The organism is Arcicella sp., from assembly GCF_964672035.1.
On the sequence record NZ_CBABQS010000015.1, the window covers coordinates 1 to 57,671 of the forward strand.

Consider the following 57,671-nt stretch of genomic DNA (forward strand, 5'->3'; position numbering starts at 1 on the left):
CTTTAATGTGGTGCAAGGTTTCTTGAATCTTTCCATCGCTGATTCGGCTTGGATAGATTTGTTTACGGGTATTTTCAAGGATAAAACCTTCGGACAATTACCCGATAAAAATGAAACGGTGATGGTGGAATATTCTTCGCCAAATACCAATAAACCGCTTCATTTGGGTCATTTACGGAATAACTTTTTGGGGTTTTCGGTTGCTCAAATTCTGTCTGCTAATGGCTATAAAGTTATCAAATCGAATTTGGTAAACGACCGTGGAATCCATATTTGTAAGTCGATGTTGGCGTACCAAAAGTTTGGTAACGGCGAAACGCCTGAAAGCTCAGGATTGAAAGGTGACCATTTGGTGGGAAAATATTACGTTGAATTCGACAAGCATTATAAAGTCGAAATCAAGGCTTTGGAGGAAAAGGGACTGTCGGAAGAAGATGCTAAAAAACAAGCGCCATTGTTATTAGAAGCCCAAGAAATGCTATTGAAATGGGAAAATAGCGATCCCGAAACAATTGCGCTTTGGGAGAAAATGAACGAATGGGTTTTCGCAGGATTTAATCTGACTTACGAGAAAATGGGCGTAAGTTTTGATAAAATTTACCGTGAATCGAATACCTATTTACTGGGTAAAAAATTCGTGGAAGAAGGGTTGAAATCGGGCGTATTTTTCCAGAAAGAAGATAATTCGGTTTGGATAGATTTAACCGACGATGGACTCGACCAAAAATTGGTACTTCGTAAAGATGGAACGTCCGTTTATATCACCCAAGATATTGGCACGGCAGAATTGAAATACAATGATTTCAAGATGTCAAAATCTATCTATGTTGTTGGAAATGAGCAGGATTACCATTTTGAAGTTTTATTTAAAATTATCAAAAAAATGGGTCGTCCCTACGCAGATGGTACTTTCCATTTGAGTTATGGTATGGTGGATTTACCATCGGGAAAAATGAAATCTCGTGAGGGAACGGTAGTTGATGCGGATGATTTGATGCAAGAAATGACCGATACCGCCCGTGAACGCACGATGGAATTGGGTAAAACCGAAGGATTCGCAGATTCAGAAGCTAATGAATTGTACGATACGTTGGCAATGGGTGCCTTGAAATATTTCTTATTAAAAGTTGACCCGAAGAAAAGAATGTTGTTTAATCCCGAAGAATCCATTGATTTTCAAGGACATACGGGACCATTTATTCAATACACGCACGCTCGGATTTGTTCGATTTTGAGAAAAGCTCATGCACAAGGCATCACAGGAAAAACAACTGATTATCCTATTTTGCAAGAATCTGAGCGAGATGTTATAAATTTGCTAAGTCAATACCCGCAAATTTTGGCGGATGCGGGCCGTGAACTTTCTCCCGCTTTAATTTCGTTCTATGTTTACGAATTAGCGAAGGCTTACAACCGTTTTTACAACGAAGTAAATATCTTTAACGAATCAGATAAAGATGCTCAACAATTCAGAGTTGCGTTTTCGGGTGTAGTTGGCGAAACAATTCAGAAAGGAATGAGTTTATTAGGCATTAAAGTTCCTTCAAGAATGTGAGCGTAACACAGGTTTTAACCTGTTTTTACTTTTTGAAACTGGTTAAAACCTTCAGTTCCTTTTATCCAAACAGGTTGAAAATTGTAGTACATTGTATGAACAAAAAAATAATTATATCAATCATTTTAATCTTCACAACAGTTATGTTACTAAAACTCATGAAAATAGGTTCATTATTGGGAGCTTTGGCAGTTCCATTCACTCAAAATAGTTTTGAGGAACGTCCGACAAATTTTACGGTTACATCAACCAAAAACCTTCATGATTTCAAAATGAAGTCATTGGACGGTAAAGATGTTGATTTGTCGATTTATAAAGGCAAAAAAGTAATTATCTTGAATACAGCTTCAAAATGTGGATTTACACCACAATATGAAGTTTGGGAGAAATATTACGAAGCTAATAAAGACAAAGTAGTAGTTTTAGGTTTTCCGGCCAATGAATTTGGCGGACAAGAACCAGGTACCGACGGAGAAATTGCTACTTTTTGCAAAAAGAATTATGGGGTAACTTTTCCAATGTTTTCTAAAGTTGTGGTAAAAGGCGAAGGAAAATGTGATTTGTATAAATTCTTAACAACCAAATCATTGAATGGTTGGAATGATAAAGAACCATCATGGAATTTCTGTAAATATATTATCAATGAAAAAGGAGAATTGACTCACTTCTTCGCATCAGGGGTTAAACCCGATAGTAAAGAATTTATGGAAGCGATTAAATAATCGGTTTACGGTAAACGGTGAAGGGTGAACGGTTAAAGACGAAATGAACTCGTTTATAATTGTTTACCCTTTGTTATTTACTGCGTACCTTTCACCCTTAACCCTTTACCGTAAAATGAAACATTGGATTTCTGCGGCTCGTCCACGTACTTTGCCACTTGCCCTTTCGAGTATTTTGATGGGGAGTTTTTTAGCGGCAGGTTCGTACGCTTTTTCTTGGGCAATTTTTGGGTTAGCCGTCCTTACAACCACTTTTTTGCAAATTCTTTCCAACTTTGCCAATGATTATGGCGACACCGTCAGCGGAGTTGATACCTCTGAAAGAACCGTTGCCACTCGTGCCGTTCAGACAGGAGCCATCACTCGTCATCAAATGACAAGAGCGATTATTTTGATGTCCGTTTTGTCATTTATTACGGGTTCTTTACTCATTTATGAAGGCTTAAAAGACACTTCCACCCAAACAATTATTGCCTTTTTTGGCTTAGGAGTTTTGGCAATCATTGCCGCTATCACTTATACCGTTGGCAAAAAACCTTACGGATATATGGGCTTTGGCGATATTTCAGTCTTAATTTTTTTTGGTTGGGTAGGCGTGTTGGGTACGTATTTTTTATATACCCACGAAGTGAATTTATTGATGTTTTTACCAGCTACTTCATGTGGACTTTTTGCGGTTGGCGTACTGAATATCAACAATATACGAGATATTGAATCGGATATTAAGACGGGCAAAAATTCCATTCCAGTACGTTTGGGAAAAGATAAAGCCGTGATTTACCATTGGTTTTTATTGATTGGTGGTTTTGCTTCGGCAGTAATTTATTCGTTATTGAATCACCCAGAATTATTGAATTGGGTATTTTTAATCACTTTACCACTTTTAATCAAAATCGGAATAGGCGTTTCAAAAGGACAAACGCCCGCACAAATTGACCCATTTTTAAAAGTAATGGCTCTAACGACCTTGTTGTTTGTCATAACTTTCGGAATTGGACAGGTGTTTTAGTTATTCGTTATTGGTGAATAGAGCGGATTGACCACTTTGTATTGTTATGTTGGAACTTTCAACCAAATTAAGTCGTTTTTCATTTATAGTTATCAATTCATGAACAACTGAACTAATAACGGATAACCAATAACTAATAACCAAAATGGTAACAGTAACCGATATAGCAGCCAACAAAATCATAGAACTTCGTCAGAAAGAGGGACTTACCGATAATTTCAATGTCCGTGTAGCCGTAGAGGGTGGCGGGTGTTCTGGTTTGATGTATAATTTGGATTTTGCCTCAGAACCAAAACCAACCGATATGATTTTTGAGGATAAAGGTGTGAAAATTATGGTAGATAAAAAATCTATCCTCTATTTAGCGGGCACAGAATTAGATTTCTCGGACGGATTAAACGGAAAAGGCTTTCAATTCAAAAACCCAAATGCTTCCCGTACTTGTGGATGTGGAGAGAGCTTTGCAGTGTAATTTTTGAAATAGTATATACATGAAAAGTCCTTACAAATTTTAGTTTGTAAGGACTTTTTGCGTTAAAATTTAGGATTAGTCTGCTAAACATATTCCTTAAATAAAACAAAAAACTACGCTAAATATCCTAATTTTGTATTCAACAAACAATCATAAAAACCATGACATTTTCCAAAATAACTGGAATTGGGCATTATGTGCCTGAAAACGTAATCACTAATCAATATTTAGAAACATTAATGGATACTTCTGATGCTTGGATTACCGAGAGGACGGGTATTAAAGAACGCCGTTATTTCACCTACGGCAAAGATACCAACGCTTCAATGGCGGCGGAGGCTTCAAGAATTGCCATCGAAAGAGCTGGAATTACGCCCAAAGATATTGACTTTATCGTTTATGCAACCATCACGCCCGATTACTATTTCCCAGGCCCAGGCTTCGTAATGCAACGGGAATTAGGAATGCAAGGTATAGGCGTTTTGGATATCCGTGACCAATGTTCTGGGTTCATTTATGCGCTCTCAACGGCTGACCAATTTATTAAGTCTGGAATGTATAAAAATATTTTGGTGATTGGTTCAGAGATTCAGTCAACTTTTTTAAATACCAGTAACGAAGGGAGAGGAGTAGCCGTGATTTTTGGTGATGGGGCAGGGGCGGTAGTTTTGCAAGCCACTGAAAATGAAGAACATAGAATACTTTCAACCCACCTTCATGCGGATGGAACTTTTGCCGAAGAATTATACGTAAAAGACCCTGGTAGTAGTCGTCCGAAACGTTTTTATGATGATTTGGTGGAGGATAATAAAACGGGAGACGTTTTTATGAATGGCAGTGCGGTTTTCAAACACGCTATCGTACGTTTTCCAGAAGTGATTCGGGAGGCTTTGGATAAAAATGGTTTGAAACCAGAAGATATTGATTTGTTAGTACCACATCAAGCCAATCTAAGAATTTCGGAATATGTTCGTCAGCAAATGAAAATGCCTGCAGAGAAAGTGATGAATAATATCCAAAAATACGGAAATACAACGGCTGCCTCAGTGCCTATTGCTCTGTGTGAAGCATGGGAATCTGGCAGAATTAAAGAAGGTGATTTAGTCTGTTTGGCGGCTTTCGGCAGTGGCTTTACGTGGGGTTCGGCTTTGATTCGTTGGTAGAAATTTCTATATTCGTTTTTCGATGTTAGAATATAAAAAGTCCTTAGAAGTTGATCCTAAGGACTTTTTATGGATTCTCTAAAATTCTAACTCTTTAATATCTTGATCGGTCATTAATTTTTTTACTAATTTATCATGCTTTGAAACTCTCCCTCGAACTGACCAATTGCTTATCAATAACTGCTTGGTGATGGTTTGTTTTTCTCGTTTTGCCGTTAAATTACACTGCTCAAAAATGTTTTCTAATTTTTTATATGCTTCTGGCGAATAATCACAGACTATCCTATAATTGCGAGTACGTCCGTATTTTTCCATAATCACTTCCAATTTTACGAATAATCCCAAAACGATGTAAACCACAATTGTCCCTAAAAACGACAATAAAATATGTCCATCGCCAATTGCCATTCCCAACGACGCAGTTACCCAAATAATGGTGGCAGTCGTTAATCCTTTCACTCGGTCATCCATTTTAAAAATTACTCCCGCACCCAGAAACCCAATGCCCGTAACTACATTTGCCGCAATACGGTCGGGAGAAGTTTTCATGCCCATTTTTTCAGAAAGAATGGTGAAAATTGTACAACCTACCGAAATCAACGTAAAAGTTCTTAACCCCGCTGATTTACTACGGTATTCTCTTTCAAGACCAACCAATGCCCCTACGACCGTTGAGGCTAAGATTTTAATAAAATCATCGTTGTTATAAAAAATGTGTTCGAAAAGTATTTGTAAATCGCTCATGTTTTAAAATATGCTGCTTAAACAAACCAATAGCCGCTACGTTGAGGGCGTATACGGCTATTAATTTTGATATTATTATCAAGAAATCAACCTTAAATTTTATCTGTTGCCATCACCATTACTAATTGTAAACGTGCCACAATATCATAAACTTTCGTTAAATCTTGAACCGTTCTATCTTGAGCAATTCTTAAAATAACGGTTTCAGAGCCTTTTTTCTTGGCTTCTTCTCCCAAATACGTTTCTAATTCTTCAAATGGAACCAGTACATCATCCACAAAATATTGGTTTTCAGCATCAACGGTTACTCTAATATTTTCTTTCGTAGTCGTTTGCTGAGCGGAGGAAGATTCTGGCAAAAGTAATTTAATAGCATCGGGACTTGCCAAGGTTGAAATCATGAGGAAAAACATCATGAGGAAGAAAAGAATGTCAGCCAAAGCCCCCGTTTCTACTTCCGATTGTTCTCTTGAGCGTTTTCTTATATTCATGTTTTTAGGAGAAAGGGGAAAAAAGGAGGAAGGGAAAAAGGATTAATTTATATCATTTAATGCATAACTCTTTCTCCCTTACTCCATTTCTCCTATTTTAAAGATGCTGGTTTATGTAAAATATCTAAGAAATCAATCGCTGTAATTTCCATTCTGTTTACCGCACGGTCTATCATGGTGGTAAGAATTGTATAGAAAAAATAAGCAATAATACCAACCATCAAACCCGTTGCTGAGGTTACCATTTTTTCATAAATACCGCTTGCAATCGTGCTAATATCAATTTTATTGGCTGAAGCAATGTTATGGAATGTACGAATCATCCCTGAAACAGTACCTAAAAAACCAAACATAGGCGCAATCTTGGCAATGGCTGAAAGAATAGTCAAATTCTTTTCCATGTTATAAATTTCTACACGGGCAGTATTCTCGATGGCGTTTTCAATATCACGAATTGGTGAGCCTAAACGGTTCAAACCTCTTTCTAATAGTTTAGCAATGGGATATTGGGAGTTTTTGCAATAATTAATGGCTCCTTGAACATTTCCACCCACCAACATTTCACGAATAGAGAACAAGAAAGTATTATCCATTCTTGCGGTTTTTCGGATGTATAAATAGCGTTCAATGAATAAATAAATGGCAATAAAAAGCAAAATGAAAATGGGAATCATTACCCAACCACCTTTTTCAATCAGGCTCAAAATGTTCATTTCGTCATTGATTTTTGTCATACCATTTGTAGCAGTGGTAACGGTATCAGCAGTAATTACGGTACTTTGGAGGAGAATACTTAGAAGATTCTGCATAGTTTTTCTACGGGTTATTAAGACCTTATTCAGTAAGTTTTGGTCTTTTAAGACAAAAGTTGAGGATTAATTTTATGACTAATTTAACGAAAAAAAATGAAATTTATGATATGAAGACCCTTTAAACTTTATTTGCCTATTTCTTTACGCCCAAAATCACGTTACCAATACTTCCATTAGGTTCTAAGATATTTAAAAAATCAGCAACGGTGGGTGCAATGTCCGAAATATTCGTTCTGAGCGTAGTTTCACCCGTTTTTACTTTCCATCCGTAAAATAAAAGCGGCACGTGTGTATCGTAGCGATAAAGGGTTCCATGGGTTGTTCCTGTTTTGGATCCCATAAACCAACTCGGATTCAGCACAAACATAATATCTCCACTACGGCGTGGATTTAGGCCATTTTTTACAAAATTCAACTGATAATCGGGTAAGGTAGAATTGGCTAAATTATGCAAATCAATCACATCGTTAACGTCTTCTCGTTTCAACAAAGTTTCTCGCACCACGGCATGAACTTGGGCGTATGTCAACTTCTTTTCTTGTAAAATGGCATTATTTAGATAAATCTGATAATTGTCTTCTGCTCTGATGAATTCACCTTCTCCAAATGCCGTTTTTAGCGCAGTTTTCACCTCTGCCATTGCTCCCGAACGGTCAAAAACACCCGAAGGAAGTTTCTGGCTTTGCCAAAAGCCTGGAACATCAGCGACACCGTGGTCGGCACTTAAAAATACCAAATAATTATCTTTTCCGAGCGTATTATCCAGCGTGGTTAAAATCTCAGCAATGTCTTTATCCAAACGTAAATAAGTATCTTCGGCTTCGACAGAATTTGGTCCAAAACTGTGTCCGACATAATCAGTTGAAGAAAAACTTACCGTTAAAAAGTCCGTTTTAGGGCTTTTTCCTAAGTTTTCATGTTGGATGGCTGCCAAAGTAAAATCCTTCGTCAAAGTATTTCCAAAGGGTGTCGTCCGGATAACTTCCTGTAAATTTACGCCCGATTGTGCCGCCAATTCATGGGGAAAAGTAGGTGTTTTTTCGCCAGATAATTTACTTTCAAATACTTGGTCGTCTTCCGTGCTTTCGGTGTATTGCTCTATGGGTAAAAGCGTTTTCCAGCCTTCTGCCATGTATTTTTTGGGCATTTTTAGGGCATTAAAATCTTTGACCCACTGTGGTAAATCGTTCATATAAAAAGTTGAACTAATGAACGAACCATTTTTAGAATCGAACCAATACGCACCATTGGCAGTATGTCCCGCAGGTAATATCGAACCTCTATCTTTCAGAGCAACTCCAATCGTCTTTGATTGAAAATTATTGGCGATTCTCAACTGGTCAGTAATGGTAGAAACCAGTAAGTTCTTAGGAGACATTAAGCCCGCTTTACTATCCGAACCGACTGTTTTTACCGTGGTATCTTCTACGCAATAAACCGTTTTCCCCGTTTTTTGATTAAACCATTCATTCCCAATAATGCCATCAATCGCAGGAATTGAACCTGTAAAAATGGCTGCGTGACCAGCGGCAGTTACCGTTGGAGCGTAATCGTAATGATTATTCCGACAATTAAACCCTTCGTTCATAAGTCGTTTGAAACCACCCGATGAATATTTTTCTGAATAGCGATACAAAAAGTCATAACGCATTTGGTCAACCACGATTCCAACAACCAATTTTGGTTTATCAGGAAAAACTGTTTCAAAAGAAGCCGTTGCTTTTTTCTTTTGAGCTGATAATGAAGATGTTACAAGTAATAATAAGAGAAATAAATTGATTTTTTTCGACATGATGAAGGGTTGTTTTTGCAAAAATACAGTGAAAATAATTGGCAGTTTTAGTTGGTATTTAAAAAGACAGAATTAAATACATTATTAAGATCAAGCAAGAAGTAAAATATTAACCTTGGCCACTTACCTAATGAATAAGATGAACATAATAGAAATTTACTGTCAACTTATAAAAATAGCGGTAAAGTCTCTATAAAGTCCATTTGTTTTGTTTCCCAATCTGTTCGACAACAATGAAAAATCATCCCGTTGGAAATCGTTAAATATTGCGCCTTTAAAACATGATTGTATTGAGCCGCTTGAGCAAAAACGGTTTGTGAAAGTTTGGTATACGGAGCTTTACATTCTACAATCATAAATAGCTTCCCATCACGGTCAAATACTTGAATATCAGTACGTTTCAAACGTTTATTATAGTCCAAACTACTTTCTAATTTTATCAGACTTTTAGGGTATTGATGTTCATTGATTAAATGATGGACAAAATGCTGACGAACCCATTCTTCGGGCGTGAGGATAATATTTTTTTTACGGATAATGTCCCAAATGCACAATTTGTCATTGATTTTTTTTAATTTGTGATTATATGAAGGAAGATTTAGTATTTGTAATTCCTCTAACATGAGTTTAAAAGATAAATTCTGTTTCTATGTAATTGTCAAAATTACAAACTCTATTTTAACCTTTCATTAATCAACTAATAAATTTATGAAAACAAAAAAAGAAATTGTGGATAATTGGCTTCCACGTTATACAGGAGTGCCTTTGGAAGCGTTTGGACAGTATATTTTATTGACCAATTTTGCCAATTATATCAAAATGTTTGCCGACCAGTTCGAGGTTGAGGTGAAGGGGACTGACCGACCTATGCAAACGGCAACTGCTAATAATATCACGATTATTAACTTCGGAATGGGGTCGCCAATGGCGGCAACGGTTATGGATTTACTTTCGGCAATCGAACCTAAAGCGGTTTTATTTTTGGGTAAATGCGGAGGATTGAAAAAGAATTTAGTCTTGGGAGATTTAATTATTCCTATCGCAGCCGTGCGGGGCGAAGGTACATCGGATGAATATATGCCCAAAGAAGTTCCTGCTTTGCCTTCGTTTCGCCTGCAAAGGGCGGTTTCATCCATGATTAAAAAACACGAATTAGATTATTGGACGGGCTTAGTTTATACGACCAATCGCCGGGTGTGGGAACATGATGAAGATTTTAAACAGTATTTAACTGATATTCGAGCAATGGCAATTGATATGGAAACTGCTACAATTTTCACGGTGGGTTTTGTTAATAAAATACCTCATGGAGCATTATTATTAGTATCGGACAATCCAATGACTCCCGATGGTGTAAAAACAGAGGATAGTGATAAAAAAGTAACGACTAATTATGTACAGAAACATTTACAAATTGGCATAGATTCATTAGTTGAATTAGCTACTTCGGGAGAATCTGTGAAGCATCTGAGGTTTGAGTAAGTTGGTTATTAGTAACTGGTAATTAGTTATTATTTGCTCCAATGGAATAATTAAAAATGGGCTACTCTTGCACAAGAGTAGCCCATTTTTAATTATAGTAACTATTCCCTAATTACAGTAATCTCTAATTACCGAATAAGCAGGGGTGTATCCTAATTCTCCAGATTTACTCAAGTCATTACAACCGTCAGTATCTCCTAAAGCGTGGCGAATAATTCCTCTTACATAATAGGCTTCTGCATATTTTGAGTTCAACTTAATAGCATTTGTACAGTCTTGAATTGCACCACGTTGGTCGCCCGTTTGTGACTTCAACATTCCTCTTGTAAAGTATGCTTCTGAATACGTTGGGCTTAAAGCAATTGCTTTGTTGTAGTCCTCAATGGCTGTTTTGGTATCTCCGTTTCGAGCTTTTGAAAGTCCACGATTAAAATAAACTTCTGAACGTTCAAGTGACATTTCTGCCATTTTCAATCGTTCTACGACGTTGTTTCTCAAATCATCCAAGATTGGTTTTGTAATGGCACCCGGAAAAATAACTTTGTTATTTTCGATATTTCCAATAGAAATTGCTTTGGTAAAATCTTCAATCGCAGATTTTATATTTCCTAATTTATTTTTTGCAAAACCTCTACCATAATATGCCGTAGCATTTTCTGGGTCTTGCCCCAAGGCACGGTCGAAATCAATTAAAGCACTTTGATAATCTTCCATTTGGCTTTTGCAATATCCTCTATAATAAAGTGATTCTGCATCTTCGGGAGTCAATTCTAAAGCTTTGCCATAATCCGCAATTGCACCTTTGAAATCCCCCATTTTCATTTTGCTTAAACCTCTTCCTGAATACGAAGCAGAGCGTTTTGGGCTAATTTCAATTGCCTTCGTAAAATCATCCAAACTACCTCTGTAGTCTTCCAATTTTTGCTTCACAATTCCTCTTGCCGTATATGCTTGGGCATTATCGGGTGTGAGGTCAAGTGATTTGTTGTAATCAGATAGAGCACCTTTGTAATTTTCCAATTTGGTTTTGCTTTGACCACGTAGAAAATAAGTGGGAGCATCAACTGGATTGAGAGCGATACAGCTATTGTAATCTTGCAAAGCACCTTTATGATCGTCTTGGCGAGCCTTACTTTGTCCACGTCCTGCAAAAGCATCTGCATATCTTGGATTTAATTCAAGTGCTTTATCAAAATCATTGATAGCACCACGGTTGTCTTTAAGATTTGCTTTAGTAACTGCTCTATTATAAAGGGCGGCGGCATCATCGGGCTTCAAGGCAATAGCTTGTGAAAAAGCAGATTGAGCAGCAGCGTGATTGCCTAAATTACTTTGTCTAACGCCATATTCCATTAAATCGGCGAATGACTGTTGCGCAAAAGAAGCAGTTGTGATTAGCAATAAAGCTAATAAGGATAATAAAAAACTTTTTTTCATGGGTTGTGATGTGAAAAACAATTTTTAGTGATTGAAACATTGAATTGCCTTTCATCTTAAAAACTTGACAAACACAAATTCAACATTTGAGTGTGAATTGCTCATTTTCAATCGAGTGGCTAAATAAAATTTTTTTAACAAAATGCTTTAGTAATGGACAAATTAGGCCGTTTTTTTAGTATAATTCATCAATTTTCTCGCCAAATTACTTAAAAAATGCTTGATTGCCAAAAAATATAACCCAAACAATTTAGGGAAGTAATTTGCCATTTTTAACATTGCAGCACTAATGGATTGAAATTGCAAATATTATTTTCTCTAAAAAGCAAATAAAGTAATCAAACTGTTTTTTAAACGAACACACTATTTTAAAGAACTTTTTGAAATAAAATTGCAGTTATTGTTAACAAAACGTTAACATAATCGGGCAGTTGTTTATTCGGTAACTTAATGATAGTGATATTTTCAATTTTTGAAATAATCTTCATTGAAAATACCACCTATTATTTCAAAGGTAAATGAATCTCCGCCATCATGCAACGGGCAGAACCTCCACCATTTCCTTCAATCATGGATAAATCAAAATGGTAAACGGTACAATATTCATTCAATATTTCAAGCTGTTTAGGTTTCATAGAATGATACGCCGAACTTGACATTACTAATATTTTTTCCCCTTTTTGACTTTTTACTTCAAGCATATTTCCCGCAAACTGATTCATTTGTTCCAACGAAATATCAATAATTCTTTTTCCCGATTGCTCTAAAGAATTTCTCACCATCAATCTTTCGTCCAAATCAGGAATTGCTTCCAAACAAATTACCGCAAACATATCGCCAATACACATCACCACATTTGTATGATAAATCTGTTTGTCATCACCGTCAACTGCATTGAAAGCAATGACCTCATAATTCATTTGAGACGAAAATTCTTTCAAGACATCCGCTTGTGTACGTGGCGACAAACAAGCATAAGCAATCTTATATTTGCGGTCAAGTACCATTGAACCCGTGCCTTCCAAGAATTTATTTTCATTTTCAAAACCCGATAAATCTATTCTGCGATTGATATAAAATGATGCTGAAATCTGTTCAACAATATCTTCTCTACGTTCCAAACGGCGATTTTCTGCCTGCATTGGGTACGTAATCACTGAACCATTACCGTGAAAAGAAACCCAGTTGTTTGGAAAAATTGAGTCGGGCGTATAAGGTTGAAAAGTATCATCAATAACGATGATATTCACGCCTACTTTACGCAAACGGCTAACCATCTCATCAAATTCTTTCAGGGCAATTTGTTGAGATTTATCTTTATTTTGCTCGCCAAATTTAGCATTTTGGAAAGCATTTGATTCAGCAGTTTCTTGGTTAAATCCAAAATTGACTGGACGAATCATAAGGATGTTGGAAGTTGTTTGTGAACGCATGGTTTTTAGTTGTGAGTTAGTGAGTTGTGAATTAGTGATTTTTTGAGTCCGCTTTTAAATAACAACTCACCAATCACTAAATCACAACTTAAAATTGTTCTCGAAGTATCGGCATTGACATACAATGCGAACCACCTCTGGCACGTGAAAGTTCTGCTGATGGCAACATTATGAATGTATCTGTCAAAGTCTCTGGATTCTTAATTCCTGATTCAAAATCATGTAGTAAATCTTCCATTTTTACGGCTTCAAATCCTGCATTTTTGAAAGCATCAAGCGTTTTATCATTTCGGTCATAACCAATCACAACGCCTTCTTTTACCGCCAATAAATTGCATGAATCCGTCCATTGTTCTCTTGCACCGTATGGAAATTCATTATTTCCAGAATAAATAAATTTAACATCAAGTGGCTGACAATCAAGGTCATAAATTGATATTTCAGTTAATAATTCTTCCAAACTCTCAATTACACGAAGGTCATTTTCTTGTCCTCGGCGAAACTGAACAATATGTACTTCTTCTGCCTTTTTGGATTTCAATAAACCAGCATTTATTAACGCTTCATCTTCCGCATTAATTTGTGGTTTTGCTAATGATCCCAACAGCACCCAGACATTCCGTTTTACCTGCGTAAAGACCGTATCAATGTGCATATAATCACGTTTATTCGGAATTTTTACGAGCGTAACTTTGTCAACAATTTTCTTTTCAAATAGAATTTTTATGACTTGTTTGGCGGCATAAATGGTTGTTCTTTCCGATATTCCGATTAACAAATGATTTTTTGCTACCATCATTACATCGCCACCTTCCAAGGTCGATTGCGCTTCTTCGGCTTGTTCTTCGGGCAATAAAAACAAAGTTTCATTATCAGGAATTTCAATCAGATTTTGACGAATTTCTTTGAAAATATCGTGGTTATAAAAAATGTATTGTACCAGCAAAGCCTCACGAGTACGAGCCTGTTTTTTAGGACGATTCAGTAAAATATGGTCGTTGATCGTAATTCCAATATCACGGGTAAAAATGAAATTGGGAATAGGAGGGAAGAGCATTTCTCCCGAAGGTGTAGTACCCGAAATCAGCGTTTTGGCCAATTCAATGGGTGGTAAATTGAATAATTCGTCGTGAGTGGTGTACCATTCCTTTTCAATGGCGCAGGCTGCAGCGACCAATTTCATTCTAATTAAGTCATTTTCCAGAATTTCAGATAATAGTTTTTGCAGTTCAATAACTTTATCAGAATTGAAATATTCGGGACTATCAGGTTTGAAAAAGTTACGTTCTATATCGGAATCTATTTCGTTTAATTTTCCTTTTATTTTGTCAGGGTCGAGGAAATAAAGGAGCGTTTTTACGTAGAAATCATACTCTTTTCTTCGCATCGTATCCAAATGAATAATGTCTTCAAATAACCAATCTTGGGCTTTTGAAGGGACAACTTTTCCAAGTCCGCTGTCAGGACTATGAATTAAAAGACGTTGTAATGTACTAACTTCCGAAGAAACAAAAATGGAATTTTGCATGGAATTATTGATGAAAATTTAATTTTTCGCAATAACTCATTTTTTATTGATAATGTCAATTTATTTTTAATTTTTAATTTTGACGGGGTTCGTAATCTTGAAGATTTCAATAAATTATTTGCAAATAAATCGTAAAACTGAAATCAGAAACGGGAAACTTTTTTCCTTTACTTAGAGTTGTTCTAAATAAACACTTGGAATGCAAAAGCGTAGAACGTAATTTTGTAAGAGTATCAAATAACGAAAATACAAATAATACAATACAATGTTAAAAATCAGCAATTTACAGGCTAAAATTGGGGAAAAAGAAATTCTGAAAGGATTAAACTTGGAGGTAAAAGCGGGCGAAGTTCATGCCATCATGGGACCAAACGGTGCGGGTAAAAGTACCTTAGCATCTGTTTTGGCAGGTCGTGATACCTACGAAGTAACAGGTGGAACAGTGGACTTTGAGGGAGAAGATTTATTAGAACTTGCACCCGAAGAGCGTGCTGCCAAAGGTGTCTTTTTGGCCTTTCAATATCCCGTGGAAATTCCGGGCGTTTCAACGACTAATTTCCTGAAAACGGCTGTAAATGAAATGCGTAAATATCGTGGCGAAGAAGCGATGGATGCAGTGCAATTTTTGAAGATGTTTAAGGAAAAAATGAAGATTGTCAATATCGACCAATCTTTGTTAAATCGTTCATTAAATGAAGGATTTTCTGGCGGTGAGAAAAAACGCAACGAAATTTTCCAAATGGCCGTTTTGAATCCAAAATTAGCGATTTTAGATGAAACAGATTCGGGACTTGATATTGATGCCTTACGTATTGTGGCTGAGGGAGTTAATAAACTGAAATCGCCCGAAAATGCCACCATTGTAATCACTCACTACCAACGTTTATTGGATTTTATTGTGCCAGATTTTGTTCACGTTTTATACAAAGGGCGCATCGTGAAATCAGGTACAAAAGAATTAGCGTTGGAGTTAGAGGAAAGAGGATACGATTGGATTAAAGAAGAAGTTGAAGCGAAGGAATTGAGTGAAACTGTTTAATTAGTTTTCAAAGATTATTATTAGATTATGAACAATACAGACTTAAAAACTCAATTAATCGCAGATTTCAAAACTGCTGAAGGACGCATGAATGGCGAAGCAAAATCGGCCGTGCATCAAATCCGTCAGCAAGCTTTAGAACGTTTTGACAAATTGGGTTTTCCCACTATCAGACACGAAGAATGGAAATATTCTAACGTCAAAAACCTTGTTAGCCAAGCATTTGAGTTTAATGCGGTAACCAATTTTTCGGCAAAAGATTTAGAAGAAATGCCTATTCCAAATCTTGAAGGCAATATCTTATATTTTATCAATGGAATTTATAACGCTGAACTTTCAGTAATTGTAAGTCCAGATTCTGAATTACAAATTTTGACTTTTGCGGAAGCTGCCAAAACGCAACCCGAATTAGTTGAACAATATTTTAACAAATATTCAGATTATCAGGATAATGCTTTCACGGCGTTGAATACTGCCTTTGCAAAGAATGGAATATTTGTCCATGTGCCTGATAATAAAGTAGTTGAACAGCCAATTATTTTGCGATTTATCAGTGATGCTCGTACCTTGAATGTGGCTTCACAACCAAGAAATCTTATCGTAGTCGGTAAGCGTTCCGAGGTTCAAATCGCTGAAGCTTATCGTTCATTGGGCGAAAATGCTTCGTTTACCAATGCAGTTACGGAGTTTATTATTGGAGAAGAAGCGAACGTACATTACTACAAAGTTCAGAACGAATCGGATAAATCTTATCACATCGGAACGACTTCGGTTTTGCAAGCTGGGAAGTCAGTTTTCACGGCAAATACGGTAACGGCTAATGGTGGATTTGTTCGTAACAATCTGAATATCAAGATAGATGGAGAATATGCAGAAGCCAATATGTTTGGTTTGTATATTCCAAATGGAAAGCAACACATAGACAATCATACGGCAGTTGACCACGCAAAACCTAATTCAAATTCAAATGAATTATATAAAGGGATTTTGAAAGGAAAATCAACGGGCGTTTTTAATGGTAAGATTTTCGTTAGACAAGATGCTCAGAAAACGAATGCGTTTCAGTCTTGTAAAAACGTTTTATTATCGGAAGATGCCACGATGAACACCAAGCCTCAGTTAGAAATCTGGGCGGATGATGTAAAATGTTCACACGGAACAACTACGGGACAATTGAACGATGATGCACTCTTTTATATGCAAGCCCGTGGAATTTCAAAAGATACTGCCAGAGCATTTTTAACTTTAGCTTTTGCCCAAGACGTAATTGATAAATTTGAAATTGTAGCGATTAAAGAATATTTGCAAGCTTTAGTTGAAGAGAAGATTTATCAAGGGTAGCAAATAAAATGAAAAGTCATACCGCTTTGATATTTATGACTGTTAGACTTTTTAAATAATCTCTTCTTCCTGTCATTCTAACTGGGTGTTCACAATAAATATATTCTATTTGGGAGTCTATCAATGTTAGAATTGATAGAACAGAGCAAAAAAATATCTCTAAATCGCTAAATAAATTCGTAAGTAGAATGACAGGGTACATGGCAAATCCATTATCAAATAAGAAACTACAATTTTGTGGCCTCATGCAGTGAGATATTAATAATGAACTGAATGGTTGAAAACAAACATCTATAAGTTAGTAAATAGACTCTTAAAAGAATGACAGGCGAATAAAGTTAATTAGTAATTACCCAAGTAGTAAAAGTTGAAATAATTATCGAAGTAAATTATTCTATAGAAAAAATAAAATGCAACTCACAGAATTATTAGATATACAAGCAATCAGAGCTGATTTTCCTATCCTTAATCAAGAAATTAATGGACGAAAATTAGTGTATTTTGATAATGCTGCGACTACCCAAAAACCTACTTCAGTTATCGAAACGATTACGCATTACTACAATTTCGATAACGCCAATATTCATCGAGGAATTCATACTTTGGCTGAACGTGCAACCCGTGATTTTGAAGCTTCCCGTGAAGCAATTCGAGAATTTTTGGGAGCATCTTCGATTGAAGAAATTATTTTCACCTCGGGAACTACGCAAGGTATCAATTTAGTAGCCAGCACATTCGGACGGAAATTTATCAAAGAAGGAGATGAAATTATCATCTCTGGCATGGAACATCATTCCAATATCGTGCCGTGGCAGATGCTCTGTGAAGAAAAAGGAATTAAATTGAAAGTAATTCCTGTGACGGATTTGGGAGAATTGGACATGGAAGCATACCAAAATATGCTTTCTGAAAAAGTTAAATTAGTCTCCGTAAATCATGTCTCAAACTCTTTGGGAACAATCAATCCTGTGAAGCAAATCATTGACTTAGCCCACAGTTTTGGAGCAAAAGTTTTGATTGATGGAGCCCAGGCAACTTCGCACTTAAACGTTGATGTCCAGGCACTTGACGCTGATTTTTATGTGTTTTCAGCTCATAAATTATATGGACCAACGGGGATTGGAATTTTGTACGGCAAAAAAGAAATTTTAAACGCTATGCCCCCGTACATGGGCGGTGGCGAGATGATAAAAGACGTTACTTTCGAGAAAACGACTTATAACGAATTGCCTTATAAATTTGAAGCGGGGACGCCAAATATTGCAGATGTAGTAGCTTTAAAAACTGCTTTAGAATACATTGCTTTTCATGGAAAAGAAAATATTGCGGCTCACGAAGATATGCTTTTGCAATATGCAACGGAGCAATTGTTGGATATTGATGGATTGAAAATTATTGGGCAAGCCAAAGAAAAAATATCAGTAGTTAGTTTTATAATGGACGGAATTCACCATCAAGACATTGGCGTTTTGCTTGATAATCAAGGAGTTGCCGTGAGAACTGGACATCATTGTACGCAACCACTCATGCAAAGATTTAATATTCTGGGAACAACCAGAGCTTCTTTTGCTGTTTATAATACGATAGAGGAGATTGATAGATTAGTGGCGGGATTGCGCAGAGTTAAGAAAATGCTTTTGTAAAAAATCGAAATGACAATTAACGAATCACAAGACGAAATAATAGAAGAATTTGAATTGTTTGACGATTGGGCAGACAAATACGAATACATCATAGATTTAGGTAAGAAACTCAAGGGTTTTCCCGAAGAACAAAAAACCGAAGACAATATCATCAAAGGTTGCCAAAGTAGGGTTTGGTTGAATGCGCATAAAGATAGCAACATTCTTATATTTGAAGCTGATTCTGAAGCAATTATTGTGAAGGGACTAGTCAACATGCTCATCAGAGTTTTATCGGGACATACGCCACAGGAAATTGCTAAAGCGGATTTATACTTTATGGAAAAAATCGGAATGAGTCAGCATCTTGCCCAAACACGTTCAAATGGTTTGGCTTCGATGGTGAAACAAATGAAGAATTATGCGATTGCTTATTCCTTAAAAAATTAACAAAATGTCAGAATTAGAATTAAAAGAAGAAGTAATCAAAGCCATCAAGGAGGTTTATGATCCAGAGATTCCTGTGAATGTATATGAATTGGGCTTGATTTACGATATAAAAATATTTCCGGTAAATAATGTTTATGTCTTAATGACTCTGACCTCACCGTCTTGTCCATCGGCAGAGGCGATTCCTGCGGAAATTGAAGGGAAAATTAAGGAAATCGAAGGTATTTCGGATGTAAGTATCGAATTAACTTTTGACCCACCGTATTCACAAGATATGATGTCGGAAGTGGCTAAATTAGAACTTGGATTTATGTAGTGTCAAGTTGATAATGTGTTGATTTAAAAATTAAATTGGCACGTTTAGCTCATAAATACTGTTTAAGTTTTAAGAGTGTAATTTGAAAATAGCAAAGCAATATTTTCAAATTAATCAAGCGGTTCGCCGCCCGTTTCAAAAATTTTCAAATTAAAGAAATATGTACCCAGAACATTTAGTAGCTCCTATGCGTGCAGATATTGCAGAAGGAGGATTTCAAGAATTAAAATCGGCATCGGAAGTTGAAGCAGCGATGGCTGAAAAAGGAACAACGTTGATGTTTATCAACTCTGTTTGTGGTTGTTCAGCACGCACAGCTCGTCCAGGTGTGAAAGAAGCCGTTTGGAATTCAGAGAAAAAACCAAATCATTTAGTAACTGTTTTTGCTGGTGTTGACCAAGAAGCAACCGCAAAAGCACGTGAATTTACGTTGCCATATCCTCCATCATCACCAGCAATTGCTTTTTTCAAAGATGGTGAATTGGTTCATATGGTAGAGCGCCATCACATTGAAGGCCGTTCGGCAGAATTGATTGCTACGCATCTTGAAGGTGTTTTTGAAGAGTTTTGTTAGTAAGTAGTTATTAGTTATTCGTAAAAAAGTCCTCAAAATTAAATTTTGAGGACTTTTTTGTTAACAATCAATAATTGATAACTAGTCTCTAATCCCTATTTCCGATATTGTTCAATAATTTTAAAAATAGCCTTTTGGGTGTCTAAGTTTTTGAAATATTCAAACATGATTTCATGTCCTTCATAACTTAAAACTAAACCTGTTTCTAAATAATTGAATGCCTCTTTATATCGTCCAGATTTGATAAAATATACTGCTGCACGGTAATATAATTCTGATTCTTCGGGCATTTGGTCGATGGCAGAAAGCATCAATTCTGCTGCCATTTCAAAATCTCCTTGTTCATGATTCACAACCGACCATTTAATCCATGCTTCTGGATTCATTGGTTCAAGTTCGGCTGATTTTTGATAGGCTTCCATTCCTGAAATGATATTACCCAAACTCGTTTCGGCATCTCCAATTGCCAACCAATAATAGGCATTTTTATCATCCAGTGCCAGTGCCTTTTTTAAGAAATGAATTGCTTCAAACCATCGTTGCATTTCGCAGAGACACACGCCTACGCCAAAATAACCATCATCCCAATTTGGGTCAAGTTTTATGGCATCTTTGTAATAATGAATCGCCTCCGAAAAACGTTCTTGACGTTCAATACTTGCTCCAAAACAGCAATATACTTCGGGCGTAACATCTTCATATTCAAGGCAATGACGGTAAGCATCCTCTGCTTTTGACCAATTGCTCAGGTTCATGTAGGAGTTGCCTAAGTTGAAATATCCCGAAGCAAATTTATCATTAATTGCTACTGAAAATTCATAAGCATCGGCGGCTTCTTCAAATTTTCCTAATTTAGAATAGGCAATTCCAATGTTATACCAAGCATTTTCTGAATAGGGATCAGTATCAATAAATTGCTGATAATATGGTAAAGATTCTTCTAATTTTCCGATTTCATCTAAACTATTAGCCAGTTCATAAAGGGCGTTTTCATTCTTTATATTTATTTCAATAGCTTGCTTAAAAGCGGCAACGGCATTGTGATTTTTTCCCCAACTTTGATAAGCTAAACCGATATGAAAATATACCTCATCTTTTTCTTCGGCAATATCCAATATTTCAGTAAGGATTTCGATGGCAGTTTGATAATCGCCTTTAAGATTATAGACGGTGCTGCGGAGATAAATAATATCCGTATCGGAAGGGTTGTATAGTTCTGCTTTATCAATTAAATCAAGTGCTTCATCATGTTTACCTTGATTGGCGAGTAATTCTGCCTTGCAAAGCATCAGCTCCAAGGAATAAGGATATTGTTCGAGTGCCAATTCGCAGGCTTGCATGGCATCAACAATTTTCCCCTCATCCATATAATGTTCGACGATTTGTTCGTAAGTATCAAGGTCGAAAAAAGTGGATTCCATGCGTTTCAACATAGATTCAAAACGCTTTACGGATTGTAAAGTCTCTTCCCGACGATCTTCAAAATCTTGTTCCATCTTTGATTATTTAGGGTCTGGTGGGTGTGCGTTGATTGTTGGTTTTAGGTAATTAGTTATGAGTGGGAATCAAAATATTATTTAACCAATAACCATTGACTAAAAACTAACTATTTATGCTAATTTAATAATAATCTTTTATTATACCAAAACCCTTGATTATTACTTATTTACAACAAAAATTGTGCTCATAGTAGAAGTCGCAGGTCGTAAGTCTTTATTTGTAATAATTTTGGATGAATCAATGAAATAATTGTTATTTTACCTGTTTCTTTTGTTCTCAATCTTACATTTTTTTGAATAAATTTTCACAAATTCTATCCAAACTTTCCTCCAAATTTCTAAATGAAAAGTTCAAGGCTTTTTTGATTTTATCGGGTTGATATTCAAAGGAATGGCTTGATGAAAGAGCGGTTTCTTTGGAAATTAATGGAGCATTTCCTGTAAAAAAACTTCTGATTGCTTCTAATCTCCAAACAATTCCAGTAAAAGATTTATTTAATAAAGTTGAAGGAGCTTTTTTAAGAAATCTTGGTGCCACTTTCTCAAAAAAGTCTTTATAAGCTATTTGGCCAGCACTTAAAATAAATCTTTCATCTGAAATGTCCGAAATTATCAATTGATAAATACACATTGCCACATCTTCAACGTCCACATAATTTAGATTTCCAGCTGGATAAAATTTATGCTCATCATACACAAATTTTAAAAGTTGCGTACTACTCTTGTTCCAGTCGGCTTCACCTAATATTATAGATGGATTTACGATAACTGAATTAAGCCCTTCCGACTGCCCCCGCCAAACTTCCATTTCAGCTAAGTATTTGGTTTTGGCGTAGTTAGAGTTTAGTGGATTGTCTTCCCAAGTTGCCTTTTCATCTATTTTTATGAGATGATTTGTGAGATTTTGGTTCGAAATTTTTCTACCTAAAGCGGCTACAGAACTCACAAAACAAAGTTTTTTAATCTTCTTTTCTAAACAAAGATTTACTACATTAATCGTACCTTCAACATTGGTTTTGAACATTTTGTCTCGGTCTTTGGGAGCGAAAGAAACGATGGCAGCAGCATGAATCACGTAATTGACGTTTTCAATTACTTTTTCCAGGCCTAAAATGTCAAGGATATCACCTTCATGCCAAACTATCTGACTTTCAATGTCTTGCAATAATGATAAGTCGCTATTTGCCCTTTTTAACCCCACAACCTTAAAGCCTTCCTTCAAAAAGAGTCTTGCCGTAAAGCTTCCCACTAAACCAGTGATGCCTGTGATGAGAATATTTTTTTCTTGTTCCAATTCGTTTAATTTACTTCAAAACATTGACCTATCTTTGTACCTACAAAGGTAAATCACATTCAACGAAAAATACGTGATAAAGAAAGCAATTATTGATTTAGGAACGAATACATTTCAATTGTTAATCGTAGAACAGGAGGGGCAGAATTATAAAATAATTCACGAAGACAGTTACGCTGCCAAAATTGGGAAAGGTGGAATTTCTTTGGGTATTATTACCGAAGAGGGTATTCAAAGGGGAATCAAAGGGGTGCAGTATTTTCAGCAAATGTTTAAAAAAGAGGGAGTTACAAGCGAAAATATTTTTGCTACTGCTACCAGTGCCGTAAGAAATGCGAAAAATGGTGATGAATTTTGCTACCGAGTTTTGAACGAAACGGGTATTCAAATCCAAGTAATTTCGGGCGAAAAAGAAGCCAATTTGATTTATGAAGGCGTGAAATTAGGCATGGACATTGGTCTTGACCCTTCGATGATTGTGGACATCGGGGGCGGATCGGTAGAATTTATTATTTGTGACCAGAATCGAGTCATGTATAAACAAAGTTTTGAAATTGGAGGACAACGATTAATGGATAAATTCATGACTACTGATCCTATTTCGCCTCGTTCTGTAATATCTTTAAAGGATTATTTAGAAGAACAATTATTGTCACTCACCAACGCTGTGCATCAGTATGCCCCTGTATGTATCATTGGGTCAGCGGGTTCGTTTGAGACATTAATTGATATTTTTTTTGTAAAAACTTACGGACAATTACCTCCACCAAATCAGATTTCCTTTGAACTGCCGATAACCGAATTTTATGATTCTTTCTTTAAATTAGTTTCTAAAAATCATGATGAAAGAATGGCAATTGGCGGCATGAAGGAACTTCGGGTAGATATGATTGTCGTGGGAGTTTGTCTGATTGATTTTATCCTAAAACGCTTTGATATTCAGCAAATTAAGGTTTCTAATTACGCATTGAAAGAAGGCGTGTTAAGTAAAATTTTAAAAGAAAAGGTTTAAAAGAGAGATGAGAAATGTAGGTGAAAGAACTGTTAAAATAAACTGTAAAAGTATAATAATTTCATTGGTTAAATTCTTCTGACTACTTTCTTACTTTTCTGCTTTGCATGAAGCACTAAATTATCTTCAATAATTATCTTTATTAATTTGAATTAGGATTTTAGACTTTACCAATAAAAACGCTTAATTTTGAAAATTAAACTATAACTATTTCAAGAAAACAAAAATTGTAAAATACATGAAAATAGCGGTAATCGGCACGGGATATGTAGGTTTGGTAACGGGAACTTGTTTTGCAGAAACGGGCAATCAAGTTATTTGCGTTGATATTGATGAAAAAAAGGTAGCTAAAATGAAAAATGGGGTCATTCCAATTTATGAACCTGGTTTAGAAGAGCTATTTCTCAGAAATTCCAATGAAGGAAGACTTAAATTTACGACTTCACTTTCAGAAGGAATCAAAGATGCACAAGTAATCTTTCTTGCTTTACCAACTCCCCCAGGAGCCGATGGTTCAGCAGATTTAAAATATATCTTAAAGGTTGCCGATGATTTAGGTCCTATCTTGGAAAATTACGCTGTCATTATTGATAAAAGTACCGTTCCAGTGGGTACAGCCGAAAAAGTTTACGCTGCCATCGCTAAAAATGCAAAAGTTGATTTTGACGTAGTTTCAAATCCAGAATTCTTGCGTGAAGGCGTTGCCGTTGAAGATTTTATGCGACCAGACCGTGTGGTGATTGGTACAAAATCTGAAAAAGCGAAAGCTGTAATGACTAAATTATACGCCCCTTTGGTTCGTCAGGGAAATCCAGTAATTTTCATGGATGAACGTTCGGCGGAAATGACAAAATATGCTGCCAATGCGTTTTTGGCAACGAAAATTACTTTCATGAACGAAATTGCTAACCTTTGCGAAAGAGTTGGAGCCAACGTTGATGACATCCGGAGAGGTATTGGAACGGATTCTCGTATCGGTAAAAGATTCTTGTTTGCGGGTATCGGTTACGGTGGAAGTTGTTTCCCTAAAGATGTTCAAGCATTAGAAAAAACTTCTAAAGATTTTGACTATGATTTCAAAATTCTGAAGGCCGTGATGGATGTGAACGAAGACCAAAAAACTCGTTTAATTCCGATGATTAATGATTATTTTGGGGGTGATTTGAAAGGAAAAACTTTTGCGATGTGGGGCTTGGCTTTCAAACCTTATACCGATGATATTCGTGAAGCACCCGCTTTATATAATATTGATGCCCTTTTAGCTGCAGGAGCCACTATCAAGGCTTATGACCCAGAAGCAATGCCAAATGTTCAAGAATTAGTAGGAGATAAAATTACGTACACTACTGGACCTTATGAGGCTCTAAAGGATGCTGATGCACTTTTAATTATGACTGAATGGCCCCAATTCCGTACCCCAGAATTTGAAGTAATGAATGTTTTATTGAAAAATAAAGTAATCTTCGACGGACGTAATTTGTACGAGCTTCCAGAAATTGCGGAGAAAGGTTATACGTATTACTCGATTGGTAGAGAAGTGGTTAAGTAAATTCAGTTTTAAGCCATAAGCCGTGAGCTTTGAGCTTATTTCAATGATTTTTAATTTTTAAAAAGCTCATGGCTCATGGCTAATAGCTCAAAACTATAAATGAAAAGAATATTAATTACAGGTGGAGCAGGTTTTTTGGGTTCTCACCTTTGCGATAGATTTATTAAAGAAGGTTTCCATGTAATTGCGATGGATAACCTCATTACGGGTGATTTGAAAAATATCGAACACCTCTTTAAATTACCCAACTTTGAATTTTCTCATTGTGATGTTTCAAAGTTTATTCACGTTCCTGGTGAGTTGGATTATATCCTTCATTTTGCGTCGCCAGCCTCTCCAATTGACTATTTGAAAATTCCAATCCAGACCTTGAAAGTTGGTTCTTTGGGAATTCATAATTGTCTTGGATTAGCTCGTGTAAAAAATGCCAGAGTGTTAATTGCCTCAACCTCAGAAGTTTATGGCGACCCAACCGTTCATCCACAACCAGAAGAATACTGGGGAAATGTGAATCCTGTGGGTCCTCGTGGCGTTTACGATGAAGCAAAACGTTTCCAAGAAGCAATGACGATGGCTTACCATACTTATCATGGTTTAGAAACTCGTATCGTTCGTATTTTCAATACTTACGGGCCACGTATGCGTCTGAATGACGGTCGTGTATTGCCTGCATTCATCGGACAAGCGCTTCGTGGAGAAGATTTGACAATGTTTGGTGACGGTTCGCAAACTCGTGCTTTCTGCTACGTAGATGATTTGGTAGAAGGAATTTATCGTTTGTTGTTATCAGATTATGCTCAACCTGTAAATATTGGTAATCCAGATGAAATTACGATTAAGGAATTTGGCGAAGAAATTATCAAATTGACGGGTACAAGTCAAAAATTAATTTCGTTGCCATTACCAACTGACGACCCAAAACAACGCAAGCCAGACATTACAAAAGCAAAAGAGTTGTTAGGTTGGGAACCGAAAGTTTCAAGATCTGAAGGTTTGAAAATCACCTATGAATATTTCAAATCTTTGCCAAATGATGAATTATTTAAAATGGCAAACCACCGTGATTTTGAAAAGAAATAATACATTTTTTTGATATAAAAAAGGTAGAATGTAAGGGGTTTAATCCTTGTATTCTACCTTTTATAAATTTATGCAACCTTATCAAATTATTTTTGAAGATTCCGAAATCCTCGTGGTGAATAAATCAAGCGGTATTCCTACACAACCCGATAAGAATGATAACCCTTCACTTTTAGAAATTCTTTCCCAAGAACGCTCCAACATTTATCTTATTCATCGCCTCGACCAACGAGTGAGTGGGTTGGTTATTTTTGCTAAAACTGAGCATTCAGCCAAACAGCTCAGTAGAGATTTTCAAAATAGAAATATTACCAAAAAATATAAAGCCGTTGTTGCCAATAAACCAGTAGAGGCGGATGCAAAATTGACTCATTGGTTGTTGAAAGATGCAAAGAAAAATCTATCAAAAGCATTTACAAAAGAAGTCAAAGGCAGTCATAAATCGGAGTTGATTTATAAAGTTATCCAGTCTTCTGAACGTTATTATTTACTTGAAATTAAGCTATTAACAGGACGATTTCATCAAATTCGTTCCCAATTATCAGCCATTGGTTCGCCCATTTTGGGAGATTTGAAATACGGATTCAAAAGAAGTTCACCCGATGGAAGTATTTTTTTGCAATCTTACCAACTATCATTAAATCATCCTACAACAAAAAAGGCACTCAGCTTTGAAATTGAAATGCCTGAATTATGGAAGAAATATGGGTTTTGAATATTTACAAATCAATTCGTTTTACCTTATTGTAAAACCGCCAACTCAATAAACTTGCCGAAGCAAATAAAGCCGAAGTTAGTCCAATCCAGATGCCAATATGTTTCATATCATATTGAAAACCAAGAATATAGCTCATCGGTAAGCCCACGCCCCAATAGGCAAAAATGGTAATAATCGTTGGAATATTTACATCTTGCATGCCTCTTAAAATCCCTAAACTAACCGCTTGGACGCCATCAAAAAGCTGGAAAAATCCCCCCCAAATTATTAGTTCTGCTGCCAACATAATAACTTGTTCATCTTTGACATAACTGGCAAATTCTACATTAAAAATCAATAGAAACACGGCACAAATTGCCATAAAAATAAACCCCATCACTAATGCCGTTGTACCAGCTTTGAAAATAGCGGTTCGACTTCTTTCGCCGACACCCGCTCCAACCCGAATGCCACCCGCTACTGCAATGCCCGTTGCCGCCATATACGTGAGTGAAACATACCCAATTGCTACCAAATGAGCGGCTTTGTGTTCGATGCTTATCCAACCCATCATGACGACTGCCCCGTAGAAAGCCGCAATCTCCGAAAAGCCCTGTAAACCACTTGGAAGCCCTATTTTTAGGATATATTTGATTGATTTTCCTAAACTTTCAAACGGTAATTTATCCTGTAAATATTGTTTAAAAGTATTTGTCCGAAAGAGAAAATAGCACAAGGTAATCGCCATATAAATTCTTGAAATGAGGGTAGCAACTCCTGTTCCATTCAATCCCCATTTTGGGAAAAGCCATATGCCATTCAAAAAACAATAATTAAGGATAATATTCATAACCAAGGCAGAAAAAGTGATTTTCATTCCTAACTTACTATAACCTAAACCGTCAGTAAAACTTTTCATGGCTGTAAATAAAAAAGAAGGAATCGTTGATAAGGTCATCAACCATAAATATTCTTGAGTAAGTGTTTTAATTTCAGCAGGTTGCTTGAATATTTCTAAATTACGGCCAATAAAAACAACAACGATGCAGCAAAATACACTCATTATTAACGCTACAATAATATTAGATTTTAAAAGCCTAAAACATTCCGAAAAATTGTTTTCAGCCTTTGCTTTTGAAACCATTGGCGAAATAATTTGCAGACAGATATAGCCAATAATGGCAATATTTATCAGAATTCCATTGGCATCTGCGGAGGCGGCAAGGGCTTGAACTGAACCTTTATCCATTCGTCCAACTTGCACTGTATCGGCAAAACCCATGAGCATAATCCCTAATTGACCCGCAATAATTGGTAAGGCTAATTGATAAGTGGCTATAATATCAGATTTGTAATTTTGTAATAATTTTTTCAAAGGATTGTTTGGTTGATGATGGAATGAGTAGGTTCTCAATTATCTACAAAATTACTCAAACCATTTTACATAAACGATCCTTTGGAATTACACATTTCTTTTACATTAGTATAATTAATAATCTTAAAACCTAAATCTCAAAAAAGTATAACAATTATGCACTATTATTTCTATAAATCATGGAATTGTGAAATTTCTTCCATAATTTTGCACCCGAAAAAGGAGTGTTTTTTGGCAAAAAGAGTAGGTTTTAGATATATTTTACCTAATCCCTAATTCTCAACCCCAAATCCATAATTTCTCACTGAACAAAAATCACAAAAAAACTTATAAATAATGGCATCAGTCAGACCAGATGAAGTATCAGCAATTTTGAGAGAACAACTCTCAGGAGCAAAGTCAGAAGCTGAACTTCAAGAAGTAGGTACCGTATTGCAAATCGGTGATGGTGTAGCCCGTATTTACGGACTAACGAAAGTACAAGCAGGTGAATTAGTCGTTTTTGAAAACGGTTTAAAAGCCCTTGTTTTGAATCTTGAAGAAGACAACGTCGGAGCAGTATTGTTAGGAGACGCATCGGGAATCAAAGAAGGTGACACGGTAAAACGTACAGATGAAATCGCATCAATTAAAGTTGGTGACGGTATTTGTGGACGTGTAGTGAACACACTTGGAGAGCCAGTTGATGGTAACGGCCCAATTACAGGCGATTTATACGAAATGCCTTTGGAACGTAAAGCTCCAGGCGTAATTTTCCGTCAGCCAGTAACAGAACCAATGCAGACAGGTATCAAAGCGATTGACGCAATGATTCCAGTAGGTCGTGGACAACGTGAATTGGTGATCGGTGACCGTCAGACAGGTAAAACTACCGTTTGTATTGATACCATTATCAATCAAAAAGAATACTTCGATGCAGGTAATCCTGTTTATTGTATATATGTAGCTTGTGGACAAAAGTCTTCAACCATTAAACAAATTGAGCAAACGCTTCGTAAAGCAGGTGCAATGGACTATACCGTGATTGTAGCGGCAGGTTCTTCTGAGCCGGCAGCGATGCAATTTTATGCTCCATTTACGGGTGCTGCTATCGGTGAATTTTTCCGTGATACAGGTCGTCCTGCTTTGATTGTTTATGATGATTTATCGAAACAAGCGGTTTCATACCGTGAAGTTTCTCTTTTACTTCGTCGTCCACCAGGACGTGAGGCATATCCAGGAGATGTTTTCTATCTTCACAGTCGTTTATTAGAGCGTGCTGCCAAGATTAACTCTTCTGACGAGATTGCGAAAAACATGAACGACCTTCCAGAATCTATCAAGCATTTGGTAAAAGGTGGTGGTTCATTAACAGCCCTTCCAATCATCGAAACCCAAGCTGGTGACGTTTCTGCTTATATTCCTACCAACGTAATCTCAATTACAGATGGTCAGATTTTCTTGGAAACAAACCTTTTCAACGCAGGTATTCGTCCAGCTATCAACGTAGGTATTTCGGTATCACGTGTGGGTGGTAATGCACAAATCAAGTCGATGAAAAAAGTAGCTGGTACATTGAAACTTGACCAAGCACAGTTCCGTGAATTAGAAGCCTTTGCAAAATTTGGTTCAGATTTAGATGCTTCTACTAAATTAACGATTGAGCGTGGTAAGCGTAACCTTGAAATGTTGAAGCAACCAAATGGTGCTCCACAAAGAGTTGAAGAGCAAGTTGCGATGATTTTCCTTTCGACTAAAGGGCTTTTGGATAAAGTGGCCGTTGCCAATGTTCGTGCTTTCGAGAAAGATTTTGTAAACGTAATGAACGCAACGCAAAAATCAACCATGGAAGCCTTAAAAGCAGGTAAATTTGATGATTCTTTGACTGACGTTTTAACGAAAGTTTCTAAAGAAGTAGCTCCAAAATACGCTTAAAATTTAGTGATGAGTTATGAGAGATGAGTTATGAGTATTAAGCTCATAGTTTGTTTGTTATAAATCAATACAAATTTTAGTTATAAAAAATGAGTGATATATTATAAGTTTTTGAATTTGTAATATATTGCTCATAATTTATTAAGAAATAGAATTATGAAGTCAAGAGTATGAAAGTATGGGAATGGGTAAAAACTCATAACTCATCTCTCATAACTCATAACTAAAAAATCATGCCTTCGTTAAAAGAAGTCCGTAACCGAATTGTATCGGTAAATTCCACTCAACAAATAACCAAAGCCATGAAAATGGTTTCGGCAGCCAAACTTCGTAGAGCTACGGAAGCCATCACACAGATGCGCCCATACTCAAAGAAATTGACTGAAATGATTGCAACTGTTTCATCAAATACTGATGGTTCAAACGAGAATCCCTATACAGTAGTTCGTGAAATTAAAAACGTTTTAGTGATTGCTGTAACATCAGACCGTGGTTTATGTGGAGCTTTCAATGCAAACGTTGGAAAAGTTGTTATTAGTCTAATCGACGAAAAATATGCTTCTCAACAAGCTTCGGGTAATGTTGAAGTAATGGCAATTGGTAAGAAAGGAAGTGAATACTTGACTCGTCGTGGATATAATGTAACCAATAAATTTGCTGGTATTTACGCTCGTTTAAGTTTTACAGCCGTGCGTGAAGCCGCCGAAGAAGCCATGAAAGGTTTTGAAAACGGTAAATACGACGTTGTTGAAGTGGTTTATAATCAATTCAAGAACGTAGCAACACAAGTTTTGACAACCGAGCAAGTTTTACCAATGGTTGAAAAGAAAGATGATTCAGTAAAAACATCAGCAGTTGATTATATCTTTGAACCATCAGAAGAAGAAATTATTACCGAATTGATGCCTAAAGCCTTGAAATTGCAAATTTACAAAGCTGTTTTGGAATCTAATGCTTCAGAGCATGGTGCCAGAATGACAGCAATGGACAAAGCAACGGATAATGCTGGGGAATTAATTAAAGAGTTAAAGTTACAATATAACCGTTCACGTCAGGCGGCAATTACCAAAGAGATTCTTGAAATCGTTGGTGGTGCGGAGGCATTGGCTGCGGCATAATGTTTTTAGTTATTTTTGTTGTGTAAAAAAAGAATGGCAAGGAGTTATTACCTTGCCATTACAATGTTACTTTTTATATTATAGCCAATATAACCTTCGTTAAAAGGTACGTTTTCAGTAACTCAAAATCATCCACACATTTCTCCTTGATTTTGAATGTTTTTTAATACTCAGTAATGGTATAAACAACGGTTGTGTTGTATGTTGAGGCAGGAATCAGTACGGATAAACCTCTAATTTCATACTGAACTGGAATACCCACATAATTCTTTACACCCGTAATAAATGGTTGACCCATATTAGCCAATCGAAAAAAAGGAATCGTTCCAATCGGTGAAATACTACTTCCTAAAATCCCAATCCCATCACCCGTTTTACGAATCCAAAGGGATAAGGAATTATTCCAAAATGAATCCTGTTTATCGACATCCACTCGCCAATTGGCTGTTGTTGAAGGAACGTTAATTTCTATCATCGTCTGATTTGTAACACTCGTCAGATTTATATTGTAATCATTTCCAGCTTCTGAAATTGTATTTGATGGAACTGAAACCGACCAACTTCCTATGGCATTTATGGATTGTGCTTCAACACAAATAGTTGATAATAAGAGTATTATGGAAAATAACATCGTTTTCATAAGTTTAATTGTCGGTTAAAGTATAGGTAATTGTAAACGTTGAATTCTCTTTCCTTAATGCTCCGTAATTAGTAATAGCGAGTGAATATCTCAAATTATAACCATTTCCCAAACCATTCCCCGTGAATGCTCCACCAATATTATCAATGACTTTTTGGGGCATATTCGACAAACTAACAAATGGCAATCTATACCCCAATTGCCCACCGCCTGCTCCTGAATATGTGGCGGTTTCTAAAATAATTGCGTATCCAGATGGAGTAATACCCGAGGAAATATAAGCTGATACATTTCTGCTTCCACCCACGCCCAAAGCGGAGGTGAAATTTAACCAAGCCGAATTGTTGCTACTATTATTTATTAACGGACTTCCTCCTTCGGTAGGGGCGGAGAAGCCCAAATTAATACTACCGCTATTTTCAATATCTAACAAAGCAATGGATGGCAAACTTACCCCAACATTTGTGTTAGTTGTTGTCTGACAGAAGCCTACCCACTGGCATAGACAAAAGGCTATGATTAATGAGTATTTCATCGTTTTGTGCTAAGTTGAATTGTTTTGTTTGAGAACTGTATTTTTCTAATTGTTGGTGTAATACTTATCAAAATCTCCCTTGTTTTATTAGCATTCAGTTCGAGTTCTTGGTCTGAATTACTAATAGTATATTGGTCAGTTTTCCCAGGTATCCAAGCTAAAATCTTATAAATTCCAGGTTTAATTTCTTTGAATGAAAATTCATCGTTTTTATTCACTTGGGTTAAAAATGATTCTTTTTCATTAAAGATTTTTACTAAGACCAAAGGCTTGTTTTGTGTAATATCCATCACTCCTATTGCATTACTTTTGACAAAATTGACTTTGCCAGTTATGTTTCCTGTTTTGGTTAACGGAATACTAATATTTGATGCAGTATCTGCCTTTACAACTACTTCAATAGGGTTTTTAATTCCTAAAATAACCCCTTTTTCCATCGAACTTCTGACTACATTTAAGAAATAACGTTGTGGAGCAAGGTCATTAAATTGAAAGTATCCTGTTGCATCAGCTAACACCCTACGGTCGCCCATCTGAACTATAATTCCTTTTGGATTTATGCCATAATCAGTTGAGGATAAAGTCCCTTTTATACTACTAAGTTTTTTATTTCTCGCAATCGGGGTGTTTATTCTGAACGCATATTTTATCGTAAAATAATCGGTATCCTCATTCTTAAATTGTGCATTTGGGATAAAAACACGCCCACCAATAATTGAAAGTTGATGATTTCCCAATTGAAGATTTGCGTATAAGTCTAAATATGAGCGTTTTTCAATCAGTTCGTCGGGTGCATAATTATTTCTATAACTAAAATTGGCATTAAAGTATTTTGAAATATTGATTCGTGCAGTACCTCCATAGAAATAGAAATTCCGACCAATATTATCATTTGAGAAGCGTGCAGTACGTTGATAGTCAAAATATCCACCTAACCAGAACCAAGGTAAAATTCGGAATTGTGGTTGAATTGAACTTTGAAATAATCTTGAATTTGCAGATGAGTCAATTTGAGTTAATAAATTTTTGGTTGTTCCATAACGAAAATTTGACCATAAATTAAATTTCTGAGCATTAACTGAATATGATAAACGAACATAATCTTCTTTGTAATTAAACGATTTTATAGGTGCTCGGTCTTCTCTTGATTGCATTTCATAGCTCAAATATGCTCTGTGCGTATGAGATATTTGATAATTTATCATCGCCATGCTAAACTGAGAATAGGGCGAGGTATTAAAAACTGTCAAATCAAGGCTTGGATTTAGTCTCGTAATATTGTGGAGTAACCCAAGATTAATTTTTGAAGTGAGGTTATAATTTATGCTGTTTAACAACAAATAGCTATTCCGATAAAAACCGTAAAATGCTTTATCAGTATATATTATGTTATTGCTGTATTGAAATCTTCCAAAACGCCAGTCTAATCTATTAAAAAATCCAAATCCTGTATTCTCATCCGCAACGTTTCCTGAAATTTCATTTTCTAATTGGAATTTTTTAGTATTATATTTCGTGTTAATTCCTAAAAAATCACCGCTGAAAGTGTGCGTATTATCCAAAAGTATTTTTGATACATAATTCAAAGTAAAATTTAATTTTCCTGATTGTTTGTAGGTAAATGAACCGCCATAGGTATCTTTTTGATAAGGATTAAATCTCGGGTTTGTATAAAATATAGCATAATCAAATTTTTCAGTAATTTTCTCAACCCTTAAACCACGTCCAAACCTGCCAAGTTCAATTAGATTGCTAACCCGCAGATTATAATCTCCGACAATAAACTTAGTCCTCTTCCTGAACATATATTCTAAGCTATAAATATCATAACTACCAACCGCAGGAACGTCAAATCTATTTGGTCCATGAACTATGAACGTTAAATGGTGCTTTTGAGCGAAATCTAAATCGCCATCTCCTCTAATATCAAATTGGTATCCTCCCACTTCTCTATCTCCAAATTTGAAATAATTATACCATACCCCAACATCAACTGGAAAACGCAAATAAAGGTCACTTTTCGGAATTTTATCAGAAATTACTGGAATAGCGACATTTGTAATAATCGGTTTCAATGAATCTTTCATCTGAACTTGCAAGTTGGAATACGCATTCCAAGAACCATAATTTGTTTTTGGAATTATTTGTACAACTTGCAATTGTACAGATTCATTCGGATTGACAGTCAAAGAATCTGAGCGTAATTCAAATGGAAGTTCTTTAATTTTTTTGACTCGTTTTTTCTTTTCTTTTTTAGTAGGTTTTCCACTTAATGACTTAGTAGTATCCGCTTTAATTAACGTGTCAATTTTAGGTAAAATAACTTTTCCATACACTGATTTTATGTTTATTCTTTCAGCATTATTACCAAAATTTTGAATAAAATATTCTGTTTTCAGTGTATCTCCTTCTTTCACAAATTCAGGGGGACTCATTGAAGTTATTTCTAACATTCTTATTTGCTCAACTTCGATATTTTGGTTGTCAATTTCTTCTGTATAACCTTTCCCAAATGCCCTTATTCCAAAATTGCAGATTCCCTTTGATGTTTGAGCTGAAGTCGCAATGGTAAACATATATTTTGCTAAAACTTCGCCCTTGATATTTTTAGGTGCTTTGCTCATCAATACATTCCATTCTTCGGGTAGTAAGAGTTCAACTTCTACTTTATTTTCATAAGGTTTATTTGAACTCACTTCCACAAACATAGTGAAATGACTGCCGGGCTTAACCTTCTTTTGGGGATTTAATACTTTTATACTCAGCGAATTTTGGGCAGAAATTGCGAGTGGAACCATTAAAAGTATCAATATTTGTATTAGATTTTTCAAGGTAATTAGTAGTTTTGTGGTAATAATGAGAGATAAAAGTTTAAAAATTAGACCTATAAAGTATCTCGACGTTGTGGGTCTTAAATTAAAAAACAACTATGTGAAAGTATAAATAGCCAATAAAGCTCAATCAATTTCTATCGTTAAATTCTCACCGTACAACTCTTTCCCATTGTCTGCCACTAAAACCCCTTCATATTTGCCCTTTGGCAGATCTATTAATTCAATTTCAAAATCAGTACAAAAATTTGGATAAATCTTTCTTTGCGTTCCATGAATCACTTTCACTTTATCTCCTGAACTATTAAAAATTTCGATGTTTAACTTGGCTTGCGCCAGAAATATTCCCTCGTTGTGTATTCTAACCGTAATCACTTTTGGATTGGTCTGGCCTGTTGTATCATTTAGATTTTTTGGTAAGTTTTTTAAATCAATCTTTGAAAAACTTAATGTAGGACTTTTATAAGCACCAATGTTTGTTATTACTTGAATTCCATATCTAACTTTTGAATCAACTTTAACTCCTTGCGGGGTTTCGTCTCTGATTGGGTCAGCAACTTCGACCATAATTAATTCCCAATAGGTGCCATGCTCAATCACACCCGTTGGAATATCAATGGAATAAGTAACTTCATATTCTTCGTTCGGCTGCAATACTTTTTCATCCACATTGGTTTTAAGCCATTTTCCTAAGGAGCGATTATGACTATTTACTTCTAAATACGAAGCAGATGAGCTTTCACAGGAAAGGGATAAATCTTTACTATAAATTAAAACTCTTGCATCTTTTTTGCCATCATTTTTCATTTTGATTGTGCCAGACAAGTTGTTTCCACTCGCTCCATTGTGCAAGTGAGTGAGTCCATTTACTATCAGTACGCTGGCTGTAGTACGTAAACGGTTAACCCCTATAAGAAACAGGAAAAGGAAAATTCGAGAAGATTTCATGGCTATTTTATAAAGTATTATTAAGATTAATTGTAAAATTTAATTAAGATTAAAGAGATAACTTTTAAAAAAGGCTTGTATAAATTTAAGTAAATATAAAATTTACACAAGCCTTTTTAACAATTACTGATCTGTTAAAGTATAAGTAATTGTCATTGCGGTTGAACCTGCCCGTAATTGTGCATAAGCCAAACTACCAGTTGGAACATTGGCATTGTAGGTTAATTGATGCCCTTTTAATGGACCAGTACCAGTATAACAACTGTAGATATTTTGAATAATATCTTGAACAGTATTATCAATACTTACATTCCCCAAAGTACTACCAACCGTTCCGCCACCAGCACCTGCATCATTTGAAGCAGTTGCAGAAAAAGCAATTCCCGCAGGTGGGTTTATATTACTTTGAACTGTCACCTTTCTAACTGGATGAGCACCACTCGGACCAGATACGATAGAAGAGTAGTTTAGCCACACTGACGCATTTGAAAGTGGATTTACTATCTTCAATCCAGCCTCAGTAGGAGCATTAAAATTCAGATTGAAATTTTTACTGGGTGCCGACGTTTCTAAATCCAACAATGCCACATTTGGAATTGTAACAGTAACTTGATGTGAGTCAAAATAGGTATCTGCTTGTGAAAAACCTACATTATTTATGCCTATACACATCATTCCTAAGATGATTATTCTTTTCATGATTCGTGATTATTTAAGATTCCAACTGATAAAATTGAAACCGTTTTCTAACGTATTGATATATACGTTTATCTGAATACAAAGTAGAATAAGTATAAAACTAACTCTACTTTGTAAAACCCTATCAAGAAAATTCTAATTATCTACCAAAGTATATTTAACCGTTACGATTACATTACCAGCTACCAAAGAAGCATACGTTCCTAAGCCAATTGCATAAGTAAGTTGGCTACCAACGCCAGTTCCAGTTCCTGTATAAACGCTTCCAATACCCGTTATCACGTCTACGGGAGAATTTGAAATAGTTGGAACTGCACCTGCTGAAGCACCCGGAGTTCCCGTTCCAGTAGGAGTTCCAGCCGTTACACCAATGGTAATTCCAGCAGGAACTGCCGCCATTGACTCCACTGTTACTCTACGAGTCATTCCTGAACCCGAGGCATTCACAATAGAGGAATAATTCAACCACTTCGTATTCAAACCTGTTGTAGGAGCAACAATTGGATCACCCGCTTCTGTTGGAGCGGTGAAGGCAACCGTAAAATCTTTTGAAGCAGATGCCTCAATGTCTAATAAAGCTACAGGTGGGATAGTAACGGTTACTTGATGAGAATCAAAATAAGTATCTGCTTGTGCTGAAGCACCAAACCCAAATCCTAAAACTGCAATAATTGCTAAAGTTAACTTTTTCATTTTTTTGTTTGTTTAAATTGATTTTAAAAAATTAGTTTAAAATGTAAAAATGATTAGTTGCTATCGTTAAAACATACCGATTCCGTGCTGATAATCAGATGATTACAGAAAATACAGATTCCGATAAATGTTTAAGAGATAGTGGTTCTAATCAATTTTATTTTGAGTAAGAATAATAATTATCCATACTCACAAACCCCAACAAAATTGAGATTTGCAAAAAAAGGAATTGTAGCCTTCAGGGAAGACCAATATAAATTTAAAGCAATCATGAAATGAGGGAATACGAGTAAGAGTTGAAGAGGAGGCCAAAAATCCTTTGTTTCAAAATTTGACATACCGCAATTTCTCCATCTCATACCTTCAAGCATGACATAGCACGTGCTAAAATGTTTTTATAAATATATTGGCTAAAAAGACACGAGAGAGATAAGGCGGATATAGTAACCATTAATTCTCTTTTGTTTGAACAAATGTATAAAAAAAAATAGTTTACTTCCAAAAAAAATTATTATACGGTAACATATTTTAGAAAATTATTTTTTTAAAACAAAGAAAAATGTATTTAAAGTAAATAAAAAAAGAGATAAATATGATTATTTTAAAGATTAATCAAAATAATAATATTTTTAAAAATTTTATAAAAATTGAGTCGAACATTAAATAAATGTGTTACTTAAATTTATTCGTACTAATTAATTTGTCTTAGTATTTGTCAAGATTATTTACTTTGAAATATTTTCTTGGTAAAAAAGGATAATCGTTCAGCCATTTTTTTTAATATTTGCCATAGAATATTTTCATGATTCAACGATTAAAAAATGGAAAACTATAGGCTTAATCCAGACGAAATTAAATCATACTACCGAGATGGTTATGTAATCAAAAAAAGCTTTTTTAGTAAAGAAGAAATTGACAAACTGTATAAGATTGCCATCGAAGATAAATCTATTTCTGAAAATTCATTGGATCTGAACGACCAATCTGGCAAAAAGACAAAATTAGCTTTATGGTTTACCCCTGGAAATGACACCTTTGGATATTTGACTCGTTGCGAAAGGATGGTCAATTCCGTCGCAAAATTATTGGATTCAGAAAGTCCCGTCTGTCATTTTCATTCAAAATTAATGCAAAAAGAACCAAGAGTTGGAGGCGCTTGGGAGTGGCATCAAGATTACGGATATTGGTATAAAAACCAGTTTATGTTTCCCGACCAATTAGTATCTGTGATGGTAGGTTTGACGAATGCCAATAAAGCAAATGGATGCTTGCAAGTGATAAAAGGTTCGCATAAATTAGGGAGAGTTAATCACGGATTTGCGGGAGAACAGGTAGGTGCAGACATGGTTTTTGTCAATAATGCCTTGAAAACCATGGAATTAGTGTATGTAGAGATTGAAGCAGGAGATGCGCTTTTTTTTCATAGTAATATCCTTCATCGTTCCGAAGCCAATTTGTCGGATCATCCAAGATGGTCAATAATTTCATGTTATAATTCACAATCAAACCTTGCGTATCACGAAAAATCTACTTCCTATTTTACACCCGTAAAAATTGTTCCCGATGAAGCCATTTTGTCGTGGCGAGGCTCATCAATATCAACAAATGATTTCTTGAAAAAAGAAGACGACCCCGCTTTGAAAGAAACTGGATGGGAAAATGAAGTTGAAATCGCTGTTTAAAACATGTCTTCTGGATCTTTTTTTACTTATTCCACACAAAAAAAACGGTATTCACCACTATAAACCAAGAAATCGCACACACTCAGCTTGCAATCACAAAGCCATCTTACTATTTCAGGCATATTTCATGCTAATACGCAAGATGGAACATTTTTATCCTCTAATAATTGTGATATCTAACAAGTTTGGGAATCTGACTCAAAAAAATCAAGGCTGAGTAGAATGTAATAATGGTGTTAGACTGGTGATGGCAAATGGCAAAATATTAACTTCTAAAAATGCGAAGGGCTATCGTAAAGGAAACCGAGTGTTTCGTTTTTAGGGAAGAATAGTTTTGAAATAATCAATACCGAAGGCATCTTTATTTATCGTTTAGAAATTGACAGCCAAACGTCGAGTGAATTATATTGTTTCAGTAAAACATCTCATGATGAGCTTATTTCACCTAACCGAAAAAATCTAATACACAACAGATAAAGAGCATAAAATTAAGGTAATATTTCTACTAAAATTTTCGCAAATCGTCCCTCTGCTTTGTTTAAAACCTCCTCAAAACTCAGCCACTTTACATCTTTAATGATTTGTTCTTCCATTTCAGGGTCGAAACCAATTTCAATTTCGCCAGACAAAATTTTCACTTCATAAAATAATTCAATCGCATGAAGGGGCGGTTGTACAAATTCATTGATTTTGAGAAAACTACCTACTGAAATTACCGTGCTGGTTTCTTCTAAAAATTCTCGTTTCAAACAATCTTCAATGGTTTCGCCAAATTGTAATCCTCCGCCCGGGGGCGACCAAAATTCTTCGCTTTCATTCATGCCCGAATGATTCACTAAGAGAATTTTACCTTTTTGCACGCAGATTCCGCATACCCGAACCCTTAACTGATTTCCGTATTGATTAATGATTTCTTGGTTCATTTGTGATTGAGTGAATTATGATTTAGTAATTTTGCATGGGCGATTAATTCAGAACTCACCAATCACTCAATCACAAATGGCTACACAAACTGCATACTGTGCAAATCGGAGTACCAACCTTCTTTATTCAAAAGTTCGTCATGCGTACCCGATTCTTTGATTTCGCCTTTGTCTAAAACTAAAATTTTATGGGCATTTTGAATCGTTGAAAGTCGGTGGGCAATGACAATTGCTGTACGTCCTTTCATCAATTTAGAGATGGCATTTTGTATCATTTCTTCCGTTTCGGTATCAACTGACGACGTTGCTTCATCCAACACAATCACCTTCGGATTATGCACCAACGCCCGCACGAAGGAAATCAATTGGCGTTGTCCTACCGATAACGTTGCGCCACGTTCCATCACATTGTAATCGTAACCATGGGGCAATCTTTCGATAAATTCGTGAGCCCCCACCAATTTTGCCGCTTCCACTACTTTTTCTCTGGTAATGCTTTTATCTCCCAAAGTAATATTATATTCAATGGTGTCCGAAAACAAGAAAACGTCTTGCAAAACCACGCCAATTTGTTTCCGAAGGCTGTTCAATTCATATTCTTGAAGGTCGATATTATCAATCAAAATTTTCCCTTTATTGATGTCATAAAAACGGCTCAAGAGATTTACCGTTGAAGATTTTCCCGCTCCCGTTGCTCCCACTAAGGCGATGGTTTCGCCTTCTTTTACCTCAAAAGAAATATCTTTTAAGACATATTCTTCGTCATTGTAGGCAAACCAAACGTTTTCAAATTTCACATCTCCTTTCAAATTCGCCTTAATGTTTCCATCATTTACCGAATAATCGTCCGAATCTAATAATTTTAAAATCCTTTCGGTTGACACAATACCCATTTGTAAAGTATTGAAACGGTCAGCCAGAAAACGGATAGGGCGGAAAAACAAATTCATAAACATGATAAAAGCCGTGAGCGTGCCCAAAGTCATGTCGTTGTGTAGAATTTGTTTAGAGCCGAACCAAACAATTAAACCCGTTCCTGCCGCTAAAATTACATCGGCTACGGGATAATAAATCGAATATGCCCCAATTGAACGAATGTTGGCATCACGATGTACTTCGTTGATTTTCAAGAATTTAGTAAATTCTAATTTTTCAGCATTGAAGATCTGGACAATGTTCATACCCGTAATATGCTCGTGTACGAAGGAGTTGAGATTTGCCACCGCCAAACGCACTTCATTGAAGGATTTTTTGATATATTCCTTAAAGAAATACGTGGAAACCACCATGAAAGGAACCGTTGAAAGGGTTATCAAAGTCAATCGCCAATCGGTATAAAACATTACGGCAAAGATGATAATTAGCTGTAAAATATCTCCCGCAATGGCCGCCAGACCGTCAGAAAACACATCATTCAGCGTTTCAATATCCGAAACAGTACGAGTAACTAAACGACCAATGGGCGTATCATCAAAGAATTTCAAGCGTAATTTTAGGATTTTTGCGTAAAGTTTCACCCGAATATCACGGATAACGGTTTGTCCCAACCAACCCGCTGTATAGGCACTGACGAACTGCAAAAATCCTTGCAATAACAACACGCCCATCATGATTAAAAGCATCAAGGCGAGCTTCGGATAATTGCCTTGAGCGATGTAATTATCAATCGTATATCTTATCAATAATGGATTCAACGGTACAACGCAAGCCGAAACCATGATGAGCGTAACCAACGACCAAAACCTCAGACGGTAAGGTATAAGGAAATCGTAAATTCTTTTGAGTATTTGTACGTCAAATATTTGACCGCTTTTTTCTTCTTTTTTCAAGGAAATAGTAATTTTTATGTTTTTTATTCAAAATTAACACCTTATTTTTAGAAATGGTTTTGTGAAAATAATATTGAGAAATAATGACCGTAAAAATACGGTAAACGACACCGTGTTTTTACGGTATTTTTACCCATAAGTGCCTAATAATAAGTTTTTTACGGGATTAGAGGGTTTGGATATTGTGTTTTTGAATTTTAATGGTTAGGTTTAGGAATGGATAATTTATTTTTACATTTTAAACTCATAAGAAGATGCAGAAACTCAACGAAATCAAAATCAATATTCAAGATAGCACGACTATAAAAGGAATAGTAAATTTTAATGTAAAAGAACTAACTATTAATTTATCACCAAGTAATAACGAAAAATTTGGCAGATTGGTAAGTAAAAACTTTGCATCAGATGCAGTTCAAAGTTTTGAAAAATTTAGAGATGGGTTACATAATTCTCAACTGAACAATATAAGAAGGATTAATTTCAGCAAAGATTTAATACATCTAATTCTTGCTCAAGAAAATTGTGAAGGGCTTTCTGTATTTTTTTGTTTACCACCATCACAAGAAGTTATTGATGGGGGTAAGCCAATTACAATCGATGAACTTGAAATAAGTAGAAAAAAAGTTTCAGTATTATTAATAGGAATAAAAGGAGACGGTACACCATTGACAATTTTAGATAGTTCTAAACAGGACGGTGATGACGATACTTCAATTATGTCAGAAGTCGGAGGACATGACAACCCTTTCATTGATATTTTGACCGATATTCAATATTTTGATGTTTAATTTTATGTCAACTTATCAAAAAGTATATTTTCTTATATTAAGCATAACATTATGTTTAAGTGTTTGGAAGAATAGAGGAACATCTTTAAGTATTTTCTCTATTCTTCTATCAATATCATTAATAACTGAAATTATAAACTACACGTTATATAAAATTTTACATAATCAGAATGTTGAAAATTTTATATATCAAATTTACATCCCGATGGAATTTATACTTTTAACATTAATATTTCAAAAAAATACGGTTGAAGATAGAAAGAGAAATATGTTACCTTATGTATTAATTCTCTTCTTATTTATTGATACGTTAATTTTAGGTTTTCTTGGTTTTAAAATTTTCCCTGGTCATATTCTTAACGTAGAAGGTTTTTTTATTACGATTATTTCTGCCAATTTATTATTAAATCTACCTTTCAAAGTAGATATTCCTGTATATAAGAATCCTTTATTATGGATAGGAACAGGATTATTACTGTATTATTCCTCTTCCTTTATTTACACTGGACTATATAATTATTTATTTTTTCATAAACCACAAGTACATAATGCACTTTATAATGTTATGATGAAAGTACCCAACTATTTATTATACATCTTCTTATCAATTGGATTTTTATGCCCTCAACCGACCAAGATATAATAATAACCATTGTAGGATTTTCCTTTTTCTTAGTCTTTATTGTGGGATTACTTTTTGTTGCAATATTTAGGTATCAATCTCGAGGTAGAGAATACTTAATTGAAAAAACCGCCCTAAAAACCGCCTACGATCAAGAAATTCTGAAATCACAAATTGAAGTGCAGAACCAAACACTGCAGCATATTGGGCAGGAATTACACGACAATATTGGTCAATTGCTTTCGGTGGCGAAGATAAATCTAAATGTTTTGGAGGAATCTGATCATTCTGAACACGAAAATATTAAACAAACCAATGAAATTATTACTCAATCAATCAACGATTTGCGGGCTTTGACAAAAAGTTTGGATGGTGATTTTGTGCATGATTTTGGGTTGGAAGAAAGTATCTCGCACGAATTGCAACGTATCCGTAAAACCAAACGCTTTGAAACAGAAATCTCGGTGCTGGGGACCAAAAGAAAGTTAGGTTACGAAACCGAAATTATACTATTCAGAATTGTACAAGAAGTATTGAATAATTCCCTAAAACACTCCAAAGCGACGAATATTGATGTTATTCTCCATTATTTTCCAACAACTTTCGAGCTTAGCGTAAAAGACAATGGGAAGGGTTTTGAACTTGAAAATATTCAATCAAAATCCATCAACTTATCGGGTGCGGGCTTGCGGAATATGCAAAGACGGATGGAGCTAATCGGTGGGAAATGTACCATTAATTCTGTCTTGAATAAAGGAACAGCAGTTTTTTTACAGTTGTAATTTATTTAACGAAACTGCAAATCACAACTAAAAGCCCATGAAACACACAATAGTCATAGCCGACGACCACGCCTTAATTGCCCAAGCCATTTCGGGATTGATCCAACGAATGGACGATTATGAAGTGATGTATGAGGTGGAAAATGGCTTGGAATTAATTGAAAAATTCAAGGAAAATTTGATTCCAGAAGTGGTTTTATTGGACATCAATATGCCAGAAATGGATGGCTATGAAACTGCTTTGTGGTTGAAAAATAATTATCCTGAAGTGAAAGTTTTGGCACTTTCGATGTATGACAAAGAGGAAGCAATCGTCGGAATGCTGCGCAATGGTGCAAAGGGGTATTTACTGAAAGGTTGCCGACTTTCGGAGTTGAAAAATGCCCTCGATGACATTACTCATAAGGGTTTTCATTACACCGAATATATTACCGACAAATTACTAAAAAGTTTAAATCCCGAAAAAGTCAAAGACCCATTGGCTGAAATGGGTTTGAGCGATCGTGAATTGGAATTTATCCGTTTCGCTTGTACAGAAATGACATACACCGAAATTGCCGATAAAATGTGTTGTAGTCCTCGCACCGTGGATGGCTACCGTGAACAGACATTCCAAAAAATGGGCGTAAAAACACGAGTAGGAATTGCGATGGAAGCCATTAAATTAAGGATTGTTTTGATATAGCGTTTTTCAGTATTTTTTGTAAATTTGTGCATGAAAATTCATCCACAAACACTCTTTTTTGTTGCCTTACAAATACTTTTCAGTTTTGCAATTAGGGCGCAATTTACCCGTCAAGATTCTCTCAGAGGTACACTTTCGCCGATTCGTACGTGTTATGATGTAACCTTTTACGACCTTAAATTGAAGGTCATTCCCATTTCTCAAAGCATCGAAGGTTCCAATACGATTTACTATAAATCTACCGCTGATTTCAAAAAAATGCAGGTTGATTTATTCGCAAATATGCAAATTGTCAATATTTCTCAGCACGATAAGCCTTTGAAATATAGTCGAGAAGGAAATGCTATTTTTATCATTTTTACGGATATTCAGAAAAAAGGTAAGGCGTATGCTATCAAAATAGACTATCGTGGAAAACCTCAAATTGCCAAAAATCCACCTTGGGATGGTGGGTTTTCTTGGAAAAAAGACGTGAATGGAAAAGATTGGATTGTGGTTTCTTGCGAAGGAACAGGTGCAAGTTTATGGTTTCCCAACAAAGACCATTTATCTGACGAACCTGACTCTGTGAGAATTACGTGTGCCGTGCCAAAAGGTTTAACATGTGTTTCAAATGGCAATTTACGGAGTACAAAAGAATTAAAAATAGAAACTCAAGTATCTGATAATAAACAACTTAATAATATTCCGCCACTGCCTTACACAGAATTTGAATGGTTTGTGAGTTACCCGATTAATAATTATAATATGACTTTAAATATTGCTGATTATGCCAATTTTAAAGATGTTTACACCGCTCAAGATGGAGAGAAATTAGATTTAGATTATTATGTTTTAAAACCAAATTTAGAAAAAGCCAAAGCTCATTTCAAGCAAGTAAAACCCATGTTGGCTTGTTACGAAAAGTATTTTGGAAAATATCCGTTTTGGAAAGATGGCTATGCCTTGGTTGAAACGCCTTATTGGGGCATGGAACACCAAAGTGCGGTGGCGTATGGCAATAATTATAAATCCAATGAATACGGTTTTGACTTTATCATTATTCACGAATCTGGACATGAATATTTTGGCAATTCATTGAGTTGCAACGACCACGCCGAGATGTGGATTCATGAATCTTTTACCACTTATATGGAAGCCTTGTACGTGGAATGTACGCAAGGTTACGAGAAGTCGATTAAATATTTAGAAAAGCAAAAAGCTGGAATTCGTAACGGAGAGCCATTAATTGGACCAATGGGCGTAAATTATTCACAACCCGATTCGGATATTTATTACAAAGGAACGTGGATGTTGCATACCCTCCGCAATCTGGTGAATGATGATAAAATTTGGTTTGAAACGTTGAAAGGATTGGCCGAAAAATTCAAAATTAGCCATGTCACTACGGAGCAAATTATACAGTATTTTAACGAAAAAACAGGTAAAAATCTTACGCCAGTTTTTGATATGTATTTGAGAACTAAGCATATACCAACGCTCCAATATCAATTAACGCCAAAAGATAATAATACCGTTGAATTGCGTTTCCGTTACAAAGATTCAACTGATACAATGCCCATTAAAGCAGGATTTGGGCTAACAAACTACGAAGTTATTACCCCAAATAACGAATGGAAAATTAAGATTTTTCAGAAAGTAGAAGGACAGGAATTTAAAATTGCTACGGAATTGTTTTACATTAAGGCGGAGAAGATTTAGTAAAAATTACATTTTAACTTCCTGAAAGTTTAATCCACCATGGATATTGTTTCGGGAAGTTAATCCATATTTCTTGAAATTTCAATTCACCTACTTCTTCAACTGACTAATCAACCAACTTTTCTGTTTTTCCATTTGCTCATTAAAAACCCAATGAGCAGATTCCAAGGCTAAAAATTGTTCTTTTGGAGATTTGATGACATTATAAGCTGCAGAAATTGAAGTTGGTGGACACACATCATCATTATAGCCAAAACTAAACATTACGGGAGCCGTAATGAATCTCGCAAAATTCAAGGCATCGTAATATTTGACGGTTTCCAAATTATCTTGATGACTTCCCTTTGTCCAAGCATTTTTGTCGGCAAAAGGTTGCGGCCAACCACCTGCACGCTCGTATAAGGTACCTGTCATATCGCACATGGCAGGATGAATCACGAAAGCACAGGTGACTCTTTTATCCAATCCAGCCGTTACCAACGACAACGCTCCTCCTTGACTACTGCCCGTTACACCCAAATTTTTACCATCCCATTGTGGCAGAGAAGTTAGAAAATCATTGGCTTTGAGACATCCCAAAAATACTCTTTTGTAAAAATAACGGTCTTTATCATTTAAATCTCGAACCCAATATTGATTGTTCCAACCCGCTGAAATATCATCATAATTTTGCTGTGGCATAATCACTGAAATCCCATGAATACCTATTTCAAAGGCAATAATATCCTCATTTGTTAAACCAATATCCCCATTATAAGAACGAACGCCCGCTCCTGGCACTTTCAACACTGCGGGAAATTTACCTTCCTTTTTGGGAACGGTCAAAATGCCATAAAGCCTTGCCCCAAGCTTCCAATTTTGCAAACTTACATGATAAACATTCACTTTATCAGTGCAACGTTCTGGCAATAAAACCATTTTTGTATCCATCGGAAGCTTGGTATTTTCTTCGATGGCTTTATTCCAAAAATCTTTAAAATCAGTGGGAAGCATCACAGTAGGTTCGATTTTTTCGGGAGAAAAACCTGCCGTAGTCCATTCCTTGAAAGATTTTCCTTGAAATTCAGTCTTTACCGTACAACGCAAAAAGCCTGCAACTTTCATTGTTCCTCCGTCAATCGTAAGCATTCCATCTTTCAAAACATCCTCTTTTACGAGCGTTGAAGGCATTTTTTCTGGGCCAATTTCATAGCTAATTTTCACGCCTTCCCAAAGCACATTTCCTTTAAAAATTTTTATATTAAATTTCACTTTTTTACCTACGGCATATTTCCAATCGGGGCGGTCGGGAGAAACCATAATTTTCACCCATTTTTCAGCGGGTGGTGGTTGGGCAATGATACTCCGAAAATTAAAAAAGAGGATTGAAAAAAACAGCATGAGCGTTTTCATAATGATTGAGAATTAAGGTATTTGAAAAGACAGCACAGGATTGAGCTTTCGCAAAACTATTAAATATTTGTCAGGTTTTAAAGGTTGTTATAGGGTAATTCCAAAACTAATTAACTGCTTATTTCAGTAGCTTTTTTAATAATTAGTCTTTTAAAATTATAAATTTAACTATTCAAAATATTCACAAAATGTCCGAAATATCACGTCGTAATTTCTTATTTCAAGCGGGTTTAATTACTACCGCTTCTATGATTTCTTGGGAAAGTTTAGCCAAAATACCCAATCTAAAATTAGCTTATTCTGCCATCACTTGGGGAGGAAAAGATTTGGAGGCAATGAAGGATATTGCCTCATTAGGCTTCAAAGGTGTTCAATTACGTTCAAACTCTTACGATAATTACAAAACTAAAGTCAGTGAATTGAAAGAGCAAATCTTGGCAAATGGTTTGGCATTACCCATGTTTTCGAGTGGCAATGTAGAAATTGACCCCGCCAAAGAACAAAGCACCATTGATATTCACGTGGCACATGCCAGTTTTGTGAAAGCATTGGGCGGAAATTCCATTCAATTAACAAATTCGCTTCGTAAAAAAGACTCAATACCTACCACGGAAGAACTAAAAAGATTAACATTTGTGATGAATGAAATTGGCAAACAAACGGCCGATTTAGGGATTCAAACAACTTATCATAACCACATGAATCAATTTGGCGAAACCCCCGAAGAAGTGGATGTTATCGTTCAAGCCATGAATCCAAAATATTTAAAATTATTGTTGGACGTTGCTCATTATCATCAAGGAGGAGGTAATCCCGCAAAAGCAGTTTTGGACTACAAAGATATTATTGATGCGCTTCACATTAAAGATGTACAGTCTCCGTTAGCTGATAAGCCAGAGGACAAAAAAGCTTATAAATTCGTTGAATTGGGACAAGGAAATGTAGATTTGAAAGCCGTTTTTGATAATTTACAGAAAATTAATTTCAAAAAATGGGCCATCGTTGAATTAGACGGTGTACCCGTTCAAAACCGCTCTCCAAAGCAATCAGGCGAGATTAGTAAGGTATTTTTGAGAGATAAAATTGGGTTTAAAATTTAGTTTTAAGGGTTGGGATTACGTTTGAATAGGGCAAATTTGTTTAAAAATGACTAACTTGCGAGACATTTTATCACTCATTTATCATGTCAACAAAGCGTAATCCTGCCATTGTTTTTATCTTTATCACCATTGTTATTGACGTTCTTGGAATCGGAATTATTATTCCCGTACTTCCCAAAATATTATTGGAACTCACTGGAAAGGGATTCAGTGAAGCATCACAATATTCTGGTTATTTGATGGCTTCTTATGCCATTATGCAGTTCGTTTTTTCTCCAATTATTGGCGGATTAAGTGACAAATTTGGTCGTCGTCCCGTTATTTTAGCTTCGCTTTTTGGCTTTTTCTTGGATTATATGATTTTGGTTTACGCCCCTACTATGGGGTGGCTTTTTGTTGGTAGAATTTTGGCAGGCATAACAGGAGCAAGTTTCACAACAGCAACGGCTTATATTGCTGATATTTCAAATGATGAAAATCGCTCAAAAAATTTCGGAATGGTCGGGGCGGCTTTTGGACTTGGTTTTATTATTGGGCCACCCATTGGTGGAGTTCTTGGTGATATAGGAACTCGGGTTCCATTTATGTTTGCTGCTGGATTATCCTTAGTAAATGCGCTGTATGGATACTTTATTTTACCAGAATCTTTATCCAAAGACAATAGAAGAGATTTTGATTGGAAAAGGGCAAATCCAGTGGGTTCGCTTAAAAATTTGGGACGATATCCAGCACTTTTGGGCTTAGTAGGAGCCTTGTTTTGCCTTCAAATTGCGGGACAAACGCACCCAAGTACGTGGTCATATTTTACAATGAAAGAGTTTGGCTGGAACTCAAAACAAGTTGGATGGTCATTGGCTTTTGTGGGGTTAATTGTTGCCATCGTACAAGGTGGTTTGAATAGAATAATAAACCCAAAAATTGGCGATCGGAATTCAGTTATTATTGGTTTATTGTTTTACGGAATAGGGTTTATGCTATTTTCAATTGCCACAAATGGCTGGATGATGTATATTTATATGATTCCATTTGGTCTGGGAGGTATCGCTGGCCCTGCACTTCAAAGTTTAATTACAAAGCAGGTTGCCCCCAATGAACAAGGCGAATTGCAAGGAGGAATTACAAGTTTACAAAGCGTTACCACCATTATTGGGCCTTTGGTAGCCTCAAATTTATTCTCGTATTATTCTGATGGAAAAGACCATTTACAATTCCCAGGAGCCGCTTTTTTCATGGCGGGCATACTAACTTTCTTAGCGTTGGCGATAGCTTTAAAATCATTTCCTAAAAAACAAGTAATCATTACTAAGGTTTAAAATCTGAGAATCAAATAATTTAAAAACTCCTCAAAATAGTCAATTTTTGAGGAGTTTTTTGTTGTAAAAATAACATACCGCCACGATGTTTAAGAAAAAAAATATTTAAACCTGCTACTTAATATCATTCATTATCAAGTGTAATTTCCGAAGTTTTCGTAGCCAAACATCCGCTCGATTAATTACCTTTTATCCTCTGTTTTTACTGATTATCACGATATTATTTTGTGATAAAATTTTTCGTGATTACATTTCCAATATAATTATAAATAGTGCCTTTTTTAAACGAAACTTAAACTAAAAACAAGGAAATGAGACTTACAAAAATTATCGCTTCGGCATTTGTTTTATTGGCAACTTCAGCTGCTTCTTTTGCTCAGACTGCTGATGAAATTGTGGCAAAACATATTGAAGCCATGGGTGGAACTGACAAATGGAAATCGTTGAAATCAATGGAAATGAAGAATAAATTTTCAGTTCAAGGTATGGATATTGATAGTAAAACCGTCATTGTAAATGGAAAAAGTCTTAGAACTGATATTTCAGTAATGGGTCAAGAAATTATTTCAGCAATCGACGGTGAAACTGGTTGGGCGCAACAACCCGCAATGATGGGCGGAACGGGCGAACCAGAAGATATGCCTGGGGCATTGGTAAAAGAAAGTAGAAAACAAGTGAATTTAGGAGGTTCGTTATTGAATTATAAAGAAAATGGTTCAACGGTAGAATTAGTTGGTAAAGAGAAATTAGATGGCGTGGATGTTTATCATTTAAAATTGACTGAAAAAAATGGTGATATTACGAATCTTTTCCTTTCAACTGCCAATTATTATACGCTAAAATCAGCTGGAAAAAGAAATATTCAAGGAAAAGATATTGATGCCGAAGTGAATTTTTCAAATTTTAAACAAATTGAAGGTTTAACTTTTCCGTTCACCATGGAAACCGCCAGTCCGATGGGTGGCATGATGACTATCGAAACGGAAACAATCAAATTGAACCCAACAATTGACGATACTATCTTCAAAAAGCCTGCAAAGAAATAATATCAAGATTTATATGTTTCAAAACCCTGTAAAACTCAAATTTTTGCGGGGTTTTCTTTTTGTGTTTTGTAATTTTGTACTGCAACCCGAAGTTTTCACCTCGGATTAAAACTAAAACTAACAAAATGTACAAATACATCCTTCAACCACTTTTATTCAAATTTGATGCTGAAAAGGCACATTATATTACTTTTAATTTGATTAAATTTCTTTTCAAAATTCCCTTTGTATCCCAAATTTTCAAGGCAACTTACCATTACGAACACCCAAATTTAGAGCGTGAAGTTTTTGGATTGAAATTCAAAAACCCCGTTGGTTTGGCCGCAGGTTTTGATAAAAATGCCGTCATGATTGATGAATTTGCTAACTTAGGATTTGGCTTCATCGAAATTGGCACCTTAACACCCAAACCACAAGCAGGAAACGACAAAAAAAGACTTTTTAGATTGAAAGACGACCAAGCCTTAATCAATCGAATGGGCTTTAATAATGACGGTGTAAAAGTGGCAGTTGAACAATTAAGAAAACGGAAAAGTGATATTTTGATTGGTGGAAATATTGGTAAAAACAAACTTACACCTAATGAAAATGCGGTTGATGATTATCTAATTTGTTTCCACGAATTATTTGATGTGGTTGATTATTTTGTCGTAAATGTAAGTTCACCCAATACGCCAAATTTGAGAGCATTGCAGGAAAAAGAACCTTTGAAGCAATTATTACAAACGCTCCAAAATGAAAACGAAAAGAAAGCAAAACAAAAGCCAATTCTATTGAAAATTGCCCCAGATTTAACGGATTCTCAATTGGATGATATTATTGAAATAGTACAAGAAACCAAGATTGCGGGTGTAATAGCCACAAACACAACTATTTCACGAGAAGGCTTAAAATCAGACGAAAATTTGGTGAAAGAAATGGGTGGATTGAGTGGTAAACCTGTCACAAAACGCTCGACGGAAGTGATAAAATATTTAGCTCAAAAATCAAATAAATCGTTCCCAATCATTGGCGTTGGAGGGATTCATTCACCCGAAGATGCGATTGAAAAATTGAATGCTGGAGCATCATTAATTCAGATTTATACAGGATTTATTTACGCAGGGCCTTCGTTGGCGAGTGAGATTAATAAGGCTTTGGTTAAAGGATAGAGATTAGTGTTTAGAGAATAGTTTTGAAAATAACATTCTGTCTGATAAAATTTTCATTTTTATTCTCTAATTTTTATTAAGGCTAAATTAATTCGTGCCTTTGCTTCTTTGTACCTGACTTCTAATAATTCTCAATAAAATTAATCGCCTTCCAAGCCGATTTCTCTATCAGATTTATTAAAAAATTCTTCTCTTTTTTCGGAGGGGTAAACTTTCCATAGGCAGGAATTATTTGCTTAAAAAACTGAAAATGATTTCTTAATAAAGCTTCATTATATTCTTTAAAAAATGGCTTTAAAGCAGGATAATTAGTTATTTTTGATGACTTTATGTGTTTGGAAAGTAAATCCGGTTTATCTGGCGTGTAGCCACTAAAATGGAAAAACATCAAATTTTCATTTCCATTAATCACATATTTTCCATTTACCACACTAACTGTTCTCTCATGAATATTCCAGTAAGCCAAATTGTACGCTGGATTATATTCTATTAATACTTTATCATAAAAAATCGGTACAAAATTGGCACACAATTGGTCAATTCCCATGCCATTACAAAAATCATAATAGCCATAATCCTTCAGGTGATTTCTCCACCAATTCAAGAATTTAAACGTATTTTCAGACCGCTTCATTCCCACAAAACCCGTGTTGTATAATCCTGCATTTAGAAACCGTTTTTCATTCCATTCTTCCTGTAAATCAATGGGTTGTGTGATGTGCGGAGTGATAATAATATCGTAAGAATCAAGGTTTTTTTCGATGGATTCCACGCTGTCCGTTATCCATAAATCGGTATCAAAATAGATGAGTTTTTCTAACGCTGGATATTTTTCAAAAAGATATAATCCAAAAACTGGTTTGCAAGCCGTGGCGACTTCCATAACCGTATATTCACCTTTAAAACCTGATAAATTGACTGGCTGAACTTCCGAAATAGGAATAATTTGATAAGGAATTTCAAAATCCATAACAGGCAATTCGTCCACCAAACCAATGATTAATTCATAATCTGGGTTCGTTTCCTTCAAAGATTCGCCCATTGTGAGGGCTTGATACAAATAATTAGCCGTACAGACTGTGTATATTAATTTCATATTTTATTCTAACAAATCGCCCAAAGCGGCAACGAAAGGGGCTTTCCAAGAGGCTTCTTGGTCTTTATACCGATGATAATCTCCTTTAAAAAGTAAATTTAAAACTGGAAATAGTCTCGCTAAATGAAAAGGGGAAAGCGTACCTCTGGTTTCGTAATAATTAATAATTTTATCAAAATGCTTGAAATTACGATTATCAGCATCAATTCGTTCCGATAAAGCATCTTTCAAAACACAAAAATAGTCTCTTTTTTCCAAGAAAGGAGCAAGTTTTTCATTTCGAGGGCGTGAAAATCTATCTTTTAATGAAACAGTTTTACCCGCTTCTTTTGCTTGAGTACCAATTTGTTGAAAACTATGTTGGCGATAAGAATTTAGTTTTTCCTCTATCAATCCAATTTTATCCAACATGGCAGCAACAATCGTTATCCAATTATCATGAATCATCAAAGGAATATGCGTTGGGAAAGGGATTATTTTCTCCATTAATTCCCTCCGAAATGCCATCATACAGCCCGCCGAACGATTGCCCGCCAAGAGTATTTCAACGCCATTACCATCTTTGAATTGCTGAATTTGTGGTTGATGAAAGCGGACTACTGACCAGAAGTTTTTGCCTAAACTTAGCCCCGATTCATCTGCCAAATCAGCATCACAAAAGACTGCTAATTGAGAAGGATTGTCTTGAAAATACGCATCAATTTTCGCTAATTTATCAACGTGCCAAATGTCATCTTGGTCGCACATTAGAATAATATCACCGCTACAAAGAGAAATGGATTTTTCAAAATTTTTGGTAACTTTCAAAGGGGAATTGTTAATGAAAACTTTGATATTCAACACATTAGAAAATTCCTTGATAATAGAAATGGTGTCATCCGCTGAGCAATCGTCAGTAATGACGACTTCAAAGGGCGGTAAAGCTTGATTCGCTAAACTTTGGAGTTGTTCCCGTAAAAATCTGGAACCGTTGTATGTACAGAGGGCGATTGATAAGGTTTGCAAAAGAGGTTATTTTAATGTACCACGATTCTCCAGAATCGTAAAATATTGCACCACAATTCTCCATATATTAAAAAACGATTCTGGATAATCGTGGCACAGAAAAAGTGGCTTCAGCGGGAATCGAACCCGCATCGAACGTTTAGGAAACGTCTATTCTATCCGTTGAACTATGATGCCATTATCTTTGAAGAACCCGCATCGAACGTTTAGGAACCGTTCCGTTGTGGAGCAATATTCTATCCGTTGAACTATGGTGCCTTTTTCAATTGACAATTGATAATGAACAATAACCGATTATTTTACAAATTTCTGCAAAATCGTTTCAATATAAAAGTATTTGGAGAATTTGAAAGCAAATTTTTATCTGTAAATAATTATCAACTGTCCATTATCAATTATTCATTAACCATTATCAATTTCTTCCGAAATCCAATTTGGGAAAATCAAAATGTGTTTTTCCTTTACTAAATTGATGATTGCTTCTCTCAACTCTTCAATATTTTCTCGTTGTTCAGCCGAGATGAAAACGGTGCGGGGTTGAGGAGCATTCATGAAAGAATTTTTTAAGAATTCAGTCACTTTTTCAATTCTAATTTGCTGATTTACAGGTTCATTACCAGAACCAATTTCCCAGTCATGAATCTCCACATCTTCTGCTGAAAACAAATCTATCTTATTGAAAACCAGAATAGTAGGTTTATCTCCCGCACCAATTTCTGCCAAAGTTGAATTTACTACATCAATTTGTTCTTGATAATTTGGGTGCGAAATATCAACTACATGAAGCAAAATATCCGCCTCACGAACTTCATCTAAGGTTGATTTAAATGACTCAATCAACTTTGTCGGCAATTTACGAATAAATCCAACGGTATCTGAAAGTAAAAAAGGAACATTCTCAAAGGTCACTTTTCTAACTGTCGCATCCACTGTGGCGAAGAGTTTATTTTCCGCAAAAACATCCGCTTTTGAAAGTCGCTGCATCAAGGTAGATTTTCCAACATTGGTATAACCCACTAATGAAACTCTTACCATTCGATCCCGATTTTTCCGTTGTGTCATCGACTGTTTGTCAATTAGCATCAATTTTTCTTTTAAAAATACAATACGGTCTTTAGCAATTCTTCGGTCAGTTTCCAATTCTTTTTCACCAGGGCCACGCATACCCATACCGCCTCGTTGTTTGGAAAGATGGGACCACATTCGGGTTAATCTTGGCAACACATATTGTTGCTGAGCCAATTCGACTTGGGTGCGTGCCTGAACAGTTTGGGCTCTCATCGCAAAAATTCCCAAAATTAGGGAACTACGATCGAGTATTTTTACTTCTTTAAGGAATTTCTCAAACTCATTTTCAATATTTCGGACTTGAATAGGCGATAAATCATCATCAAAAATGACCATATCTACATTTTTATCAATCACATAAGCGATAATATCTTGCATTTTCCCTTTCCCGACATACGTTTTGTTATCGGGTTTTTCTAATTTTTGGGTGAATGTATGAAGTGTATCAATTTTTGAAGTATCGGCAAGAAATGCTAATTCGTCTAAATATTCTTTGGTTTGTTCTGCGGTTTGTTTCTGTGTTTGAACAGCCACTAAAACGGCAGTTTCATTTTGTTCTTCTGTATTGTGCATAATTTAATATTATTGTTCATTCAATATCCCCTCATATCCCGTCAAATGCAAATAATTCTCTTCTTTAACTTCAAAAGTATGATTAAATTTATCAGCAATTACAACGACCTCCAAAGGTTTTAAGCTACCTTTTTTGGCTAATTCTTTCGATAAGGAAATCAAGAATTCTTTATTATTTTCTAATAATTCACGAGTCTCTTTTGTCAAATCTCGAATCATCCTCTCAATTGCCCAATCCGTAACACTCAAATCCATGCTATATGGCCCTGAATGGGCATAATAGGCTTGAAAATTTTTATCAAAGCCATATTTACGGATATATTCCATAATCATAGATGTGGCTTCCTCACGGTCGAAAGAACGAGAAATGGTTGCTTTTTCTTCTCCAAAAACGATTTCTTCGGCAATTCCTCCCGCCAAGAAAATTTTGATTTTATTGATAATATTTTCTTTCGATAAATGAATCAAATGCGGAAACGAAAACCCTTGTGCATAACGTGAAGCAACTCTCGACTTCAATTGTAACGGTGCAAGTCCCAATAAAATTCCGTAAACGATGGCGTGACCTGACTCATGAACGGCAATATTTGCGACCATATCGGGCGAGTTATCTTGACGAATTTGGTCAATTTTACCCACATAATCTAATTCAATTGTTCGTTTTCCAGCCAATTGAGCAATAATTTTCCTTTTCTCAAAATCATAATCTATCGCAATGTGCATGAGATTTCCCATGAATGCTTCGAACAATAATTTTGACAAATTTGCTTCAATAATATCCGTAATACTCGAAAAAACCGGTCTTACGCCTTGCACTGGAAAAACACCATTTTGATAAATTAGTTGATTTAGATTTTTTGTAATCTCGATATCTACCCCAAAATGTTCTTTATTTTTCTTCACAATTTTGACTAATTCTTCCGAAATTAGTTTTTCAAAATCAATCTTTCTTAAAGATTTGTAAATCAAATGAATATTGCCAAAACGGGCTACTTGCTCAGGTTTAAATTTGCGGGAAAGTGCATTTTTAACATCTACAATGGTTATTT

52 protein-coding genes and 1 tRNA gene (1 of these 53 running past the window's edge) are annotated in these 57,671 nt (G+C 35.6%); 28 read left to right on the plus strand and 25 right to left on the minus strand.

Translation table 11 applies throughout. The annotated features are described in order from the left end of the window. The 5 genes from argS to AC1W31_RS06225 form a co-directional block, all read left to right on the plus strand. Positions 1-1,555: arginine--tRNA ligase (gene argS / locus AC1W31_RS06205; RefSeq protein ID WP_481733546.1), on the plus strand; the 1,555-nt coding region annotated here is incomplete at its 5' end. 158 nt (positions 1,556-1,713) lie between these two features. After that, a complete protein-coding gene (locus AC1W31_RS06210; RefSeq protein WP_481733547.1) occupies positions 1,714-2,277 on the plus strand; it encodes a glutathione peroxidase in 564 nt (187 codons plus the stop codon). Positions 2,278-2,392: 115 nt separating this feature from the next. Further along, positions 2,393-3,286: a 1,4-dihydroxy-2-naphthoate polyprenyltransferase gene (locus AC1W31_RS06215; RefSeq protein ID WP_481733548.1), complete on the plus strand. Its 894-nt coding sequence runs from the start codon at positions 2,393-2,395 to the stop codon at positions 3,284-3,286. 145 nt (positions 3,287-3,431) lie between these two features. After that, complete coding sequence (locus tag AC1W31_RS06220; RefSeq protein ID WP_481733549.1) at positions 3,432-3,758, plus strand: HesB/IscA family protein; 327 nt, start codon at positions 3,432-3,434, stop codon at positions 3,756-3,758. Positions 3,759-3,919: 161 nt separating this feature from the next. Further along, positions 3,920-4,921, plus strand: a complete 1,002-nt coding sequence (locus AC1W31_RS06225) for a 3-oxoacyl-ACP synthase III family protein (protein ID WP_481733550.1) — start codon at positions 3,920-3,922, stop codon at positions 4,919-4,921. A gap of 78 nt (positions 4,922-4,999) precedes the next feature. On the opposite strand, the gene AC1W31_RS06230 is transcribed toward AC1W31_RS06225, so the two are convergent. The 5 genes from AC1W31_RS06230 to AC1W31_RS06250 all read right to left on the minus strand — a co-directional run bounded on the left by AC1W31_RS06230 (position 5,000) and on the right by AC1W31_RS06250 (position 9,383). Beyond that, complete coding sequence (locus AC1W31_RS06230) at positions 5,000-5,665, minus strand: MgtC/SapB family protein (protein WP_481733551.1); 666 nt, start codon at positions 5,663-5,665, stop codon at positions 5,000-5,002. Positions 5,666-5,757: 92 nt separating this feature from the next. Continuing rightward, positions 5,758-6,156: an ExbD/TolR family protein gene (locus AC1W31_RS06235; RefSeq protein WP_481733552.1), complete on the minus strand. Its 399-nt coding sequence runs from the start codon at positions 6,154-6,156 to the stop codon at positions 5,758-5,760. Positions 6,157-6,248: 92 nt separating this feature from the next. Next, entirely contained in the window at positions 6,249-6,965 is a 717-nt protein-coding gene (locus tag AC1W31_RS06240; protein ID WP_481733553.1) for a MotA/TolQ/ExbB proton channel family protein, read from the minus strand. Between the two features lie 136 nt (positions 6,966-7,101). Beyond that, positions 7,102-8,760 carry an alkaline phosphatase PafA gene (gene pafA / locus AC1W31_RS06245; RefSeq protein WP_481733554.1) on the minus strand — a complete coding sequence of 553 codons (1,659 nt, stop codon included), beginning with the start codon at positions 8,758-8,760 and terminating at the stop codon, positions 7,102-7,104. A 167-nt stretch (positions 8,761-8,927) separates the two neighbouring features. Then, complete coding sequence (locus tag AC1W31_RS06250; RefSeq protein ID WP_481733555.1) at positions 8,928-9,383, minus strand: type I restriction enzyme HsdR N-terminal domain-containing protein; 456 nt, start codon at positions 9,381-9,383, stop codon at positions 8,928-8,930. A gap of 85 nt (positions 9,384-9,468) precedes the next feature. Between AC1W31_RS06250 and AC1W31_RS06255 the strand changes: the two genes are divergently transcribed. Continuing rightward, the gene (locus AC1W31_RS06255; RefSeq protein WP_481733556.1) at positions 9,469-10,242 is read left to right on the plus strand and encodes an AMP nucleosidase; all 774 of its coding nucleotides are present in this window, start codon (positions 9,469-9,471) and stop codon (positions 10,240-10,242) included. Between the two features lie 108 nt (positions 10,243-10,350). On the opposite strand, the gene AC1W31_RS06260 is transcribed toward AC1W31_RS06255, so the two are convergent. The 3 genes from AC1W31_RS06260 to AC1W31_RS06270 form a co-directional block, all read right to left on the minus strand. Continuing rightward, positions 10,351-11,679 (minus strand): tetratricopeptide repeat protein, encoded by a 1,329-nt coding sequence (locus AC1W31_RS06260; protein ID WP_481733557.1) that lies wholly within the window; start codon positions 11,677-11,679, stop codon positions 10,351-10,353. A 503-nt stretch (positions 11,680-12,182) separates the two neighbouring features. Continuing rightward, positions 12,183-13,112: a citrulline utilization hydrolase CtlX gene (gene ctlX / locus AC1W31_RS06265; protein WP_481733558.1), complete on the minus strand. Its 930-nt coding sequence runs from the start codon at positions 13,110-13,112 to the stop codon at positions 12,183-12,185. Between the two features lie 88 nt (positions 13,113-13,200). Beyond that, positions 13,201-14,640 carry an arginine deiminase family protein gene (locus tag AC1W31_RS06270; protein ID WP_481733559.1) on the minus strand — a complete coding sequence of 480 codons (1,440 nt, stop codon included), beginning with the start codon at positions 14,638-14,640 and terminating at the stop codon, positions 13,201-13,203. 265 nt (positions 14,641-14,905) lie between these two features. Between AC1W31_RS06270 and sufC the strand changes: the two genes are divergently transcribed. The 6 genes from sufC to AC1W31_RS06300 all read left to right on the plus strand — a co-directional run bounded on the left by sufC (position 14,906) and on the right by AC1W31_RS06300 (position 19,982). Continuing rightward, positions 14,906-15,679: a Fe-S cluster assembly ATPase SufC gene (sufC, locus tag AC1W31_RS06275; RefSeq protein WP_481733560.1), complete on the plus strand. Its 774-nt coding sequence runs from the start codon at positions 14,906-14,908 to the stop codon at positions 15,677-15,679. A 27-nt stretch (positions 15,680-15,706) separates the two neighbouring features. After that, positions 15,707-17,020, plus strand: coding sequence for a Fe-S cluster assembly protein SufD (gene sufD / locus AC1W31_RS06280; RefSeq protein WP_481733561.1), 1,314 nt, complete (start codon positions 15,707-15,709; stop codon positions 17,018-17,020). Positions 17,021-17,430: 410 nt separating this feature from the next. Next, the gene (locus tag AC1W31_RS06285; RefSeq protein WP_481733562.1) at positions 17,431-18,663 is read left to right on the plus strand and encodes a SufS family cysteine desulfurase; all 1,233 of its coding nucleotides are present in this window, start codon (positions 17,431-17,433) and stop codon (positions 18,661-18,663) included. A 9-nt stretch (positions 18,664-18,672) separates the two neighbouring features. After that, the gene (locus AC1W31_RS06290; protein ID WP_481733563.1) at positions 18,673-19,092 is read left to right on the plus strand and encodes a SufE family protein; all 420 of its coding nucleotides are present in this window, start codon (positions 18,673-18,675) and stop codon (positions 19,090-19,092) included. 4 nt (positions 19,093-19,096) lie between these two features. Further along, positions 19,097-19,408, plus strand: a complete 312-nt coding sequence (locus tag AC1W31_RS06295; protein ID WP_481733564.1) for a DUF59 domain-containing protein — start codon at positions 19,097-19,099, stop codon at positions 19,406-19,408. A 160-nt stretch (positions 19,409-19,568) separates the two neighbouring features. Further along, positions 19,569-19,982 carry a BrxA/BrxB family bacilliredoxin gene (locus tag AC1W31_RS06300; RefSeq protein ID WP_481733565.1) on the plus strand — a complete coding sequence of 138 codons (414 nt, stop codon included), beginning with the start codon at positions 19,569-19,571 and terminating at the stop codon, positions 19,980-19,982. A 95-nt stretch (positions 19,983-20,077) separates the two neighbouring features. On the opposite strand, the gene AC1W31_RS06305 is transcribed toward AC1W31_RS06300, so the two are convergent. After that, positions 20,078-21,478, minus strand: coding sequence for a tetratricopeptide repeat protein (locus AC1W31_RS06305; protein ID WP_481733566.1), 1,401 nt, complete (start codon positions 21,476-21,478; stop codon positions 20,078-20,080). A 286-nt stretch (positions 21,479-21,764) separates the two neighbouring features. After that, a complete protein-coding gene (locus tag AC1W31_RS06310) occupies positions 21,765-22,775 on the minus strand; it encodes an SDR family NAD(P)-dependent oxidoreductase (protein ID WP_481733567.1) in 1,011 nt (336 codons plus the stop codon). A gap of 73 nt (positions 22,776-22,848) precedes the next feature. Between AC1W31_RS06310 and AC1W31_RS06315 the strand changes: the two genes are divergently transcribed. The 4 genes from AC1W31_RS06315 (at position 22,849) to AC1W31_RS06330 (ending at position 27,131) form a co-directional block, all read left to right on the plus strand. Beyond that, positions 22,849-23,787, plus strand: coding sequence for a Ppx/GppA phosphatase family protein (locus tag AC1W31_RS06315; RefSeq protein WP_481733568.1), 939 nt, complete (start codon positions 22,849-22,851; stop codon positions 23,785-23,787). A gap of 238 nt (positions 23,788-24,025) precedes the next feature. Further along, positions 24,026-25,336, plus strand: coding sequence for a UDP-glucose dehydrogenase family protein (locus tag AC1W31_RS06320; RefSeq protein ID WP_481733569.1), 1,311 nt, complete (start codon positions 24,026-24,028; stop codon positions 25,334-25,336). Between the two features lie 99 nt (positions 25,337-25,435). Continuing rightward, complete coding sequence (locus tag AC1W31_RS06325; protein ID WP_481733570.1) at positions 25,436-26,416, plus strand: UDP-glucuronic acid decarboxylase family protein; 981 nt, start codon at positions 25,436-25,438, stop codon at positions 26,414-26,416. Between the two features lie 70 nt (positions 26,417-26,486). Continuing rightward, positions 26,487-27,131 carry an RluA family pseudouridine synthase gene (locus AC1W31_RS06330; protein WP_481733571.1) on the plus strand — a complete coding sequence of 215 codons (645 nt, stop codon included), beginning with the start codon at positions 26,487-26,489 and terminating at the stop codon, positions 27,129-27,131. Positions 27,132-27,135: 4 nt separating this feature from the next. Here AC1W31_RS06330 and AC1W31_RS06335 read toward each other — a convergent pair whose 3' ends face one another. After that, positions 27,136-28,488 carry an MATE family efflux transporter gene (locus AC1W31_RS06335; protein WP_481733572.1) on the minus strand — a complete coding sequence of 451 codons (1,353 nt, stop codon included), beginning with the start codon at positions 28,486-28,488 and terminating at the stop codon, positions 27,136-27,138. A gap of 336 nt (positions 28,489-28,824) precedes the next feature. Between AC1W31_RS06335 and atpA the strand changes: the two genes are divergently transcribed. Next, positions 28,825-30,402, plus strand: coding sequence for a F0F1 ATP synthase subunit alpha (gene atpA / locus AC1W31_RS06340; RefSeq protein ID WP_481733573.1), 1,578 nt, complete (start codon positions 28,825-28,827; stop codon positions 30,400-30,402). Positions 30,403-30,635: 233 nt separating this feature from the next. Beyond that, a complete protein-coding gene (atpG, locus tag AC1W31_RS06345; protein ID WP_481733574.1) occupies positions 30,636-31,520 on the plus strand; it encodes an ATP synthase F1 subunit gamma in 885 nt (294 codons plus the stop codon). A gap of 163 nt (positions 31,521-31,683) precedes the next feature. Here atpG and AC1W31_RS06350 read toward each other — a convergent pair whose 3' ends face one another. The 6 genes from AC1W31_RS06350 to AC1W31_RS06375 all read right to left on the minus strand — a co-directional run bounded on the left by AC1W31_RS06350 (position 31,684) and on the right by AC1W31_RS06375 (position 37,866). Beyond that, entirely contained in the window at positions 31,684-32,151 is a 468-nt protein-coding gene (locus AC1W31_RS06350; protein ID WP_481733575.1) for a hypothetical protein, read from the minus strand. Positions 32,152-32,164: 13 nt separating this feature from the next. Continuing rightward, positions 32,165-32,695: a hypothetical protein gene (locus AC1W31_RS06355; RefSeq protein WP_481733576.1), complete on the minus strand. Its 531-nt coding sequence runs from the start codon at positions 32,693-32,695 to the stop codon at positions 32,165-32,167. Further along, the gene (locus AC1W31_RS06360) at positions 32,692-35,526 is read right to left on the minus strand and encodes a hypothetical protein (RefSeq protein ID WP_481733577.1); all 2,835 of its coding nucleotides are present in this window, start codon (positions 35,524-35,526) and stop codon (positions 32,692-32,694) included. The genes AC1W31_RS06355 and AC1W31_RS06360 overlap by 4 nt, the downstream gene beginning before the upstream one ends. Positions 35,527-35,652: 126 nt before the next feature. After that, positions 35,653-36,474 (minus strand): hypothetical protein, encoded by an 822-nt coding sequence (locus AC1W31_RS06365; protein ID WP_481733578.1) that lies wholly within the window; start codon positions 36,472-36,474, stop codon positions 35,653-35,655. A gap of 123 nt (positions 36,475-36,597) precedes the next feature. Next, positions 36,598-37,173 carry a hypothetical protein gene (locus tag AC1W31_RS06370; RefSeq protein ID WP_481733579.1) on the minus strand — a complete coding sequence of 192 codons (576 nt, stop codon included), beginning with the start codon at positions 37,171-37,173 and terminating at the stop codon, positions 36,598-36,600. A gap of 135 nt (positions 37,174-37,308) precedes the next feature. After that, positions 37,309-37,866, minus strand: a complete 558-nt coding sequence (locus AC1W31_RS06375; protein WP_481733580.1) for a hypothetical protein — start codon at positions 37,864-37,866, stop codon at positions 37,309-37,311. Between the two features lie 821 nt (positions 37,867-38,687). Between AC1W31_RS06375 and AC1W31_RS06380 the strand changes: the two genes are divergently transcribed. Continuing rightward, the gene (locus AC1W31_RS06380; protein ID WP_481733581.1) at positions 38,688-39,548 is read left to right on the plus strand and encodes a phytanoyl-CoA dioxygenase family protein; all 861 of its coding nucleotides are present in this window, start codon (positions 38,688-38,690) and stop codon (positions 39,546-39,548) included. Positions 39,549-40,036: 488 nt separating this feature from the next. On the opposite strand, the gene AC1W31_RS06385 is transcribed toward AC1W31_RS06380, so the two are convergent. Continuing rightward, the gene (locus tag AC1W31_RS06385) at positions 40,037-40,471 is read right to left on the minus strand and encodes an NUDIX domain-containing protein (protein ID WP_481733582.1); all 435 of its coding nucleotides are present in this window, start codon (positions 40,469-40,471) and stop codon (positions 40,037-40,039) included. A gap of 80 nt (positions 40,472-40,551) precedes the next feature. After that, positions 40,552-42,300, minus strand: a complete 1,749-nt coding sequence (locus AC1W31_RS06390) for an ABC transporter ATP-binding protein (RefSeq protein ID WP_481733583.1) — start codon at positions 42,298-42,300, stop codon at positions 40,552-40,554. 254 nt (positions 42,301-42,554) lie between these two features. Here AC1W31_RS06390 and AC1W31_RS06395 point away from each other — a divergent pair, with 254 nt between their 5' ends. The 5 genes from AC1W31_RS06395 (at position 42,555) to AC1W31_RS06415 (ending at position 46,878) form a co-directional block, all read left to right on the plus strand. Beyond that, positions 42,555-43,088, plus strand: coding sequence for a hypothetical protein (locus tag AC1W31_RS06395; protein ID WP_481733584.1), 534 nt, complete (start codon positions 42,555-42,557; stop codon positions 43,086-43,088). 205 nt (positions 43,089-43,293) lie between these two features. Beyond that, positions 43,294-43,731 carry a hypothetical protein gene (locus tag AC1W31_RS06400; RefSeq protein WP_481733585.1) on the plus strand — a complete coding sequence of 146 codons (438 nt, stop codon included), beginning with the start codon at positions 43,294-43,296 and terminating at the stop codon, positions 43,729-43,731. After that, positions 43,707-44,492 carry a sensor histidine kinase gene (locus AC1W31_RS06405; protein ID WP_481733586.1) on the plus strand — a complete coding sequence of 262 codons (786 nt, stop codon included), beginning with the start codon at positions 43,707-43,709 and terminating at the stop codon, positions 44,490-44,492. Before AC1W31_RS06400 ends, AC1W31_RS06405 begins: the two co-directional genes overlap by 25 nt. Before the next feature lie 37 nt (positions 44,493-44,529). After that, the gene (locus AC1W31_RS06410; protein ID WP_481733587.1) at positions 44,530-45,177 is read left to right on the plus strand and encodes a response regulator; all 648 of its coding nucleotides are present in this window, start codon (positions 44,530-44,532) and stop codon (positions 45,175-45,177) included. Between the two features lie 30 nt (positions 45,178-45,207). Further along, the gene (locus AC1W31_RS06415; RefSeq protein WP_481733588.1) at positions 45,208-46,878 is read left to right on the plus strand and encodes a M1 family metallopeptidase; all 1,671 of its coding nucleotides are present in this window, start codon (positions 45,208-45,210) and stop codon (positions 46,876-46,878) included. Positions 46,879-46,968: 90 nt separating this feature from the next. Here the strand turns inward: AC1W31_RS06415 and AC1W31_RS06420 are convergent, their stop codons facing one another. Then, positions 46,969-48,270 carry an acetylxylan esterase gene (locus tag AC1W31_RS06420; RefSeq protein WP_481733589.1) on the minus strand — a complete coding sequence of 434 codons (1,302 nt, stop codon included), beginning with the start codon at positions 48,268-48,270 and terminating at the stop codon, positions 46,969-46,971. Positions 48,271-48,458: 188 nt separating this feature from the next. On the opposite strand from AC1W31_RS06420, the gene AC1W31_RS06425 reads away from it, so the two are divergent. From AC1W31_RS06425 to AC1W31_RS06440, 4 genes are all read left to right on the plus strand, one after another. Next, positions 48,459-49,370 carry a sugar phosphate isomerase/epimerase family protein gene (locus AC1W31_RS06425; protein WP_481733590.1) on the plus strand — a complete coding sequence of 304 codons (912 nt, stop codon included), beginning with the start codon at positions 48,459-48,461 and terminating at the stop codon, positions 49,368-49,370. A gap of 83 nt (positions 49,371-49,453) precedes the next feature. Then, positions 49,454-50,683: a TCR/Tet family MFS transporter gene (locus AC1W31_RS06430; protein WP_481733591.1), complete on the plus strand. Its 1,230-nt coding sequence runs from the start codon at positions 49,454-49,456 to the stop codon at positions 50,681-50,683. A 311-nt stretch (positions 50,684-50,994) separates the two neighbouring features. Then, positions 50,995-51,729 (plus strand): outer membrane lipoprotein-sorting protein, encoded by a 735-nt coding sequence (locus AC1W31_RS06435; protein ID WP_481733592.1) that lies wholly within the window; start codon positions 50,995-50,997, stop codon positions 51,727-51,729. A gap of 125 nt (positions 51,730-51,854) precedes the next feature. Next, entirely contained in the window at positions 51,855-52,880 is a 1,026-nt protein-coding gene (locus AC1W31_RS06440) for a quinone-dependent dihydroorotate dehydrogenase (RefSeq protein ID WP_481733593.1), read from the plus strand. 121 nt (positions 52,881-53,001) lie between these two features. Here AC1W31_RS06440 and AC1W31_RS06445 read toward each other — a convergent pair whose 3' ends face one another. From AC1W31_RS06445 to AC1W31_RS06465, 5 genes are all read right to left on the minus strand, one after another. Beyond that, complete coding sequence (locus AC1W31_RS06445) at positions 53,002-53,976, minus strand: hypothetical protein (protein WP_481733594.1); 975 nt, start codon at positions 53,974-53,976, stop codon at positions 53,002-53,004. A gap of 3 nt (positions 53,977-53,979) precedes the next feature. Beyond that, positions 53,980-54,981, minus strand: coding sequence for a glycosyltransferase family 2 protein (locus AC1W31_RS06450; protein ID WP_481733595.1), 1,002 nt, complete (start codon positions 54,979-54,981; stop codon positions 53,980-53,982). 105 nt (positions 54,982-55,086) lie between these two features. Further along, positions 55,087-55,158: transfer RNA gene (locus AC1W31_RS06455), tRNA-Arg, on the minus strand. A 225-nt stretch (positions 55,159-55,383) separates the two neighbouring features. Then, the gene (hflX, locus tag AC1W31_RS06460) at positions 55,384-56,622 is read right to left on the minus strand and encodes a GTPase HflX (RefSeq protein WP_481733596.1); all 1,239 of its coding nucleotides are present in this window, start codon (positions 56,620-56,622) and stop codon (positions 55,384-55,386) included. Between the two features lie 9 nt (positions 56,623-56,631). Then, positions 56,632-57,671, minus strand: the 3' portion of a protein-coding gene (locus tag AC1W31_RS06465) for an AAA family ATPase (RefSeq protein WP_481733597.1). Its footprint extends 892 nt past the window's final position; the window shows 1,040 of its 1,932 coding nt (coding positions 893-1,932); its start codon lies beyond the right edge, outside the window — the gene reads right to left on this strand; the stop codon is at positions 56,632-56,634.

What these genes read in the sequence shown, in the direction of transcription:
- AC1W31_RS06210 (WP_481733547.1), top strand. Translation starts at nt 1,714, where the DNA reads ATGAAAATAGGTTCATTATTGGGAGCTTTGGCAGTTCCATTCACTCAA.
- AC1W31_RS06215 (WP_481733548.1), top strand. Translation starts at nt 2,393, where the DNA reads ATGAAACATTGGATTTCTGCGGCTCGTCCACGTACTTTGCCACTTGCC.
- AC1W31_RS06220 (WP_481733549.1), top strand. Translation starts at nt 3,432, where the DNA reads ATGGTAACAGTAACCGATATAGCAGCCAACAAAATCATAGAACTTCGT.
- AC1W31_RS06225 (WP_481733550.1), top strand. Translation starts at nt 3,920, where the DNA reads ATGACATTTTCCAAAATAACTGGAATTGGGCATTATGTGCCTGAAAAC.
- AC1W31_RS06230 (WP_481733551.1), bottom strand. Translation starts at nt 5,665, where the DNA reads ATGAGCGATTTACAAATACTTTTCGAACACATTTTTTATAACAACGAT.
- AC1W31_RS06235 (WP_481733552.1), bottom strand. Translation starts at nt 6,156, where the DNA reads ATGAATATAAGAAAACGCTCAAGAGAACAATCGGAAGTAGAAACGGGG.
- AC1W31_RS06240 (WP_481733553.1), bottom strand. Translation starts at nt 6,965, where the DNA reads ATGCAGAATCTTCTAAGTATTCTCCTCCAAAGTACCGTAATTACTGCT.
- pafA (WP_481733554.1), bottom strand. Translation starts at nt 8,760, where the DNA reads ATGTCGAAAAAAATCAATTTATTTCTCTTATTATTACTTGTAACATCT.
- AC1W31_RS06250 (WP_481733555.1), bottom strand. Translation starts at nt 9,383, where the DNA reads ATGTTAGAGGAATTACAAATACTAAATCTTCCTTCATATAATCACAAA.
- AC1W31_RS06255 (WP_481733556.1), top strand. Translation starts at nt 9,469, where the DNA reads ATGAAAACAAAAAAAGAAATTGTGGATAATTGGCTTCCACGTTATACA.
- AC1W31_RS06260 (WP_481733557.1), bottom strand. Translation starts at nt 11,679, where the DNA reads ATGAAAAAAAGTTTTTTATTATCCTTATTAGCTTTATTGCTAATCACA.
- ctlX (WP_481733558.1), bottom strand. Translation starts at nt 13,112, where the DNA reads ATGCGTTCACAAACAACTTCCAACATCCTTATGATTCGTCCAGTCAAT.
- AC1W31_RS06270 (WP_481733559.1), bottom strand. Translation starts at nt 14,640, where the DNA reads ATGCAAAATTCCATTTTTGTTTCTTCGGAAGTTAGTACATTACAACGT.
- sufC (WP_481733560.1), top strand. Translation starts at nt 14,906, where the DNA reads ATGTTAAAAATCAGCAATTTACAGGCTAAAATTGGGGAAAAAGAAATT.
- sufD (WP_481733561.1), top strand. Translation starts at nt 15,707, where the DNA reads ATGAACAATACAGACTTAAAAACTCAATTAATCGCAGATTTCAAAACT.
- AC1W31_RS06285 (WP_481733562.1), top strand. Translation starts at nt 17,431, where the DNA reads ATGCAACTCACAGAATTATTAGATATACAAGCAATCAGAGCTGATTTT.
- AC1W31_RS06290 (WP_481733563.1), top strand. Translation starts at nt 18,673, where the DNA reads ATGACAATTAACGAATCACAAGACGAAATAATAGAAGAATTTGAATTG.
- AC1W31_RS06295 (WP_481733564.1), top strand. Translation starts at nt 19,097, where the DNA reads ATGTCAGAATTAGAATTAAAAGAAGAAGTAATCAAAGCCATCAAGGAG.
- AC1W31_RS06300 (WP_481733565.1), top strand. Translation starts at nt 19,569, where the DNA reads ATGTACCCAGAACATTTAGTAGCTCCTATGCGTGCAGATATTGCAGAA.
- AC1W31_RS06305 (WP_481733566.1), bottom strand. Translation starts at nt 21,478, where the DNA reads ATGGAACAAGATTTTGAAGATCGTCGGGAAGAGACTTTACAATCCGTA.
- AC1W31_RS06320 (WP_481733569.1), top strand. Translation starts at nt 24,026, where the DNA reads ATGAAAATAGCGGTAATCGGCACGGGATATGTAGGTTTGGTAACGGGA.
- AC1W31_RS06325 (WP_481733570.1), top strand. Translation starts at nt 25,436, where the DNA reads ATGAAAAGAATATTAATTACAGGTGGAGCAGGTTTTTTGGGTTCTCAC.
- AC1W31_RS06330 (WP_481733571.1), top strand. Translation starts at nt 26,487, where the DNA reads ATGCAACCTTATCAAATTATTTTTGAAGATTCCGAAATCCTCGTGGTG.
- atpA (WP_481733573.1), top strand. Translation starts at nt 28,825, where the DNA reads ATGGCATCAGTCAGACCAGATGAAGTATCAGCAATTTTGAGAGAACAA.
- atpG (WP_481733574.1), top strand. Translation starts at nt 30,636, where the DNA reads ATGCCTTCGTTAAAAGAAGTCCGTAACCGAATTGTATCGGTAAATTCC.
- AC1W31_RS06350 (WP_481733575.1), bottom strand. Translation starts at nt 32,151, where the DNA reads ATGTTATTTTCCATAATACTCTTATTATCAACTATTTGTGTTGAAGCA.
- AC1W31_RS06355 (WP_481733576.1), bottom strand. Translation starts at nt 32,695, where the DNA reads ATGAAATACTCATTAATCATAGCCTTTTGTCTATGCCAGTGGGTAGGC.
- AC1W31_RS06365 (WP_481733578.1), bottom strand. Translation starts at nt 36,474, where the DNA reads ATGAAATCTTCTCGAATTTTCCTTTTCCTGTTTCTTATAGGGGTTAAC.
- AC1W31_RS06370 (WP_481733579.1), bottom strand. Translation starts at nt 37,173, where the DNA reads ATGAAAAGAATAATCATCTTAGGAATGATGTGTATAGGCATAAATAAT.
- AC1W31_RS06375 (WP_481733580.1), bottom strand. Translation starts at nt 37,866, where the DNA reads ATGAAAAAGTTAACTTTAGCAATTATTGCAGTTTTAGGATTTGGGTTT.
- AC1W31_RS06380 (WP_481733581.1), top strand. Translation starts at nt 38,688, where the DNA reads ATGGAAAACTATAGGCTTAATCCAGACGAAATTAAATCATACTACCGA.
- AC1W31_RS06385 (WP_481733582.1), bottom strand. Translation starts at nt 40,471, where the DNA reads ATGAACCAAGAAATCATTAATCAATACGGAAATCAGTTAAGGGTTCGG.
- AC1W31_RS06395 (WP_481733584.1), top strand. Translation starts at nt 42,555, where the DNA reads ATGCAGAAACTCAACGAAATCAAAATCAATATTCAAGATAGCACGACT.
- AC1W31_RS06400 (WP_481733585.1), top strand. Translation starts at nt 43,294, where the DNA reads ATGGAATTTATACTTTTAACATTAATATTTCAAAAAAATACGGTTGAA.
- AC1W31_RS06405 (WP_481733586.1), top strand. Translation starts at nt 43,707, where the DNA reads ATGCCCTCAACCGACCAAGATATAATAATAACCATTGTAGGATTTTCC.
- AC1W31_RS06410 (WP_481733587.1), top strand. Translation starts at nt 44,530, where the DNA reads ATGAAACACACAATAGTCATAGCCGACGACCACGCCTTAATTGCCCAA.
- AC1W31_RS06415 (WP_481733588.1), top strand. Translation starts at nt 45,208, where the DNA reads ATGAAAATTCATCCACAAACACTCTTTTTTGTTGCCTTACAAATACTT.
- AC1W31_RS06420 (WP_481733589.1), bottom strand. Translation starts at nt 48,270, where the DNA reads ATGAAAACGCTCATGCTGTTTTTTTCAATCCTCTTTTTTAATTTTCGG.
- AC1W31_RS06425 (WP_481733590.1), top strand. Translation starts at nt 48,459, where the DNA reads ATGTCCGAAATATCACGTCGTAATTTCTTATTTCAAGCGGGTTTAATT.
- AC1W31_RS06430 (WP_481733591.1), top strand. Translation starts at nt 49,454, where the DNA reads ATGTCAACAAAGCGTAATCCTGCCATTGTTTTTATCTTTATCACCATT.
- AC1W31_RS06435 (WP_481733592.1), top strand. Translation starts at nt 50,995, where the DNA reads ATGAGACTTACAAAAATTATCGCTTCGGCATTTGTTTTATTGGCAACT.
- AC1W31_RS06440 (WP_481733593.1), top strand. Translation starts at nt 51,855, where the DNA reads ATGTACAAATACATCCTTCAACCACTTTTATTCAAATTTGATGCTGAA.
- AC1W31_RS06445 (WP_481733594.1), bottom strand. Translation starts at nt 53,976, where the DNA reads ATGAAATTAATATACACAGTCTGTACGGCTAATTATTTGTATCAAGCC.
- hflX (WP_481733596.1), bottom strand. Translation starts at nt 56,622, where the DNA reads ATGCACAATACAGAAGAACAAAATGAAACTGCCGTTTTAGTGGCTGTT.